Genomic DNA, 56,542 nt, shown 5'->3' with positions numbered 1-56,542 from the left:
CGAGATGTGGGCCAAGGAATACCGCGGCGACCTGGGGATCGCGCTGTCCGACGTGTACGGCATGAGCGCCTTCCTGCGCGACTTCGACCTGTACTTCTGCAAGCTGTTCGATGGCGCGCGCCACGACAGCGGCGACCCCTTCGCATGGGGCGAGCGGCTGCTGCAGCACTACCGCGACAACCGTGTGGACCCGTTGACCAAGACGCTGATCTTCAGCGACGCGCTGACCGTGCCGCGCATCATCGAGCTGTACCAGCGCTTCAATGGCCGCTGCCAGCTGGCGTTCGGCATCGGCACCAACCTGACCAACGATCTGGGCTACGAGCCACTGCAGATCGTGATCAAGATGACGCGCTGCAACGGCCAGCCCGTGGCCAAGCTGTCGGACGCACCCGGCAAGAACATGTGCAACGACGAGAAATACCTGGCTTACCTGCGCCAGGTGTTCGAGATTCCCTCGCCGCAGTGAGCGCGCGCCTGGCGCCGCCGGCGGCATTTCAACTTTCCCAAGAACGACCCGAGGAGACCTGTCCATGAACCCCATCCGCACCCTGGCCCTTGGGCTGCTGTGCCTGGCACCCGCGCTGGCGGGGGCGGCGGAGATCGACGGCAGCCAGCTGTCGGTGCTGTGGGGTGTCCCGTTTGCCGGCGTGCTGTTGAGCATTGCGCTGCTGCCGTTGCTGGCGCCGCTGTTCTGGCACCACCACTTCGGCAAGGTCACCGCCGCGTGGGCGCTGGCGTTTCTGGTGCCGTTTGCCGTGGTCTTTGGCCCCGGCGTGGCGGCGGCGGGCTTCGCGCATGCGCTGGTCGCGGAATACCTGCCCTTCGTGATCCTGCTCACGGCGCTGTTCACCGTGGCGGGTGGTATCTATATCCGTGGCAATCTGCACGGCAGCCCGGCCCTGAATGCCGGCTTGCTCGCCGTGGGCGCGGTGCTGGCCAGCTTCATGGGCACCACGGGCGCGTCCATGCTGCTGATCCGTCCGCTGATCCGTGCCAACGACAACCGCAAGCATGTGGCGCACGTGGTGGTGTTCTTCATCTTCATCGTCTCCAACGCCGGCGGCTCGCTCACGCCGCTGGGCGATCCGCCGCTGTTCCTGGGCTTCCTCAAGGGCGTGGATTTCTTCTGGACGGCGCGGCACGTGTTTCCGGAAACGCTGTTCCTGATTGGCGTGCTGCTGGTGCTGTTCTATGTACTGGACAGCTGGTACTACCGCCAGGCGGGTGAAGTCAGCCGCACCGATCCCACCCCCGACTCGGCACCGGCCGCGCTGGGTTTTGACGGCAAGATCAATTTCGTGCTGCTGCTGGCCGTGGTGGGGCTGGTGCTGCTCAGCGGCATTTGGAAGTCGCCCGTGGAATGGGTGATCGCCGGCACGCCGCTGGGCCTGCCCGGCCTGGTGCGCGATGCGGGGCTGATCGCGGTGACCGTGGCATCGCTGGCGCTGACGCCGCGGCAAGTGCATGCAGACAACCAGTTCGGCTGGGGCCCGATGCAGGAGGTGGCCAAGCTGTTCGCGGGCATCTTCCTGACCATCATTCCCGTCATTGCCATGCTCAAGGCCGGCGTGAACGGGCCTTTCGGCGCCATCGTCTCCGCCGTCACGCGGCCCGACGGCTCGCCCGATCCGGCGATGTATTTCTGGGCCACCGGCCTGCTCAGTTCGTTCCTGGACAACGCGCCCACCTACCTGGTGTTCTTCAACACGGCCGGCGGCGATGCGGCCACGCTGATGACCACGCATGCCGCCACGCTGGCCGCCATCTCGGCGGGCGCCGTGTTCATGGGCGCCAACACCTACATCGGCAACGCGCCCAACCTCATGGTCAAGGCGATTGCGGAGGACCGCGGCGTGAAGATGCCCAGCTTCTTCGGCTACATGCTGTGGTCGTGCGGCATCTTGGTGCCGCTGTTCGTCGTGATGACCTTCATCTGGTTGCAATGAGCCCGGGCCTGAACCGCGGGGTGCCTCGGCACGGCCCCGCGTTCAGGCTGCCGACACCTGACCGAAAGGAGCACTTCCCATGTCCAAGCCCCACATCCTCGTCGCGCGCAAGATCTTTCCCGAGGTCATTGAGCGCCTGACGCAGCATTTCGAGGTGTATGCCAACCAGGACGACAACCTGTGGACGCAGGCCGAGCTCATTGAGCGGCTGCAGGGCAAGGACGGCGCGTTGCTCACCGGCACCCAGCCGGTGAACGCCGAGCTGCTGGCCGCCTGCCCGCAGTTGCGCATCGCGGCCAACATGACGGTGGGCTACAACAACTTCGACATCGCCGCGATGACCGCCGCCGGCGTGCAGGGCACCAACACGCCCGACGTGCTGACCGAGACCACGGCCGATTTCGGCTTTGCGCTGCTCATGGCCACGGCGCGGCGCATCACGGAGAGCGAGCATTACCTGCGCGCCGGCCAGTGGACGCGCTGGAGCTACGACATGTTCGCCGGCTGCGAGGTGCATGGCAGCACGCTGGGCATCCTTGGGATGGGCCGCATCGGACAGGGCATTGCCAAGCGTGGGGCGCATGGCTTTGGCATGAACGTGATCTACCACAACCGCTCGCGCCTGTCGCCCGCGCTGGAGGCCGAATGCAAGGCGCGTTACGTGGGCAAGGACGAGCTGCTGGCCCAGGCCGACCACCTGGTGCTGGTGCTGCCCTACACGCCCGAGTCGCACCACGCCATCGGCGCGGCCGAGATCGCGCGCATGAAGCCCACGGCCACGCTGATCAACATCGCGCGCGGCGGCATCGTGGATGACGCGGCGCTGGCCCAGGCGCTCAAGGAGCGCCGCATCGCTGCCGCGGGACTGGACGTGTTCGAAGGCGAGCCCGCGGTGCACCCCGCGTTGCTGGAGGTGCCCAACGTGGTGCTCACCCCGCACATCGCCAGCGCCACCGTGCCCACGCGGCTCGCCATGGCGCAACTGGCGGCGGACAACCTGGTGGCGTTCTTCGACGGGCGCGGTGCCCTCACTCCCGTGAACACGCCCGCCAAAGTGTGAATGAAATTGGCCTCTTGCGCTTGATGGATAAGCGCTAACAGCTATTGTTTTGATAGTTTAAGAATGACATTCGAAATGACCGCCGCACTGGCGTTGCTGGTGCTCACCGTGGTGTTGCTGGCGGTGCTGCTACTGCGCCGCCCGCGCGTGGACCTGCCGCCCGAATGGCTGGCGCGCCTGCAGTCGCTGGAATCTGCGGTGCAGGCCACGCAGCTGGCCGTGGCCAAGAATGACGGAGCGCTGGATGCCATGGCCCAGCAACTGCGCGGGTTCACCCAGACCACGCAGGCCCTGCTGGACGAGCGGCTGGCGCTGGCGGCGCAGGAGTCGCGCACCAGCCGCGGCGAGCTGCAGGCGTCCTTTGCCGCGCTGCAGTCGCGTCTGGAGCAGCACCTGGCGCAGGCGCGCGCCGATGCCGCCGTAGCCCGCAAGGAGCAGGCGGATGCGCTGTCCGCCTTTCGTGCCGAGCTGAGCCAGACGGCGCAGGCGCTGGCGGCCGACAGCCTCAAGTCGCGCGACGCCATGGCCGAGAGCACGCAGCTCTTCGGCCAGCGCATCCAGGAGCGCTTCGAGGCGCTGAGCGGCACCACGCGCGGCACGCTGGACTCGCTCAAGGGCGACATCCAGGGCCAGTTGGGCACCATGTCGGGCGCGCTGCGCGACCAGCTCGAAGGCACCACGCAGCAGCTGCGCAACCAGTTCTCCGCCCTGCAGGAGTCCATGGGGCAGCAGCTGTCCGGCCTGGTTGCCAGCAGCCAGAACAATGCCGAGGCGCTGCGCGGCGCGCTCAACGAGCGCCTGGCCGCCATCCAGGGCGACAACGCGGCCAAGCTGGAGGAGATGCGCCGCACCGTGGACGAAAAGCTGCACGCCACGCTGGAGCAGCGCCTGGGCGAGTCCTTCAAGCTGGTGAGCGACCGGCTGGAGCAGGTGCACAAGGGCCTGGGCGAGATGCAGACGCTGGCCGGCAGCGTCGGCGACCTGAAGCGCGTGATGACCAACGTGAAGACGCGCGGCACCTGGGGCGAAATGCAGCTGGGCGCGATCATCGACAACGTGCTCACGCCCGAGCAGTTCGCCCGCAACGTCAAGACCATGCCGGGCAGCGACGATCTGGTGGAGTTTGCCATCCGCCTGCCGGGCAAGAGCGACGAGCAGCCCGTGTGGCTGCCCATCGACTCCAAGTACCCCGTGGAGCACTACCAGCGCCTGCTGGACGCGCAGGACACGGCGGACAAGCTCGCGATCACGGCGGCGGGCAACGCCTTCGAATCCTCCATCCGCCTGGAAGCCAAGAAGATCTTCAGCAAATACGTGGCGCCTCCGTACACCACCGACTTCGCGGTGCTCTACCTGCCCACCGAAGGGCTGTTTGCCGAAGTCATGCGCCGCCCCGGGCTGGTCGAGGCGGTGCAGAACGACTGCCGCGTGATGATCACCGGGCCTGCCAATCTGGCGGCCATGCTCAGCAGCTTGCAGATGGGATTCAAGACGCTGGCCATCGAGAAGCGCTCGTCCGAGGTGTGGAGCGTGCTGGGCCAGGTGAAGACCGAGTTCGCCAAGTTCGGCGACGTGGTGGAGGCCACGCGCAAGTCCATCGACGCGGCGGCCAAGAAATTCGAGCAGGTGGATGTGCGCACACGTGCCATCCAGCGCAAGCTGCGCGGCGTGCAGGAGCTGCCCGCGCCGGAGCCGGCGGCGGGGCAGGGCGATGCAGAGGGTGCACCCTTGCCGGACCTGCTGATCGAAGACGAAGGCGAGTGACTTGAATCTGGCGCTTGCGCGGCTGATCGCCGGCCAGATCTGCATCCACGCCAGCATGGCGGGCATGCGCATGGCCGCGCCGCTGCTGGCGCTGCGCGAGGGCTACAGCGCGGCGGCCGTGGGCGTGCTGCTGGCGCTGTTCGCGCTCACGCAGGTGTTCCTGGCGCTGCCGGCGGGACGCTATGCCGACCGCCATGGGCTCAAGCGCCCGGTGCGCCACGCGGTCGTCGCGGCCGTCCTGGGTGCCGGCGCGGCGCTGGTATGGCCGACGTTTGCGGTGCTGTGCGCTGCGGCACTGCTCACCGGTGGCGCCACGGGGGCTGCCACGATCGCCTTGCAACGCCACGTGGGTCGCGCCGCGCACGGCGGCACGCAGCTGCGCCAGGTCTTCAGCTGGCTGGCCATCGGGCCGGCGGTGTCCAACTTCGTGGGCCCGTTCTGCGCGGGGCTGCTGATCGATCACGCGGGTGCGCAGGCGGGCGCGACCATGGGCTTTCGCGCGGCCTTCGCGCTCATGGCCGTATTGCCGTTGGCCACCTGGTTCTGGGTGCGCGGCACGCAGGAGATGCCGCCAGTGGTGGCCGCGGAGGACGGCACGCGCGCGCGGGCCTGGGACCTGCTGGCCGAGCCCGGCTTTCGGCGGCTGCTCATCGTGAACTGGCTGCTGTCGTCGTGCTGGGACGTGCACACCTTCGTGGTGCCGCTGCTGGGGCATGAGCGGGGGCTGTCGGCCTCGGTGATCGGCTCCATCCTCGGCGCGTTCGCGATTGCCGCCGCGGTGATCCGCGTGCTCATGCCGCTGGTGGCCGACCGGCTGCGCGAATCCACCGTGGTCACCGGCGCCATGGTGGCGACGGCACTGCTGTTCGCGGTCTATCCGCTGCTGCCGACGGCCGTGACGCTGGGAGCGTGCTCGGTGCTGCTGGGGTTCGCGCTGGGCTCGGTGCAGCCCATGATCATGAGCATGCTGCACCAACTCACGCCCCCGCACCGCCATGGCGAGGCACTGGGTCTGCGGCTGATGGCGATCAACGGCTCCAGCGTGGTGATGCCGCTGCTGTTTGGCACCGCGAGCGCGCTGGTGGGGCTGAGTGGCCTGTTCTGGGCCGTGGGCGCCACCGTGGGGCTGGGTGCGCGCGTGGCCTGGCGGTTGCGCGGCGAGGCGCCGGCCCCTCCGCCGCATCCCTGACAGGCCTGGATTTGCAAGGCGGTCCGCAGGGTGCGCCGCGCCGCCGGTGCGCGGTCAGAGTTCGTAGAACGTGCGGATGATGCTCCAGGCCTCGGCTGGGTCGTCGGTGTAGTGGAACAGCTGGAGGTCCTCGGGCGAGATCGTGCCTTGCTCCACGAGCGCCTCGAAGTTGATCAGCTTCTTCCAGAAGGCCACGCCGAACAACACGATGGGCACGGGCTTGGCCTTGCCGGTCTGCACCAGCGTGAGCACCTCGAACAGTTCGTCCAGCGTGCCGAAGCCGCCAGGGAACAGCACCAGGGCCTTGGCGCGCATCATGAAGTGCATTTTGCGCAGCGCGAAATAGTGGAACTTGAACGACAGCGAGGGCGAGATGAAGCGGTTGCCGCTTTGCTCGTGCGGCAACGAGATGTTGAGGCCCACGTTGAGTGCCCCTGCGTCGTGCGCACCGCGGTTGGCCGCCTCCATGATGCCCGGGCCGCCGCCGGTGCAGATGTACAGGCGCTCGGCGGGCGGGCGGCTCTCGCTGTACTCGGCCACCAGGCGTGCGAACTGGCGGGCCTGGTCGTAGTAATAGGCGTTCTTCACCGCACGCTCGGCGCGCGCAATGCGCTCGGTATCGCCGCTGGCGCGTGCATCGGCCAGTTGCTGCTCGGCCGCTTCGGGCGAGATGAAGCGTGCGCTGCCGTACACCACGACGGTGTGCTCGATGCCCTGCGCCGTCTGGCCCAGGTCGGGCTTCAGCAGTTCCAGTTGAAAACGGATGCCGCGCGTCTCGCGGCGCAGCATGAACTCGGGGTCGGCGAAGGCGAGGCGGTAGGCGTCGGCGTGCAGCGGATTGCCGGCAACGGCGTAGTTGTGCAGCTCGGCCCAGGCATGCGCCAGGCGGCTGTCTTGAAGGTCGGTATTGGCTTGCATGGATGATTTTTCAGTGGAGGCGGCTGTCTGTGGGGCAGTCGCCGGGGTGCGCAGTGTAGCGGGGGGATTTTAATGAAAATGGCCTGTAGCGCTTATGTATCAAGCGCTAGCAGCTATTAAATTAATAGTGATCAAGCGCCTTGCCGCGCGCCCGCCCACAGCCAGGGCAGGCTGTGCAGCCCGGCCCAGGTCATGCACAGCGAGCCGGCCACATGCAGCGCACACAGGCCCAGGGCCTGCGCCAGGCGCTGCTGCTGCAGCAGCCCGACCACTTCGGCCGAGAAGGTGGAGAAGGTGGTCAGCGCCCCCAAAAAGCCCGTGATGAGCAGCGCGCGCCATACCGGGTCCAACTGCGGCAGTGCCTGGAACAGCGCCAGGCACAGGCCGATGAGGTAGCCGCCGATGAGGTTGGCCGCGAGCGTGCCCCAGGGCAGCAGCGCGCCCTGCGTGTTGAGCCACAGGCCCAGCTGCCAGCGCGCGAGCGCGCCGGCGCAGGCACCGGCGCAGATGGCAAGAACGTGGAACATCGGCGCATTGTAGCGAGGCGCTGCCGAGCGGCGGCGGCCTCGTCAACGCGCCGTCATTTGCTGCGGGAGCCAGGTCACGATGCCCGGAAACACATAGATCAGCGTGACGGCCGCGCACATCAGCAGGAACATGGGAGCGGCCACGCGGGCGATCCACGGCAGCTGCTTGCCCGTCATGCCCTGCAGCACGAACAGGTTGAAGCCCACGGGCGGGGTGATCTGCGCCATCTCCACCACCAGCACGACGAAGACGCCGAACCAGATGGGGTCGATGCCCGCTGCGCTCACCGTGGGCATCAGCACGCCCATGGTCAGCACCACCATGGAGATGCCGTCCAGGAAGCAGCCCAGCACGATGTAGAACACGGCCAGCGCCACCACCAGTTGCGCCTGGCTCAGCCCCAGCGAAGAGATCCATTCCGCCAGGTGCCGCGGCAGGCCGATGTAGCCCATGGCCAGCGTGAGGAAGGCCGCGCCCGCGAGGATCAGCGCGATCATGCAGTACAGCCGCGTGGCGCCCATGAGCGCGTCGCGAAAGCTCGCCCAGTTCAGCGACCCCTGCGCCGCGGACAGCGCCAGCGAGCCCACCACGCCCACGGCCGCGGCCTCGGTGGCGGTGGCGATGCCCGTGTAGATGGAGCCCAGCACCGCGGCGATGAGCAGCACCACGGGAATCAGCGCGCGCGATTCGCGCAGCTTGTCCAGCAGGCCCATCTGCCGGTCTGCCGCTGGGACCTGGTCGGGGTGGCGCAATGCCCAGAACATGATGTAGCCAGAGAACAGCGCGGCCAGCAGCACCCCGGGCAGCACGCCGGCAATGAACAGCTTGGAGATCGATACCTCGGCCGTCACGCCGTAGACGATCATGATGATCGAGGGCGGGATCAGCAGGCCCAGCGTGCTGGCGCCGGCCAGCGTGCCGATGACCATCTTCTCGGGGTAGCCGCGGCGCGTGAGCTCGGGCAGCGTCATCTTGCCGATGGTGGCGCAGGTGGCGGCGCTGGACCCCGACACGGCGGCAAAGATGGTGCAGCCCACCACGTTGGTGTGCAGCAGCCGCCCGGGCAGGCCCTGCACCCACGGGGCCAGGCCCTTGAACATGTCTTGCGACAGCCGCGTGCGAAACAGGATCTCGCCCATCCAGATGAAGAGGGGCAGGGCGGTGAGCGTCCAGCTCGACGATGAGCCCCAGATGGTCACCGCCATGGCGTCGCCCGCGGGGCGCGAGGAAAACAATTGCATGCCGATCCAGGCCACGCCCGAGAGCGTGAGCCCGATCCACACGCCGCTGCCCAGGATCAGGAACAGCGACAGGATCAACAGGCCGGTGATGGCAAGGTCACTCATGAAGGCGTCTTCCGGTCATTCGTTGCGCAGGGCTTCGCCCGGCGTGGCGCCCGCGCGCCGGCCCAGGAGCTGCAGCACCAGTTCGTCCACGAAGGCTATCGCCATCACCATCGCGCCTACGCCCATGGACAGCTGCGGCAGCCACAGCGGCGTGGCGTCGCTGCTGGTGGAGATGTCGTTGAACGCATGCGACTGCCAGGCCAGCCGCACGCTGTAGTACGCGAACAGCACGGCCAGCAGCGTGCCCAGGGCCAGCGCGAACAGCTCCAGCGCCTGGTGCGCGCGCCCCTTGAGGGCGCTCAGCACCAGCGTCACGCGGATGTGCTCGCCGCGCTTGAGGGTATGCGCCAGCGCCAGAAAGCCTGCAGCCGCCATGAGATAGCCCGCGTAGGCGTCGATGCCCGGTACATGGAAGCTGAGCTGCCGGCTCACGATGGACAGCAGCACGGCGCACAGAAGCGCCACCATGCACAGCGCCGCCAGCGCGGCGGCGCCGTCATAGAGGAAGTTCAACAGGCGTCGCATCGTGGTCTGGCGCGTGGAGGCTCTGGGCGTTGGGATGCGTTACTTGCGGTAGGCGTCGATCAGCGCCTTGCCGTCGGGCCCGGCCTTGTCCAGCCATTCCTTGAGCATGGTGTCGCCCACCTTGGCCATGTCGGCCTTCAGCTGGCTGCTGGGCGGCACTACCTGCATGCCCTCGGCCTTGAGCTTGGCCAACGTGTCCTCGTTCACGCGGCGGCTGGCGGCCCAGCCGCGGGTCTGCGCGTCGGCGGCGGCCTTGAGCACGGCTTCCTGCGCGGGCTTGTCCAGCGCATCGAATGCCTTCTTGTTCATGATGAGCGCGTTCTTGGGCAGCCAGGCCTGGGTGTCGTAGTAATACTTGAGGTGCTCGTAGAGCTTGCTGTCCACGCCCGTCGCGCCCGAGGTCATGGTGGACTCCACCACGCCGGTGGCGAGCGCTTGCGAGAACTCGGCGGCCTGCACCGTCACCGGCTGCGCGCCCACCAGCTCGGCGATGCGCGCCGTGGCGGGACTGTAGGCGCGCCACTTGATGCCCTTCAGGTCGGCGGCGTTGTTCACGGGCTTCTTGGTGTAGATACCCTGTGGCGGCCAGGCCACGGCGTACAACAGCACCATGCCTTGCTCGGCCAGCTTCTTCTCCAGGAACGGCTTTTGCGCCTTGTACAGCTTCATCGACGCGTCGTAACTGTCAGCCAGGAAGGGCAGGCCGTCCACGCCGAAGATCTGCCATTCGTTCTGGAAGTTGGCGAGCAGGATCTCGCCGAGCTGCGCCTGCGCGCCCTGCACGGCGCGCTTGATCTCGGGCGCCTTGAACAGTGCGGCGTTGGCATGCAGCGTGATCTTGAGCTTGCCTCCCGACGCCTTGTCCACGTCGCTGATGAACTGCGCCAGGTTCTCCGTGTGGAAATTGGTGGCCGGGTAGGCGGCGGCCAGGTCCCACTTGGTCTGGGCATGCAGGGCGGGGGCGCACAGGCCGGTGAGGGCAGCCAGTGCAACGGCGGCAAGGTTTCGACGCTTCATCTCGGGGGTCTCCGCAAGGGTTGAGAAGAGAGGGGGCTCAGCGCGTTCACTGTAGCGGGGGCCACAGGGAAACGGCCTAGGTGATTCACCTGAATGTCGATAAATTGCCGGCAAATCATCGGGCTGCTCCCTACAATCAATCGACATGCACATCCCATGCCAATGCCATCTGTCGCTTTTTGCGCAGTCCTCGGAGTGAAACCATGACCGCAGCCGCCAGACCCAAGTCCCCGGCCCCCGCTGCCATTGCCACTGCCAAGGTGGGCAAGGCCGCCAAGGCGCGCGGGCCCATCGTGTCGTCCGCGCACCTGGTGTCGGACCGCAGTGCGGAGATGAGCGAGTTCGAGTTCGGCCTCATCGTCGCGGGCAATGCGTTCCACCGCTGGGTGGTGCACTGCATGGCCGCGGCCGGTCTGCGCGACCTCACGCCGCTGGACGTGGTGGTGCTGCACCATGTGACGCACCGCGCGCGCGACAAGCGGCTGGCCGACATCTGCTTCATCATGAACGTGGAAGACACGCACGTGGTGAACTACTCGCTCAAGAAGCTGCTGGCGCTGGGCGTTGTGGCCTCCAGCAAGAACGGCAAGGACGTGACCTACGCCGCCACCGAGGCGGGGCGCGCCCATGTGCAGCGCTACCGTGAGATCCGCGAGAGCTGCCTGATCGATGCGCTGAATGCCGACGACGGCCTGAACCGCGACATTGGCGAGCTGGCGCGCCTGCTGCGCGTGCTGTCCGGCATGTACGACCAGGCGGCCCGTGCCGCGGCGTCCATGTGAGAAATGCTATTTATTTGATAGCTGTTAGCGCTTGTCGGTAAAGCGCTAGAGGCCTGTTTGGCTTGAAGTGCCGACGGGCGATGGCAGATGCGTGGCAATGTCCTGCCAGGCCTGCACGGCGGCCAGGGCGGTGTGCATCTGCACCGTGTGCGCAAAGCGGAAGGCGTCGCCGTGCACCGTCTCGTCGGGGAACTCGGTGATCAGCGTCACCGGCGCATCGTGCGACGTCTGCGACTGCATGCAGGCGATGCCATCCAGCACCTCGAAGGGCAGCGGGCCCGCGTGGTGCTCGTAGAGGGCCCGCTGGCGTGCGTTGAAATCCGCCAGCCCCGGCACTTGCCGCAGGCGCGCGCACACGGCCTCCAGCAGCGCACGCGCGGGCTGCTGCCAGCCGGCGTGGTAGCGCAGGATGAGGAAGAACCCCTTGGGCAGCATCCACTGCTCGAATCCATGCGGCACATAGCCCGACAGCGGTCGCGTCCACTCATGCGCGGGGTAGCCATGCAGGTTCACATGCAGTTGCGCGCCCGACAGCGCCAGCGCGGTCTGGCGGGCCTCGCGCTCGTAGAGCGGCGCGTGGTCGCGGTATTCCACATCGTCGCCCAGCGCGGTGTAGCGCGCGGCATGGTGCATGTGGCCCGGGTGGCGGGCGCACAGCGCGCGGTGCAGAGCGTAGCCGTCGGGGTTCTCCAGCGCGATCAGCGCGAAGTGCGCGCCGGGTTGCGCCTGCAGCACTTCGGCGGCGCGCAACGCGCCCACGATGCCCGATGTCTCGTTGGCATGCTGGCCCGCACTGATGAACACCGGTGCCTGCGTGCCCGCGTGGTACTGCCCCCATACGGTGCGTCCCTGGCGTGACCGGGCACTGAAACGTTGCGCGGGCCAGGCGTGCAGGGTCTGGGTGATGCGATCAGGGGCAGGGGACTCGTCCAGCGTCGCCAAACTGTCCGGGGCGTGGGCCGTTGGGTGGGCTGGCAGGTCGTCGGCGCACGCCGCGAAGGGCAGTAGGTCCACCTGTACGTGCGGAGCGCCGTCGCCCGCGCGCACGTCGGGCACGATCTGCCCGGGCTGCAACCGGCGGTCGCCCACGGGGCGGCCGCTGTGCTGTTGGAAGAACTCCAGCAGCGTGAAGTACAGGTCCTCGTGCAGCGCCTCCAGGGTGCTTATGGTCTCGCCGGTGGCGCCCACGGGCTGCTCGTAGCCCGGCAGGTCCACGCGCAGCAGCAGGCGGTCGAAGTACGGCTCATGGTCCGGCCACGCGTGACCGCGCACCGCCTGCACCGCCGCGGCGAAGGCCTGCTCGTAGTCGGTGCATACGGCGGTGTCGATCAGGTCGGCAGCGCCTTCCTGTGTGCCCACGCGCAGCCAGCCGGTGGGCGAGAGCACCGTGGCGCCCGTCATGTCGGTGTGTACGCGGTTGGGTGCGTGCACGTGCTGCACGGTGCGGGTGCCGTCGCGCAGTTCCAGTTCCACGCGGTAGCCGCCACTGGCGTCGTCGTGGGGCTCCATGTGCAAGATGCCGCCCCCCAGCAGGGCGGCGAGCGGATAGGCCTCCAACCGGAAGCGCTGTGCAGGCCCGTGCGCCGCCAGCGGGTAGCGCACGCGGGCCTGCACCACCTGGGTGCAATCCACGTGGTCCATGAAATGCTGTACCAGCGGCTTGTAGGCACTGTGAAAGCGGGCATGCACGCCTGCGGCTGCCAGCTGCTGCGCCGCAGCAAGGCGCGCGGCCTGGCTTTCGAACACCCAGCCTTCCACGTGGCAGCCGCGCCAGCGCGGCTCGCCAAAGCGCTGTACCCAGGCGTGCAGCGTGCGTTCCAGTGGCAGGTCAAGCAGCCGGGAACCTGTGGCGGCGGGCGGTTGGGTCATATGCGTGGGGGGGTGGTGAATATCCGGTATGGATCATGCAGGCTTGCAGATAAATTATCGGTAAATTGTGGGTTCTTTCTCCGCAATGTTTCACACGCGGCACACAAAGGAAACGGGTATGGCAAAGAAACTCTGGCAGTTCTGGGTGGATCGGGGGGGGACGTTCACCGATATCGTGGGCCGGCGCCCCGACGGCAGCCTGGTGACGCACAAGCTGCTCTCCGAGAACCCCGAGCAGTACCGCGATGCGGCGGTGGCGGGCATCCGCCACCTGCTGGGGCTGGCGCCGGGCGAGGCCGTGACGCCTGAATTGGTGGAGTGCGTGAAGATGGGCACCACCGTGGCCACCAACGCGCTGTTGGAGCGCAAGGGGGAACCCACGCTGCTGGTTACCACGCGTGGCTTCAAGGACGCGCTGCGCATCGCCTACCAGAACCGCCCGCGCATCTTCGATCGGCACATCGTGCTGCCGCAACTGCTGTACAGCCGCGTCATCGAGGCGCAGGAGCGCGTGGGCGCGCACGGCGAGGTGGTACAGCCGCTGGAGGAAGACCACCTGAAGGAGCGTTTGTGGGCCGCTTATGACGCGGGCTTGCGCAGCGTGGCCATCGTGTTCATGCACGGCTACCGCTATCCCGCGCATGAGGAAGCAGCCGCCCGCCTGGCGCTGGCTGCCGGGTTCACGCAGGTCAGCACTTCGCACGGCACCAGCCCGCTGATGAAGTTCGTGAGCCGGGGCGACACCACCGTGGTGGACGCGTATCTGTCGCCCATCCTGCGGCGCTACGTGCAGCAGGTGGAGGCCGAGATGCCGGGCGTGCCGCTGTATTTCATGCAGTCCTCGGGGGGGCTCACGGATGCGCACCGCTTCCAGGGCAAGGATGCCATCCTCTCCGGGCCGGCCGGCGGCATCGTGGGCATGGCGCGCACGGCGCAGATTGCGGCGCAGGCCGAGGCAGCGCCAGGGGCCGGTGCGGCCGGAACGCAGCCGCCGGTGCGCGTGATTGGTTTCGACATGGGCGGCACGTCCACCGACGTGAGCCATTTTGCGGGTGAGTTCGAGCGCGAGTTCGAGACCCAGGTGGCGGGCGTGCGCATGCGTGCGCCCATGATGAGCATTCACACGGTGGCCGCGGGCGGCGGTTCCATCCTGGAGTTCGACGGCGCCCGTTTCCGCGTAGGTCCCCAAAGCGCCGGCGCCAACCCCGGCCCCGCCAGTTACCGCCGCGGCGGCCCGCTGGCCGTGACCGATGCCAACGTGATGGTGGGCAAGATCCAGCCCGCGTACTTCCCGCGCGTGTTCGGCCATGGTGCCGACGAGCCGCTGGATGCGGCCGTGGTGCGCGAGCGTTTTGCGGCGCTGGCGGGCCAGACCGCAGGCGCGGCGGATGGCGCAGCCGCGCTGACGCCCGAGGCCTGCGCGCATGGCTTCATCCAGATCGCGGTGCGGCAGATGGCCAACGCCATCAAGAAGATCTCCGTGGCGCGCGGCTACGACGTCACGCGCTACACGCTGCAGTGCTTTGGCGGCGCGGGCGGCCAGCACGCCTGCCTGGTGGCCGATGCGCTGGGCATGCAGCAGGTGCTGGTGCATCCGCTGGCGGGCGTGCTGTCGGCCTACGGCATGGGGCTGGCCGACCAGAACGTGATGCGTGAGAAGGCAGTGGAGGCACGCCTCACACCCGAGGCGCTGCCCGGCATCACGGCCACGCTGGATGCACTGGCCCAGGCCGCCGAGGCCGAGATGGCGCAAGAGCGCCTCTCGGGCGGCGACATCGTGGTGCGTCGGCGCGTGCATGTGCGCTACGAGGGTACCGATTCAGCGCTGGCTGTGCCCTTTGGCGACCTGCAGGCGATCACGCGGGGCTTCGAGGCCGCGTACCGCCAGCGGTTTGCCTTCCTCATGCTGGGCAAGGCACTGATGGTGGAGGCGGTGTCGGTGGAAGCCGTGGTGGCGGGCGATGCGCCGGTCGAGCACGCGCAGGACCTGCAGCCCGAGCGCGAAGTGCCGCGGCGCGACACCGTGCGCATGTTCACCGTGGGCACGGACGGCACACCGGCCTGGCACGACGCCGCGCTGGTGGTGCGCGAAGACATGCGCCCCGGCGACCTGCTGCAGGGCCCGGCCATCATTGCCGAGAAGAACGCTACCACGGTGGTGGAGCCGGGCTGGCAGGCACGGCTCACGTCCCTGGACCATCTGGTGCTGCACCGCCACCTGCCGCGCGCCCAGCGCCATGCCGCGGGCACGCAGGTGGACCCGGTGCTGCTGGAGGTGTTCAACAACCTGTTCATGAACATTGCCGAGCAGATGGGGCTGCAGCTGCAGAACACCGCGTACTCCGTGAATATCAAGGAGCGGCTGGACTTCAGCTGCGCGCTGTTCGACGCCGAGGGCCAGCTGATTGCCAACGCGCCGCACATGCCGGTGCACCTGGGATCGATGGGCGAGAGCATCCGCACCGTGATCGCACGCAACCGCGGCCACATGCGGCGCGGCGACGTGTTCGTGCTGAACGACCCCTACCATGGCGGCACGCACCTGCCGGACATCACCGTGATCACGCCGGTCTATATCGGTGACGACGACGAGGCGACCGAGCCCACCTTCTATGTCGGCAGCCGCGGACACCATGCGGACGTGGGGGGCACCACGCCGGGGTCGATGCCGCCGTTTTCCACGCGCATCGAGGAAGAGGGCGTGCAGATCGACAACGTGAAGCTGGTGGATGCCGGCGTGCTGCGCGAGGCCGAGATGATTGCGCTGCTGGAGAGTGGCGAGTACCCCAGCCGCAACCCGCAGCAGAACCTGGCCGACCTGAAGGCGCAGATCGCCGCCAACGAGAAGGGCGTGCAGGAGCTGCGCCGCATGGTGGAGCACTTCGGCCTGAGCGTGGTGCAGGCCTATATGCAGCATGTGCAGGACAACGCCGAGGAGTCCGTGCGCCGCGCCATCACGCGGTTGGCCGCGCGCGTGCAGGACGGGCATTTCACCCTGCCGCTGGACAACGGCGCGCAGATCACCGTGGCCGTGCGCATCGACGCGGCCACGCGCAGTGCGGTGATCGACTTCACCGGCACCAGTGCGCAGCAGTCCAACAACTTCAATGCGCCCACGGCGGTGTGCATGGCCGCGGTGCTCTACGTCTTCCGCTCGCTGGTGGAGGACGACATTCCGCTCAACGCCGGGTGCCTGAAACCCCTGCAGGTCATCATTCCGCCGGGCTCCATGCTCAATCCCAACCCACCGGCATCGGTGGTGGCGGGCAACGTGGAGACCTCCAGCTGCATCACCAACGCGCTGCTGGGCGCCTTGGGCGTGTCGGCGGCCAGCCAATGCACGATGAACAACTTCACCTTCGGCAACGCGCGCTACCAGTATTACGAGACCATCTCGGGCGGCAGCGGGGCGGGCGGCCAGTTCGACGACGCGGGCGCGCTGGTGGGGGGCTTTGATGGCACGAGCGTGGTGCAGACGCACATGACCAATTCACGCCTGACCGATCCGGAGGTGCTGGAGTTCCGCTTCCCCGTGCGGCTGGAGAGTTACGCCATCCGCGCCGGTTCGGGCGGCGGCGGCCGCTGGAAGGGCGGCGACGGCGGCGTGCGCCGCATCCGCTTCCTGGAGCCCATGACCGCGAGCATTCTGTCCAACGGCCGGGTGCACGGCGCCTTCGGCATGGCGGGTGGGCAGCCGGGCATGCCCGGCGTCAACCGCGTCGTGCGTGCGGACGGCCGGGCGGAGCTGCTGCAGCACATCGGGCAGGCGCAAATGGAAGCGGGGGATGTGTTCGAGATCCACACGCCGGGCGGTGGTGGCTTTGGTGGCCGCTGAGTGCGTTTGAATGAAATAAGGCTCTAGCGCTTGTTGGTCAAGCGCTAGTAGCTATATTTTCAATAGCAAATCACGAGTCGAGCGTGCTGCTGTCCGCCACGCGGCTGAGGCTGGGCGGCACCTTCTCGCCCGCGCGGCGCGCGCGAAACAGCGCGGCGCGCATCAGGAAGATGTTGGTCACGGGCACGGTGATGGCGATGAACAGGGCAATCAGCAGCGCATGCAGCGCCAGGCCGTTGCCCGTCACGGAGAAGTACACCAGCGTGGCATGCATGATGCACCAGCAGCCCATCGTGGCGATGATGGAGGGTGCGTGCACGCGCTCGAAGTAGGTGGCCAGGCGCAGCAGCCCCAGTGACCCCATGAACGCGATGGCCGCGCCGCACAGCACCAGCGCGGACAGCACGATGTCCAGCCACAGCGGCAGTGCGTCGCTCATTCGATCACCTCGCCGCGCAAGAGGAACTTGGCCATGGCCGTGGAGCTGACGAAGCCCAGCAGTGCGATCAACATGGCGGCCTCGAAGTAGTTGGTGCTGCCGTAGTAGATGCCCAGTACCAGCATGAGCAGCATGCCGTTGAGGTACATGCAGTCCAGCGCCAGCACGCGGTCCTGCGCGGCGGGGCCCTTGAGCAGGCGCACCAGGCACAGCACCATGGCCGCGGCCAGCAGGAACATGGCGATGGGCAGCGCCCAGGACAGTACGGAACCGGTCATTCGAAAATCTCCATCAGCGGGCGCTCGTAGCTCGCCTTGACGTGGTCGATGATGGCCTGCGCATCGCCCACCTCCAGCACATGCAGCATCAGCAGGCTGCGGTCCAGCGACAGCTCGGCCCAGGAGGTGCCAGGGGTTATGCACACGATCATGGCCAGTACGGCGAGGGCGTTGGGGTCGCGCAGTTCCAGCGGAATCTTGACGAAGTCCGGCGGGTGGCGGCGCTGCGACGGCAGCAGCAGAAAGCGCAGCACGGCAAGGTTGGACCGCGTGGTGTCCACCATCACCGTGAAGCACAGCCGGATGATCGTGCCGAGGTGGCGCACGCGCACCTTCTGCGGGCGCAATTCGCTGAACAGCACCGGCAGGCCCCATGCGAGTACCAGTGCCAGCAGGACGTGGCCGATGCTGGTGGTGTGGTTGAGCAGCAGCCACATCACGAACAAACCCAGGGAGACCAGCGGGGCGGGCAGCAGCTTCTTCATCATGGCGCGGCCTTCGTGGTGGCAGAGCTTTCCGCGCGCTCAGGCGTCGGCGTCGTGGTGGGGCCGGGAATGGGCGCGGCCGTCATCACGGCGCGTACATACGTGCCCGGCGCATGCAGCCCGTTGGCCGTTGCCTCGGTGAAACGCATCACGCCGTTGGCCTGCAGGGTGAGCGCCACGCAGGCCCCCAGCAGTATGGCGATGGGTAGCCCCTCCATCACGCGCAACTGGGGCGTGGGGCGGTCGTGCGCGGCCCAGAAGTGGCGTATGCCCGAGCGCGTGAGCGCCAGCAGCGCCAGCAGACCCGTGGCGATCATCAGCGCGATCAACGTCCAGCCCGGCAGGCCGGGCTGTGTGCCGGCCGAGGAGCCGAGCCCCAGCGGGTTTACCAGCGCCGTCAGCATCGCGAACTTGCCGATGAAGCCGGACAGCGGCGGTAGGCCCGCAATCACCAGCGTGCAGGCCATGTAGGCCAGACCCAGAAACGCGGCCGCGGCGGGGATGACGCGGCCGACCAGCACTTCCTCGTCCTCGTCCAGGTTCAGGCCGGTGGTGGGCATCAGCTCGGGGGTGAGGAAGGGGGCCACGTCGTCCAGTTCGTAAGGCGCCAGCGACGCGCCATCGTTGCGCCAGCGGTCGATCAGGTCGGCCAGCAGGAACAGCGCGCTCACGGCCAGCGTGGAGCTGGGCAGGTAGTACAGCAGCCCGGCGGTGAGCGCGTTCTGCCCGAAGCCTGCTGCCGCCAGCAGCGTGCCCGACGACAGCACGGCCGCATGGCCGGCCAGGTGGGTGAGGCGCTGCGAGGCCATCATGCCGATGGCGCCGAAGGCCATGGTGACCATGCCGCCGCCGATCAGCCACAGGCTGCCGAACAGGGAGGAGGGACCGGCCTCGCTGCTGAACATCAGCGTCCACAGGCGCAGCAGCGTGTAGATGCCCACCTTGGTCATCAGGGCGAACAGCGCGCCCACGGGCGCCGTGGCCGCGCTGTAGGCCGGCACCAGCCAGAAGTTCAGGGGCCACACAGCCGCCTTGATGAGAAACGCCGTGGCCAGGATGGCGGCCGCCGAGTGCAGCAACCCCCGGTCGGCGGCCGACACCTGCGGGATGGCCTGCGCCAGGTCGGCCATGTTGAGCGTGCCCGTGATGCCGTACAGCATGGACGCGCCGATCAGGAACAGCGAGGACGCCGCCAGGTTGATGGCGATGTAGTGCAGGCCGGCCTGCACGCGCGTGCGGCCGGCGCCGTGCAGCAGCAGGCCGTACGAGGCTGCCAGCAGGATCTCGAAGAAGACGAACAGGTTGAACAGGTCGCCCGTGAGGAAGGCGCCCCCCAGCCCCATGAGCTGCAACTGGAACAGCGTGTGGTAGTGCACGCCGGCGCGGTGCCAGCGCGCACCGGCGAACACAATGGAGCACAGCGCCACGAAGCCCGTCAGCAGCAGCATCATGGCCGAGAGCCGGTCCAGCACCAGCACGATGCCGAACGGCGCCGGCCAGTTGCCCGGCAGGTACACACCCATGGTCGCGGGCGCTCTGGATTCGTGCGACCACAGCAGCAGCGCCACGGCCACCAGCAGCCCGAGCAGGGTGGACAGGATGTTCAGGCCCAGCTTCAGGCGCTGCTGCTCTTCCTTCATGGTGAGCAGCAAAGCGGCCGTGAGCATCGGCAGCCCGATGGGCGCCAGCATCAGGTGCGGCATGAGCAGGGAGGTCAGCTCCGCGATGCGGCTCATGGCATCTCCTGCGTTTCACGCGAGTGCGAGCCGTCCACGTGGTCGGTGCCCGACATGCCCCGCGAAGCCAGCAGCACGACGAGGAACAGTGCGGTCATGGCAAAGCCGATCACGATGGCGGTGAGCACCAGCGCCTGGGGCATGGGGTCCGCGTAATGTTGCAGGTCTTGCGGCACGCCGGGCACGAGCACGGGCTCCTTGCCCACGGCCAGGCCCAGGCGACCCATGCTGAAGATGAACAGGTTCACGGCATACGACAGCAGCGACAGGCCCATGATGACCTGGAAGGTGCGGGGGCGCAGCAGCAGCCAGACGCCCGAGCCCGTGAGCACGCCGATGGACAGAGCCAGCACGATTTCCATCAGACGGCTCCTTGTGTGGCCGGGACGGCTGCTTGCTCGCTGGCCGCTTGTTGTTCTTCTTCCATGAGACGGGCGTGGTAACGGTGGCTGCGCACCGACTGGTGGGCGATGGCAGTGAGGATGAGCAGCGTGGAGCCGACGACGAGCGCGAAGACGCCCATGTCGAAGAACATGGCGCTGGCCACGTGGAGGTCCCCGATCAGCGGCAGGTGCAGGTGCGCGGTGTGGCTGGTAAGGAACGGATAGCCCAGCGCCACGGCGCCCAGTCCGGTGCCCAGCGCCAGCAGCAGGCCGGAGGCAATCCAGCGCCGCGGATACAGGGGCAGGTGCGCCTCGACCCACGATGTGCCCGAAATGATGTACTGCAGCACCAGCCCCACCGAGAACACCAGGCCCGCCACGAAGCCGCCGCCCGGCTGGTTGTGCCCGCGCATGAAGAGGTAGAAGGCCACCAGGGCCGAGAACGGCAGCAGCAGCCGCACCAGCACCGCGGGCACCATCAGGTAACCGATGGCCGTGTCGGTGGCGTTGCGCGGGTTCAGCAGGTCGGTCTGTAGATCGGCCGGCAGGTAGCGCTGCTGCTCGGGCAGGTCCATGGTCTCCACTGCGGGGCGAAAGCGCCGCAACAGCGCATACACCGCAAGCGCCACGATGCCCAGCACCACGATCTCGCCGAACGTGTCGAACCCGCGGAAGTCCACCAGCACGACGTTGACCACGTTGGTGCCGCCGCCCTCGGTGAGGGCGCGCTCCAGGAAGAACGTGGAGGTGCTCTGCGCGAAGGGCCGGCTCATCATGGCAAATGCCAGCCACGCCATGCCGCCGCCCGCGGCGACGGCCAGCAGCAGGTCGCGCACGCGCCGCGTGCGCGCCAGCGCGGCGCTGGCGGGCGAGGCGGGCAGGCTTTCGTCGCGCTTGGGCAGCCAGCGCAGGCCCAGCAGGATCAGGATGGTGGTGACCAGTTCCACGGCCAGCTGGGTGAGTGCGAGGTCCGGCGCGGAGAACCACAGGAAGGTGATGCAGACGCACAGCCCTGCACCGCCCATGAGGGTCAGCGCGGCCAGGCGGTGGTACTTGGCCTGCCAGGCCGAGGCCACGGCGCAGACCATGCCCAACGCCCAGATCAGCACGAAAGCGGGCGACAGCGGCAGCGTGCCCCGGTCTCCCAGCTGCAAGCCGCGTGTGTACAGCGGCATGGCGGCGCCCACGAGCGTGACGAGCACCAGCCACAGCATCTGCCACTGCAGGCGGCGCGTGGACAGCAGGCGCCGCCCGCTGTGCCCCCAGCGCGTGATCTGCACCAGCACTGCCTCGAACACGCCGCGTCCGCTGACGCGGTGCATCAGTGGGGCGGCGTTGATGCGGCCTTGCTTGCGCTCCCAGCGCAACACCATGTACAGGGCGATGCCGCCGACCAGTGCCACCAGGCTCATCATGAAGGGCGTGTTGAAGCCGTGCCAGACCGCCAGGCTGAAGGCCGGCAGTTCGCCCCCCACCACCGGCAGCGCCGCGGCATTCAGGTACTGGCCGATCGACCACGCGGGCAGCACGCCCACCACCAGGCAGGCGCAGACCAGCAGCTCCACCGGCACGCGCATCCAGTGCGGCGGCTCATGGGGCTCGTGCGGCAGGTCGGTGGCGGGGGGGCCCCAGAACACATCGACGATGAAGCGCAGCGAATAGGCCACGCTGAACATGCCCGCGACGGTGGCCGCGATCGGCAGTATCTGGGCCACGGCCGGCGCAGCGTCGAAGAACACCGTCTCCGCGAAGAACATCTCCTTGGACAGGAAGCCGTTGAGCAGCGGCACGCCCGCCATGGCGGCGCTGGCGACCGTGGCCAGCGTGGCGGTGACGGGCATCATGCGCCGCAGGCCCGAGAGGCGCCGTATGTCCCGCGTGCCGCTTTCGTGGTCGATGATGCCCGCGGCCATGAACAGCGACGCCTTGAACGTGGCGTGGTTCATGATGTGGAACACGGCGGCCACGGCGGCCAGAGGGCTGTTGAGGCCCAGCAGCAGCGTGATCAGGCCCAGGTGCGAGATCGTGGAATACGCCAGCAGGCCCTTGAGGTCGTTCTGAAACATGGCCGCGTAGCCGCCGATGAGCAGCGTGGCCAGGCCCGCGCCGCCCACCAGCCAGAACCACGGCTCCGTGCCGCCCATGACGGGCCACAGCCGTGCCAGCAGGAAGACGCCCGCCTTCACCATGGTGGCCGAGTGCAGGTACGACGACACGGGCGTGGGCGCAGCCATGGCGTTGGGCAGCCAGAAGTGGAACGGAAACTGCGCACTCTTGGTGAACGCCCCCAGCAGCACCAGTACCAGCGCCGTGAGGTACATGGGGTGGTCGCGCACCAGCTCGGCTGCGCCCAGCACGCGGTCCAGGTCATAGCTGCCCACGATGTGGCCCAGCACCAGCATGCCGGCCAGCAGGCACAGTCCGCCCGCGCCCGTCACGGTGAGGGCCATGCGCGCACCCCGGCGGGCGTCTTCGCGGTGGTGCCAGTAGCCGATGAGCAGGAACGAGAACAGGCTGGTGAGCTCCCAGAAGAACACCAGCTGGATGATGTTGCCCGACAGCACCACGCCGGCCATGGCGCCCATGAAAGCCAGAAAGAACGAGAAAAAGCGCGGCACCGGGTCCGCCGGCGACATGTAGTAGCGCGCATACAGCACCACCAGCGTACCGATGCCGAACACCAGCATGCTGAACATCCAGGCGAACCCGTCCATGCGGATGACCAGGTTCAGGCCCAGGGCAGGCAACCAGGTGATCTCCTCGCGCAACACGCCCGCTTCGGCGATCTGGGGGAAGTACAGCGCCGTTTGCACCGTGCAAAACAGCGCGACCAGGCCCGCGAGCGTGGACTCGGTATTGCGCGCATTCGCGGGCAGCACGGCCGCCAGCAAGCTGCCCACAAAGGGAAGAAGAATGAGGAGGGTCAGAGGCATCAGCGTCTGATTCTAGGGCGTCGCCCCTTCCCGCGTGCTATGAAAACCCGAGCAAGTGGCGGCGAATACGCTGCCGTCCAGCGCGTTATGGCGCGCGGCTACCAGTGTGTGTCAGCGTGAGGAGGGGCTGTCGCCGGCCCCCGCGTCGGAGGCTGCAGGCGCGCCCGCGGGCGTTGCTACGGTTGGATAGGCGGCGCCATTGACGGTGAGCCCCTGCGCCGACAGCCGGGCGGCGGCCGCGGGGCCGATGCCCTTCACGCGTGCGATCAGGTCGCTCCAGTCCTGGAAGGGCCCGCGTGCCCGCTCTGCCAGGATGCGCGACGACATCGCCGGCCCGATGCCCCTGACGCCATCCAGGTCCGCTTCGCGTGCGTGGTTCACGTCCACGCCGGCCAGCGCGACGGCAGCATGCAGCAGCACGAGCGCTACGCTCGCAAGCCGCAGGGCCGGGGGCATGCGCACGGCTACAGCTCCTCGACGCGCCGTGCCGGATAACTGTCCCAGGTCTGGCAGCCCGGGCATTGCCAGAAGTGCTGGCGTGCCTCGAACCCGCAGGCTGCGCAGCGGTAGCGCGTGAGCGGCTTTGCCGCTTGCTCCAGCGCGCGCTGGATTTGCGGGTGGAACTGCTCATGGGTCAGCGTCTCGCCTGCCAGCCACTTCGTCGCGGCGACCAGGGAGGGCTCGCGCTCCAGGTGGCGCACGTACCATTCGCGCCCGACGGCCGCAGTGTCCGCGTTGGCAGCCTCCAGCGCCACCACGGCTTCCAGCAGATCCAGGGATGGCATGTCCCCGTAGTGGTGCTGCAGCAGCGCCTGGGCCTGCGGCGCTTGTCCCGTGGCGGTGGCGGTCTCCACCAGCAGCGGTGCGGCCAGCGGCAGCGCGGCGGGTGCAGCCTGGGCGAGCGCTTGCAGGGTGTCGAAGGCCGCTTCGGGCTGGCCCTGGCGCTGCTGCAGCCGCGCCAGCTCGATGCGCGCGCGCGGCGCCTGGGGCGCCGTGGCCAGGGCCTGCTCCAGCAGCGCCTGGGCGGCGTGCAGTTCGCCATGGGCCGCCAGCGCCAGCGCCTGCTCGCACAGGTAGTGCGCCAGCCGGGTGCTGAAGTCGCCCTGCTGCGCATCGTGCATGCGCCGTGCAATGTCCGACGCCTGTGGCCAGTCGCGCGAACGCTCGTAGATGGCCAGCAGGGCCATGCGTGCCTGGCCCTCGAAGGCGCTGCCCTCCAGGCGGCGCAGTGCGTCTTCCGCGCGGTCGAGCAGGCCTGCCTTGAGGAAGTCCAGCGCCAGCGCATGCTGCGCGCGCTCGCGGTCGGCGCGGCTCAGGTCGCCGCGCGACAGCAGGTGCTCGTGCACCCGCACGGCGCGGTTGTACTCGCCGCGGCGGCGAAACAGGTTGCCCAGGGCGAAGTGCAGTTCGGTGGTGTCGGGGTCGTTTTGCACCGCCTCGATGAAGGCGTCGATGGCCTGGTCTTGCTGCTCGTTGAGAAGGTAGTTCAGGCCCTTGAAGTAAGCCTTGGGTGCGCGGCGGTTCTCCTCGCGCATCTGCCGCAGGTCGAAACGCGAGGCGAACCACCCCAGCCCGAAGGCCAGCGGCAGCCCCAGGAAGATCCAGCTCAGGTCAAATTCCATGGACGGGCGGCTGCGGCTGCGGCAGGGCGGGGTCGGCCGCCGCCGGAGATGCGGCAGAGGACGCGGGGGCGGGCGCGGCGGGGTGCGGCAAGGCCTGGTGCGCGCGGCGCGCGGCGCTGCGGTGGCGCCACCAGCGCGGCACCATGCCCAGCACGCCTACGGCCACGCCAAGCGCGAAGGCCGTCAGCACGATCAGCACGGCCGGTGCCGTCCACTGCGTGCCGAAGAAAAAGTACACCGTGGCGTCCTGCTGGTTGTTCAGCGCGAACGCGAACAGGGTAAAAAAAATGGCTGCCTTGAGCAGCCACAGGAGGTATTTCATGCATCTCCCCAGTGGTGGCGAGATTCTACGGGCAGCGTAGCGGCCTGAGCGGTGGGCGGCAGGCCATCCGTTGGCCTCAAGCCAAAAACGGCTCTAGCGCCTGCCCAGCAAGCGTGAACAGCTATGGTTTTATTGCGCCTGTACGCCCTGCAGTTCAGCGGTGCGCTGGTCCACGGTTTCGCGCAGTGCCTTGCCGGGCTTGAAGTGGGGAACGCGCTTTTCGGGGATATGCACCGCCTCGCCGCTGCGCGGATTGCGGCCCATGCGCGGGGGGCGGCGGTTGACCGAGAAGCTGCCAAAGCCGCGGATCTCGATGCGGTGCCCGCGCACCAGTGCATCGCTCACGGCGTCCAGAATGGTCTTGACGGCGTATTCGGCGTCGCGCTGGGTGAGCTGCCCAAAGCGGGCAGCCAGTTCTTCGACGAGGTCAGATCGGGTCATGGGACGGCATTCGGGCAGAGGTTGATGTGACAGCGGGCGCTACCAGAGCGCCCGCTGTGTGTGGTGTGCCGCCACCCGCAGGTGGAGGCACACCGGCGCCTGCAGGGCAGGCCGCGACGGATTACTTGTCGGAGTTGTCCAGCTTGGCGCGCAGCAGGGCGCCCAGGCTGGTGGTACCGGCGTTTTCCTTCGCGGACTGGGCCGACAGGTGCGCCATGGCTTCCTGCTGGTCAACCATGTCCTTTTGCTTGATGGACAGCTGGATGTTGCGGGTCTTGCGATCCACGTTCACCACCACGGCCGTGACCTCGTCGCCTTCCTTCAGCACGTTGCGGGCATCTTCCACGCGGTCGCGGGAGATTTCCGAAGCGCGCAGGTAGCCCACGATGTCTTCGCCCAGATCGATCTCGGCGCCACGGGCGTCCACGGTCTTGACCTTGCCGGTCACCGTCTGGCCCTTGTCGTTCACCGTCACGAAGGTGGTGAACGGGTCGCCGTCGAGCTGCTTGATGCCCAGGGAGATACGCTCGCGGTCCACGTCCACGGCCAGCACGATCGCCTCGACTTCCTGGCCCTTCTTGTAGTTGCGCACGGCGGATTCGCCGGGCTCGTTCCAGGACAGGTCGGACAGGTGCACCAGGCCGTCGATGCCGGCAGCCAGGCCCACGAACACGCCGAAGTCGGTGATCGACTTGATCGGGCCCTTGACGCGGTCGCCGCGCTTGGTGTCCTGCGCGAATTCTTGCCAGGGGTTGGCCTTGCACTGCTTCATGCCCAGGCTGATGCGGCGCTTGTCCTCGTCGATCTCCAGCACCATGACCTCGACCTCGTCGCCCAGCGACACCAGCTTGTTGGGCGCCACGTTCTTGTTGGTCCAGTCCATTTCAGAGACGTGCACCAAGCCTTCGATGCCGGGCTCCAGCTCGACGAACGCACCGTAGTCGGCGATGTTCGTGACCTTGCCGAACAGGCGCGTGCCCGAGGGGTAGCGGCGCGATACGCCCAGCCACGGGTCGTCGCCCATTTGCTTGAGGCCCAGCGAGACGCGGTTCTTCTCGGTGTCGAACTTGAGGATCTTGGCCGTGATCTCCTGGCCGGCGGTGACCACCTCGGAGGGGTGGCGCACGCGGCGCCATGCCATGTCGGTGATGTGCAGCAGGCCGTCGATGCCGCCCAGGTCCACGAACGCACCGTATTCGGTGATGTTCTTGACCACGCCGTTGACGATGGCGCCTTCCTTCAGCGTTTCCATCAGCTTGGCGCGCTCTTCGCCCATGGAGGCTTCCACCACGGCGCGGCGGCTCAGCACCACGTTGTTGCGCTTGCGGTCCAGCTTGATGACCTTGAACTCCAGGGTCTTGTTTTCGTACGGAGTCAGGTCCTTGACGGGACGGGTGTCGATCAGCGAACCGGGCAGGAAGGCGCGGATGCCGTTGACCAGCACCGTCAGGCCGCCCTTGACCTTGCCGGAGGTCGTGCCGGTCACGAATTCGCCGGATTCCAGCGCCTTCTCCAGCGACAGCCAGGAGGCCAGACGCTTGGCGGTGTCGCGCGACAGGATGGTGTCGCCGTAGCCGTTTTCGATGGAGCCGATGGCCACGGACACGAAGTCGCCCACTTGGACTTCGATCTCGCCCTGGTCGTTCTTGAATTCGTCGATCGGCACATAGGCTTCCGACTTCAGGCCAGCGTTCACCACGACGAAGTTGTGCTCCACGCGCACGACTTCAGCGGTGATGACTTCGCCGGGACGCATTTCGGTGCGTGTCAACGACTCTTCAAAAAGGGCGGCAAAAGATTCAGACATGTAGTTCCTTGCCCGCATGCAGGTTTCCGACGGCACCATTGCCTTCGTTTCTAAGACTGCTTGCGGAGGTTGTGCGGCATCACACCGCGGGGTTGAGGTTGTAAGAACCACACGGCCAGTGCGCAGTCAGGGCGCGGCGGGAGCCGTGTGGGCCATGTACCGGCCGTCAGCGCTTACGCGCCGAACGGCTGGCGAGCCTGCCACCAGTCAATCACCTGCATCACGGCCTCGTCGATCGTGTGCTCGGAGTTGTCCAGTACCAGGGCGTCCTGCGCGGGCTTCAGGGGCGAGGCACTGCGGTTTGCGTCCCGCGCGTCCCGCGCTTCCAAGTCTGCGCGAAGGTCGGCGATATTAGCCGAAATTCCCTTGGAAATCAACTGCTTATAGCGGCGCTCGGCCCGGCAGGCGGCGCTGGCCGTGAGGAAGACCTTGAGCGGTGCTTGCGGGAAGATCACCGTGCCCATGTCGCGCCCGTCGGCCACCAGGCCCGGCAGGCGGCGAAAGCCATGCTGCAGCGCGACCAGGGCGCCGCGCACGGCCGGCAGCGCCGACACGCGCGAGGCGTTCATGCCGGCCTGCTCGGTGCGGATGGCGTCGGTAACGTCTTCCTCGCCCAGCCAGATGCGGTCGCCCGCGAAGCGCACGGGCAGTTGCCGCGCCAGTTCGGCGATGCGCGGCTCGTTGTCGGGGCTGATCTCCAGGCCCGCACGGGTCGCCGCGAGGGCGGTGACGCGGTACAGCGCCCCTGAATCCAGGAAGTGGTAGCCCAGCGCACGCGCCACGGCAGCGGCCACTGTGCCCTTGCCCGAGGCCGTCGGGCCGTCGATGCAGATCACGGGGATGCGGTCCGCGTCGGTCTGCGCCACCTGGAACAGGGCCTCGAAGTAATCCGGGAAGGTCTTGGCGACGCACTTGGGGTCTTCGATGCGCACGGGCAGCCCGGCCGGGTTGAAGGCCGCCAGCGAAAAGCACATGGCCACGCGGTGGTCGTCGTAGGTGTGGATGCTGGCGGCGCGCCAGTCGCCGGACTGGGCGGGTGGCGTGACGCGCAGGTAGTCCGCGCCTTCCTCCACCGTGGCGCCCAGCTTGCGCAGCTCGCAGGTCATGGCGGCAATGCGGTCGGTTTCCTTGACGCGCCAGCTTGCGATGTTGCGCAGCACGGTCGTGCCCCGCGCATACAGCGCCATGACGGCGAGGGTCATCGCTGCATCGGGGATGTGGTTGCAGTCCAGGTCGATCGCCTTGAGCGGCCAGGTGTCGCGGGCCACCTCCAGCCAGTTGGGGCCGCCGGTGACGCGTGCGCCCATGGCCTGCGCCGCCTCGACGAAGCGGATGTCGCCCTGGATCGAGTCCAGTCCGACGCCCAGGATCTTGATGCCTTTTTGGCCGCTAGCGCCCGCAGCGATTGCGCCAGCAGCTATGAAATAGCTAGCAGATGATGCATCCGCCTCCACATGGATCAGCCCCGGCGACTGGTAGCGGCTGCCCGCGGGAATGGTGAAGCGCTGCCACTGCTTGTGCCGCACGGCGATGCCAAAGCGCGCCAGCAGCTCCAGCGTGATGTGGATGTAGGGCTTGGAGATCAGCTCGCCCACGACTTCGATCACCACGTCCTGCTGCCGGGCCACCAGCGGCAGCGCCATCAGCAGCGCGGTGAGGAACTGGCTGGACACGTCGCCGCGCACGCGGATCGGCGCCTGCAGCTGCAGCGGCGGCAGGCCGCCCGCGTGGGCGATGCGCAGCGGCGGAAAGCCTTCGTTGCCCAGGTAGTCGATGCGGCAGCCGAGCTGGCGCAGGGCGTCCACCAGGTCGCCAATGGGACGCTCGTGCATGCGCGGCACGCCCGACAGTTCGTACTCGCCGCCCAGCAGCGCGAGTGCCGCAGTGAGCGGGCGCATGGCCGTGCCGGCGTTGCCCATGAAGAGCTGCGTGGGCGAGGGCGGCGTGGACGATCCCAAACCCGTGATGCGCACGGTGCCGCCTCCGGCTTCGTCGACCGTGCAGCCGAGCTGGCGCAGCGCATCCAGCATCACGCGCGTGTCGTCGGAGGCCAGCAGGTCGCGCACCTCGGTCGTGCCCTGGCTCAACGCGGCCAGCAGCAGCACGCGGTTGGAGATGCTCTTGGAGCCCGGCAGCTGCACGCTGCCCTGCACGCTGGCCAGGGGAGGCAGGTCGAGGAACGCGGTGGAGAACATCAGTGGTCCTTGTGCTTGCGGGGCGCGCCCATGCGCCAGTGCGCGCGGGTGTGACTGGCGAGCGTGATGAGGTCTTCCAGCGCCTGGTCGTTGTCGGCCTGCATGGCCTCCTCCAGCGTCTGCAGTGCCTGCTTGAACACGCGCGACTGGGCCAGCACCTCGTCGCGGTTGGCGCGCAGGATGTCGCGCCACATCTTGGGGTCGCTGGCGGCGATGCGGGTGAAGTCGCGAAAGCCGGGTCCGGCCAGTGCGAGCAGTTCGTCCGCGTTGGGCTGCGCGGTGATGCCCGAGATCATGGCGAACGCGAGCATGTGCGGCAGATGGCTCACGGCCGCGAAGCTGGCGTCGTGCGCCTCGGGGGACATGCTGCTCACGTGGCAGCCCAGGGCGCGCCACACTTCCTCCGCGCGGTGCAGCTGGGCGGTGAGGGTGCGCTCGGTGGGGGTCAGGATCACCTGGCGGCCGGTGTACAGGTCGACGTCGGCATGTTCCACGCCCGACACCTCGCGCCCCGTGATCGGGTGCGCCGGCACGAACGAGCCGATCTGGTCACGCAGCGCGCGGCGCGCGGCCTGCACCACGTCGGCCTTGGTGGAGCCCACGTCCATGAGCAGCATCTGCGGCGTGACCAAGTGCTTGATGGCCTTCAGGGTGGATTCGGTCGCGGCCACGGGAACGGCCAGCAGCACGATGTCGGCACCCGCGGCGGCCAGCAGCGCGGAGGGCGCCTCAACGTCAATCACGCCGAGCTGGCGCGCCCGATCGGTGGTGGAGGGCGACTTGCTGTAGCCCACGACGCGCTTGACCAGTCCCGCCTTCTTCAATGCCAGGGCGAAGGAGCCGCCCATGAGGCCGCAGCCGATCAGTCCCAGTTGTTCAAACATGCTGCCCCCTCACGCCGGAACGGGGTAGGTGCCCAGCACCTTGTAGAAGGCGCACAGCTGCTGCAGCTCGGCCAGCGCGGCGGCCACGTTGGGCTGGGCGGGGTGGCCTTCGATGTCGATGTAGAAGTAGTACTCCCACTGTCCTGTGCGCGCGGGGCGGGATTCAAAGCGCGTCATGGACACGCCGTGCTTCTTCAAGGGCACCAGCAGGTCGTGTACGGCGCCGGGACGGTTGGGCACCGAGATGATGAGGCTGGTGCAGTCCCGCCCCGTGGGCGCGGGCGTGGCCAGCGTGTGCGGCAGGCAGATCACGGCAAAGCGCGTGCGGTTGTAGGCGTCGTCCTGGATGGCGTGGGCCACCACATGCAGGCCGAACTGCTGCGCGGCGCGCTCGCTGGAGATGCCGGCCCACGCCGGGTTGGTGGCGGCCAGGCGTGCGCCTTCGGCATTGCTGGACACGGGCCGGCGCTCGGCGTGGGGCAGGTGCTTGGACAGCCAGCCCTGGCACTGTGCCAGCGCCTGGGGATGGGCCAACACGGCCTCGATGTGCTCGGCGCTGTTGGTGGAGCGCAGCAGGTTGTGGCGCACCAGCAGGCTGACCTCGCCGACCACATGGCAGGGGGTGTGCAGGAACATGTCCAGCGAGCGCGTGACCACGCCCTCGTTGGAATTCTCCACGCCCACCACGCCGTACTGCGCGCTGCCCGCGGCCGTGGCGTGGAACACCTCGTCGAAGCTGTTGCAGTACATCAGGTCGGCCGCGCCGCCGAAGTACTCGATGGCTGCCTGCTCGCAGAACGTGCCCTCGGGGCCCAGCACGGCCACGCGCTGGGGCGATTCCAGCGCCAGGCAGGCCGACATGATCTCGCGCCAGATGGCGGACACGTGTGCGCCCTTGAGCGGGCCGGGGTTGGCGTTGGTGATCTTCTCGATCACCTGGGCGACGCGGTCGGGGCGGAAGTAGGGCGTGCCCTCGCGCTTCTTCAGCTCGCCCACCTGCTCGGCCACGCGGGCGCGCTGGTTGAGAAGCTGCAGCAGCTGGTGGTCCAGCGAATCGATCTGCACGCGCAGATCGGCCAGCGCGGGGCTGGCCTGGGGTGTGGGGCTTGAAGCGTTGTCTGCCATGGATTTGATAGCTGCCCGCGCTTGTCTGTTCTGTGTTTGAGTGGAGAAACTATCTCAAACCCAGATACATCAAGCGCGCGCAGCTCACATTTTTATGAAAGGGCCGTGCCGTGGCTTCAGGCAGCGGTGCGTTCGAAGTCCTGCAGATAGTCCACCAGCGCCTGCACGCCCGCCAGAGGCATGGCGTTGTAGATGCTGGCGCGCATGCCGCCCACGGACTTGTGGCCCTTGAGCTGCAGCAGGCCGCGCTCCTTGGCGCCGGCCAGGAAGGCGTCGTTGCGCGACTCATCGCGCAGGAAGAAGGGGATGTTCATGCGCGAGCGGCAGTTGGCCGCCACCTTGTTCACGTAGAACTGCGACTGGTCGATGAAGTCGTACAGCAGCCGCGCCTTGGCGATGTTGCGCTGCTCCATCGCGGCCACGCCGCTGGCCGCGCCCTCGCGCTGGCGCTTGAGCCACTGGAAGGTGAGGCCCGCCATGTAGATGCCCCAGGTGGGGGGCGTGTTGAACATCGAGTGGTTCTCGGCCACGATCTTGTAATCGAAGGCGCTGGGGCAGGCGGGCAGGGCGTGGCCCAGCAGGTCCTCGCGCACCACCACCAGCGTCAGGCCTGCCGGGCCCAGATTCTTCTGCGCGCCGCCAAAGGCCAGGCCCACGCGGCTCCAGTCGACGGGGCGCGACGCCACGTGAGAGGAGAAATCGATCACCAGTGGCGCATCGCTGCCCAGGGCGCGCAGGTCGGGCAGCTCCTGGAATTCCACGCCGTGGATGGTCTCGTTGCTGCAGATGTGCACGTAGCTGGCGCCGCGGCTCAGCTGCCAGCCGGCCGGGTCGGGCAGGGTGGTGAAGTGGCTCTCTTCGCCGGAGGCCGCGGTGCGCACCTCGGCGGCGTATTTGGCTGCCTCCTTGCGCGACTTCTGGCTCCAGCTGCCGGTGACCACGAAGTCCACGGTGGCTGCGCGCGAAAGGTTCAGCGGCACGATGGCGTTCTCCGCCAAGCCACCGCCCTGCATGAACAGGATCTTGAACTCTGGTGGCACCGCCAGCAGCTCACGCAGGTCGGCTTCGGCCTGCTCGTAGATCGCGATGAACTCCTTGCCGCGGTGACTCATCTCCATCACGCCCATGCCGCTGCCGTGCCAGTCCAGCATCTCGGCGGCGGCCTGCTGCAGCACTTCCTCAGGGATGGCGGCCGGACCGGCCGAGAAGTTGTAAGGGCGATTCATGGTCATGGGTCAAATGTGCTGCCAGCGCTTGTCATTCAAGCGCTGGCAGCTATCGTTTTGGAAGCGGTTTCAGGCGTCAGCAGGCGGCGGGGCGTCGGCTGCATCGAGATCAGCGGCGTTCGCGTCGTTCTCCACGATGCGCTGCAGTCCGCTGAGCTTGGCGCCTTCGTCCAGCGAGATCAGCGTCACGCCCTGCGTGGCGCGGCCCAGTTCGCGGATCTCGGACACGCGGGTGCGCACCAGCACGCCGGTATCGGTGATCAGCATGATCTCGTCGTCGGCATGCACCAGCGTGGCGGCCACGACCTTGCCGTTGCGCTCGCTTTGCTGGATGGCGATCATGCCCTTGGTGCCGCGCCCATGGCGGGTGTACTCGACGATGCTCGTGCGCTTGCCGTAGCCGTTCTCGGTGGCGGTGAGCACGCTCTGGTTCTCATCCTCAGCCACCAGCATGGCGATCACGCTCTGGCCGTCCTCCAGCATCATGCCGCGCACGCCGCGCGCCTGGCGGCCCAGCGGCCGCACGTCGTTCTCGTCGAAGCGCACGGCCTTGCCGCCGTCGGAGAACAGCATCACGTCGTGCTGACCGTCGGTCAGCGCCGCGCCGATCAGGTAGTCGCCATCATCCAGATTCACCGCGATGATGCCGCCCTTGCGGGGGTTGCTGAACTCGTCCAGTGCGGTCTTCTTCACCGTGCCCATGCTGGTCGCCATGAACACATAGTGGTCGGCGGGGAAGGTACGCATGCCGCCCGTCAGGGGCAGCACGACGTTGATTTTTTCGCCCTCGGCCAGCGGGAACATGTTGACGATGGGGCGCCCGCGCGAGTTGCGCGAGCCGGAGGGCACTTCCCACACCTTGAGCCAATACAGCCGGCCGCGGTTGGAAAAGCACAAGATGTAGTCGTGCGTATTGGCAATGAAGAGCTGGTCGATCCAGTCGTCTTCCTTGGTCGCCGCCGCCTGCTTGCCGCGCCCGCCGCGCTTTTGCGCGCGGTACTCGGACAGTGGCTGGCTCTTGATATAGCCGGTGTGCGACAGCGTGACCACCATGTCGGTGGGCGTGATCAGGTCCTCGGTGGACAGGTCCTGGGCGCTGTGCTCGATGGTGCTGCGGCGCGCACCCACCTTGGACTGGCCGAACTCCTGGCGCAGCGTGGAAAGCTCTTCGCCGATGATCGTGGACACGCGCGCGGGCTTGGCCAGAATGTCCAGCAGGTCCTCGATGACCGACATGACGTCCTTGTACTCGGCCACGATCTTGTCCTGCTCCAGGCCCGTCAGGCGCTGCAGGCGCATCTGCAGGATTTCCTGGGCCTGCGTGTCCGACAGGCGGTACAGGCCGCCTTCCTGCATGCCGAACTCGCGTTCCAGCCCTTCGGGGCGGTAGTCGTCCGCGTTGACCATGCCGCCATCGGCGCGCGTGCGCGTGAGCATCTCGCGCACCAGCTGGCTGTCCCAGGAACGCGCCATCAGTTCGGCCTTGGCCACGGGCGGCGTGGGCGACTCACGGATGATGCGGATGAACTCGTCGATGTTGGCCAGCGCCACGGCCAGGCCTTCCAGCACGTGGCCGCGCTCGCGGGCCTTGCGCAGCTCGAACACCGTGCGGCGCGTGACCACTTCACGGCGGTGCTGCAGGAAGACCTCGATCAGGTCCTTCAGGTTGCACAGCTTGGGCTGGCCGTCCACCAGCGCCACCATGTTCATGCCAAAGGTGTCTTGCAGCTGGGTCTGCTTGTACAGGTTGTTGAGCACCACCTCGGGTACTTCGCCGCGCTTGAGCTCGATCACCAGGCGCATGCCGGATTTGTCCGACTCGTCCTGGATGTGGCTGATGCCTTCGAGCTTCTTCTCGTGCACCAGCTCGGCCATGCGCTCCTGTAGCGTCTTCTTGTTGACCTGGTAGGGCAGCTCGTCAACGATGATGGCCTGGCGCTGGCCCTTGTCGATGTCCTCGAAGTGGCACTTGGCGCGCATCACCACCTTGCCGCGGCCCGTGCGGTAGCCTTCCTTGACCCCGTTGATGCCGTAGATGATGCCGGCCGTGGGGAAGTCGGGCGCGGGGATGATCTCCATGAGTTCGTCCACCGTCGCGTCAGGCTGGCGCAGCAGGTGCAAGCAGGCATCCACCACCTCATTGAGGTTGTGCGGCGGGATGTTGGTTGCCATGCCCACCGCGATGCCGGCCGATCCATTGACCAGCAGGTTGGGCAGCTTGCTCGGCAGCACCAGCGGTTCCTTCTCGCTGCCGTCGTAGTTCGGGCCGAAATCGACCGTTTCCTTGTCGATGTCCGCCAGCATCTCGTGCGCTATTTTTGACAGGCGGATTTCGGTATAGCGCATTGCCGCGGCGCTGTCGCCGTCCACTGAGCCGAAGTTGCCCTGGCCGTCCACCAGCATGTGGCGCAGAGAGAAGTCTTGCGCCATGCGCACGATCGTGTCGTATACCGCGCTGTCGCCGTGGGGGTGGTACTTACCGATCACGTCACCAACGATACGGGCGGACTTCTTATAAGGCCGGTTCCAATCGTTGTTGAGTTCGTGCATGGCAAACAGCACGCGCCGGTGCACAGGCTTCAGGCCATCCCGCGCGTCGGGCAGGGCGCGCCCGACGATCACGCTCATCGCGTAATCCAGGTAACTGCGCCGCATCTCCTCTTCGAGACTGATGGGCAGGGTTTCTTTGGCAAACTGGGTCATGTCGACGGAGGGGTGGCGGCAGGAAGCGGCCATTTTAGGTGCAACGCCCTGTAGTAGCTGAGCAACACATCCCTGGGATTGCGCTTTTGTCCTACGGTTTGCACCTCGTCAAAGCAGCCCCGGCCTTGTTACGTATGGCACAATCATTTCAACGTTTTTGGTGATGGTCACTGACGACGTCCCTGATTCGCAGCGCGGCTGCGGCTTTTTCCCCAAGAGGAGAACCATGAAGAAACTGAACAAAGTGGCGATGTTGTTGGCCTCTGCTGTGCTTGCTACCTCGGCTGTTGCTCAAGTGAAGGCGGCAGACGGCGGTAAGGTCATCGATAACTGGCAAAACGGCTCGGGCGAGCTGGTCTGGAAGAACGGCACGAATGAACTGTGCTGGCGCGACGCCAACTGGACCCCCGCAACCGCTGCTGAAGGTTGCGACGGCGCTCTGGTGAAGGCTGCTGCTCCTGCTCCCGCAGCTGCACCCGCTCCTGCAGCCGCAGCTCCTGCCGCTCCGGCCCCCGCACCTGCTATCGCTAGCAAGGTGACCTATGCAGCCGACGCTTTCTTCGACTTCGACAAGTCCGTCCTCAAGCCCGAAGGCAAGGCCAAGTTGGACGACCTGGTTTCCAAGGTCAAGGGCATCAACCTGGAAGTGATCATTGCCGTGGGTCACACCGACTCCATCGGTACCGACGCCTACAACCAGAAGCTGTCCGTGCGTCGCGCTGAAGCCGTGAAGGCTTACTTGGTGTCCAAGGGCATCGAAAAGAACCGCGTCTACACCGAAGGCAAGGGCGAAAAGCAGCCCGTGGCGGACAACAAGACCAAGGAAGGTCGCGCCAAGAACCGCCGTGTGGAAATCGAAGTGGTTGGTACCCGCGCCAACTGATCGATCCATCGGTCACAAAAAAGCCCCGGCAACGGGGCTTTTTTTATGCCTTGCTCGTTGCAGATGGGACAATGAAAACATGACTGTTTCTGTAAACGCCGATCCCGCTGAGTTGGCCAAGTTTTCGGAACTGGCCCATCGCTGGTGGGACCCCGACAGCGAATTCCGTCCGCTGCACCAAATCAATCCGTTGCGGCTGGATTGGATCAATCAACTCTCGCCTCTGGAAGGGCGCAAGGTTCTCGACGTGGGGTGTGGCGGGGGAATTCTGTCGGACTCCATGGCCCGCAAGGGGGCAGAGGTCACGGGGATCGACCTGGCGTCCAAGGCATTGCGCGTGGCGCGGCTCCATGCCCTGGAGGCGGAAACGCCGCGCGTACAGTACCGGGAGATCAGCGTCGAGGAGTTGGCAAACGAGTGTCCTGGGTCGTTCGACACGGTCACCTGCATGGAGATGCTGGAGCATGTGCCCGATCCCCAGTCGGTCGTGGCCGCATGCGCGCGCCTTGTCAAGCCAGGCGGATGGGTGTTCTTCTCTACGATCAACCGGAATGCGAAGGCCTTTGCGTTGGCGATCGTGGGGGCGGAATACCTGCTCAAGATGCTGCCCCAGGGAACGCATGAGTACGCCAAATTCATCCGCCCTAGTGAGCTGGCATCCGCATGCCGCCAGGCGGGCCTTGATGTGTTGCATACGCGCGGCATGCAGTACAACCCCGTAACCGGCCGCTATTGGCTGAGCGGGGATACCGATGTGAATTACCTGTTCGCTACCAGGCGGCCAACTGCATGAGCGAGGTGTCTTTCACGGCGGTGCGCGGGGTGTTGTTCGACCTGGATGGTACCTTGATTGACAGTGCGCCTGACCTGGGCTTTGCTGCGGACCAGTTGCGGTCCGTCCGCGGGCTCCCTTCGCTGCCGCTGCAGGCCTATCGTCCCCTGGCCGGCGCGGGCGCGAGGGGTATGTTGTCGGTGGCATTCGGTATCACGCCGGACCATCCGGACTTTCCCCGCTTGAGGGAAGAGTTTTTCACCAACTACGAGCAATGCATCCACGACCAAACGGCATTGTTTCCTGGCATCCAGGAATTGGTGGCTACTCTTGAGCATCGTCCGTTGAAATGGGGTGTGGTGACCAATAAAGTGGAGCGTTTTACCTCGCTCATCGCCCAGCGCGTGGCGCTTTTCGCCAATGCGGGGGCCATCGTCAGTGGAGACACCACTGCGTATTCCAAGCCCCACCCAGAGCCTTTGTGGGAGGCTGCACGGCGCCTGGGGCTGGAGCCGCACGAGTGCATTTACGTCGGTGACGACGAAAGAGATATTCAGGCAGGGCAAGCTGCAGGCATGAAAACCGTGGTGGCCATGTACGGCTATCTTGGCTCGGGCGCCTCCCCGAAGAGTTGGGGCGCGGATGCAGAGATTTATTCCCCCCTTGACCTCTTGAAATTGGTGGGCCTGGACTAAAATAGTCATCCAAGGGGCTGTCCCGGTTTCGACGTGGGTTCGGAATCGGAGCGGTGCATGTCGAGCTTGAGTGACGCTCGTAAATCTCCATTCACTAAACTAACTGCAAACGACGAACGTTTCGCACTCGCCGCTTAAATACCGGTGAGCCTTGCAACAGCACGCTGATGGGCTGGGCAAGGGGGCCGCAAGGCCTCCCGGCTGCAAGGGAATTTACATCAGCTGGTGGCATGCCGGGCACCTTGGCATGGCACGAGATTCAAGGGTGCTGGCATCTTGCGTAGCGTGTGCCTGCGCGACGTGAGATGCAAGAATGAAAACAGAGCACTAAACATGTAGATCTGCCCGAAGAAGGCTTGCGGACGCGGGTTCAATTCCCGCCAGCTCCACCATACACAAGGGCTCGGATAGTCTCCGGGCCCTTTTTCTTGCCCGAAATCCCCGCACCACGCGGGGTTCCGGCCGTCTGTGCTGCGGGTGGCCTGCTGCCGAAACGCCCGAAATCGGCCACTTTCTCGGCCGGAGCTGTCTCTGTTCTCCGTTTGGCCTGCGGGTAGGCGCAGATGGTGGCCTAGCAAAATCAACAACTTACGCGCGTCGGTTCATCGTCAACCAAGGCGACCGGTCACCAGTGTAACTAGACAGCGTTCGTCACTTGTACTAACATTGCGGCAGTTGATCTAACAAAAGAGGTGCTGCCATGACTGCCGTTGCATCGTCGCCTTCCGCCCGTTCTTCCCGACTTGGGCTGCGCGCTACCCCCGAACAGGAGGTGGTGCTGCGCCGTGCCGCCGAGGTGGCCCACAAATCGCTGACCGACTTCATCCTCGACAGCGCGTGCCTGGCCGCCGAGCAGACCCTGCTCGATCAGCGGTTGTTCATGGTCTCGGGTAGCCAGTACCGGGCCCTTATGGATCTGCTGGATCGCCCCGAACAGGCCAACGAGGGTTTGCGCGACCTGTTTGCCCGTAAGGCGCCCTGGGACACGAAGTGACGTTGCGCTCACCGGAGCCGCTGGCCGCGCAGCATCGGCTGGAAGGTTTTGATTGCGGCAAGCCCGCGTTGAATGACTGGCTGTTGCGCCACGCCCGCCAGGCGCAGGGCAGTGGCTCGGCCAAGACCTTTGTCGTTGCCGAGGACGATGGCCGCGTGGCGGGCTACTTCAGTCTGACCGTGGGACAAGTCGACACGCTGGAAGCGCCAGAGCGCATCCGCAAGGGGATGGGGCAGTACCCATTGCCAGTTGTGATTCTGGCGCGGCTCGCTGTCTCGGTAGCGGATCAGGGGCGAGGCATCGGCTTCGGTTTGCTGCAGGATGCGATTCGCCGCACGATGCTGATTGCCGAGCAGGCCGGCATCCGCGCCATGCTGACCCACCCCATCGATGAAGAAGCGGCGAGGTTCTACACCCGGTTCGGGTTCATCGCGTCACCGCTGCGCGAACAGCAATTGTTGCTGCTCTTGAAGGATGCCCGTCGCTGGGTCCGCTGAACCATGACCATCGAATCACTGCCCACTTTTACCAAGCCGGCCCGCCAGCGCTGGGAGTCCATCCCTGCCGACATTCGCTAGCGGCTGCTGTCCAACGTCTGGTGCGGCCAGTGCCGTCACGAAACCACGATCACCAATTTCAGCGGCACCATCAAGGGTGGCGACTTGCTGCTGGTGGGCCAATGCGCCGAATGCCGCAGTGATGTGGCACGGGTCATCGAGGGCTCGTAACTCGGTCAGGCGTCGAACCCCGCCACCACCTCCCGCTGCGCCACCCAGTCGGTCGGCAGCGGATTGCGCTGGAACCACAGCAGGCTCATGCACTTGGGTTGCTGCCCGGCCAGGATGCTCTGGATGATGGCCGGCTCCAGCAGCGTCAGACGCAGCAGCTCGTTGACCGTCGAGTGGTGCAGGCCTTCGCGCTGGGCGATCTCGCTGCCACTGCCGACCACACCGTCGTCGAGCAGTTTCTGCCAGTAAAAGGCCCGCGTCAGTGCCACGAGCAAGGGCTGGTCGATCTGAGTGGCGACCTTGCCCGGCGACTCGACCGCCCCATCCGGCCGCACCACCACCTTGCTGGCGCCGCGCTTCCTGATCTTCAGCGGGATGAAGGTGGACAGCTTGACCTCGCCGCCATCCCGGCGTTCGCGGGCGATGGCTGCGCCCAAGGGCTGCACTTTGGGCTTCATGCCTCCACCTCCTGCTGTTCCCATTCCTGCAATTCCGCGCCAATGGTGCCGGGCAGCAGTTCCCCGGCCAGTTCCTGCCAGCCCTGATCGCGCCAGATGATTTCCAGCCCGCTGTCGGCAATCACTACACGGTCGATCAGTAGCTGCGCCAGTCGACACTGTTCAACGGGGAACAGCTGTTGCCACAGGCCCGCCAGATTTCGCATCGGAAGCACGACCTCAGGCTCCGACAGGTCTGGACGGGTTGTCCGAATCCGATCCCACACCGACTGAACAATTTGCGGGGCCGATAGCGACGCCACGATCTGCTGGGTCACCAATTCCTCGATGGGGGCCGCCGGTAACGGCCCGTGGCTGCTGGCCCACGCACCAAAGCGCCGGTGTTTGATCGGGCTGTAGTAGCGGTAGGTCTTGCCCTTCTTGACCGTGTAGCTCGGCACCAGCCGTTCGCCATCGGGCGTGAACAGCAGGCCGCGCAACAACACCGGTTCCCGCTGGCGGTCGTTGGTCTCGCGCCGCCGCTCGATGCCATCGGTGGCGATCAGCGCTTGAACCGCATCCCACTGTGCCTGGGTGATGATGGCCTGGTGCTGTCCGGGGAAGCTCTGCCCCTTGTGGACGATCTCGCCCAGGTACATCCGGTTGTGCAGCATCTTGTAGATGGTCTGCTTGGTAAAGGGCTTGCCTCCCTTGGTGACCACGCCTTCCGCGCCGTAGGTCTTGACCATCAGGGTGGCCGAGCGAACGGTCACGAAGTCATTGAAGATTCGGCGCACCAGGGCAGCCTCGGTTTCATTGATCACCAGCAGCCTGTCGCGCACGTCATACCCCAGCGGCAGCGGCCCACCCATCCACATTCCCTTGGCCTTGCTGGCGGCGATCTTGTCGCGGATGCGCTCGCCGGTGACCTCGCGCTCGAACTGGGCGAAGGACAACAGCACGTTGAGCATCAGCCGTCCCATCGAGGTGGCCGCGTTGATCTGCTGCGTGACGGCGCTGAAGCTGACCCGGTGGCGGTCGAACACATCGACCATCCTCGCAAAATCCGCCAGCGAGCGTGACAGCCGGTCGATCTTGTAAACCACCATGATGTCGACCTTTCCGGCCTCGATGTCAGCCATCAGGCGGCGCAGCGCGGGCCGGTCCATGTTGCCGCCGGAGTAGCCGCCATCGTCGTAGTCGTCGGCCACGGCGATCCAGCCCTCGTGGCTCTGGCTCTTGATGAAGGCGTGCCCGGCTTCCTTCTGGGCATCGATGGAATTGAAGGACTGGTCCAGCCGTTCGTCGCTGGACACGCGGCAGTAGACCGCGCAGCGCTTGGGCGGAACGAGTAAAGGCGCGTTCATTGACCATCCCCTTTGCCGCCGCGCAGACCAAAGAACTTCGGCCCATTCCATCGCGTACCGGTGATGTGGCGCGCCGCCGCCGACAGGCTCTTGAACACCTGGCCATCCAGGGCATACAGACCATCGGGCGTGACCGTCACGCGGTACTCGCGTTCATCCCATTCCCGGATCAGCGTGGTGCCGGGCATCAGCAGGGTCTGCGCGCTGCGCCCCGCGGCCGACTTGATCTTGGAATGCTTGGCGCCGGCCTCAACCAGCAACTTGCGGATGTTGGTGGGCAGTGCGCCGTAGGTCAGCTCCTGGATGCGGTAGGCCAGACGCGATTCGACGTAATTGCGGTTGCGGTGGCTGGGCCGCCGGGGAAAGTGCTGATCCCACAGCGCCCAGAGCTCGGCCATCGGCAGGGACGGCAGTGCGGCCAATTGGGCCGAGATGCTGCCGTTGGGTGTGTCCGTCATTTCGAATTTCTCCTGTGGTTGAGACAGGTCCATGAACGCGCTGTGGCGGCCAGAAGCCAAGTCAAACCGCGCTCTTTCGATCAGGTGGTAACCGGTAACCCGGGTGGTAACCCGGTTTCAGGTTCTGTCGCTGACGGGGCAGCGCGCCCGCGCCCCCCGTATGGGTTTCTCTGAAGGAAGGACCCATTTCACCGGCGCCGTGTTCGTTGCCGCTGCCATGGGTATTTGCGTTGCCGTCTGCGCCACCAGCGCTCCAGCCGAAAGGTCAGGCGCAGCGCTGCCAGCAGCCAGCGTTCCCACCACACCCGCACCCGACGGCGCAGTACCGGGCGGCGCAGCCTCCGCACCGGCGCAAAGGCCTCACGCCCCGGCGTCGTCCACGTCGGCTCGTCTGGTGCCGTGTTGTCCGTCCACGGCGTGACGGGGCGTGCGTCAGCGGCGTGTGCGGCCAGTGGCAATGACTGCTGTCGGACCGGCAGGCGATCCAGACCTTCTGGCCCTGGCGCGATGCGCGGCGACAGCGGCCCGAAGCGATCCGGCAAGCGCGGGCGGGAAGGCTGGATTTCCATGCGGCACCCCTCACACATCCACGCGCACGACGGTCGACAGGCCGTGGCCGGGGTCGAGGTGTTTCTTCGGCGGATTGGGATCGGGGGCGTAGATGCGGCGTTCGTCGCTATTGCCTTTGGGGTGATAGACCTTCAGGCCCCAGCCGTCGAAGCCCGCGCTGCGCAAGGCGTTGTCCAGTGCCGTGACCAGTTCGCTGTCGGTGCGAGTGAACTGGTCATTCAGGTCTCGCAGTTCCTCAAACGTCAGCCCTTCGATGAGCGTGGGCAACAATTCGCCGTCGCGCGCACGCCCGATCAACTCGTGGTCATAGCGGGTGCAGGCATCGCCCGTCACGCGGGTGTGGGTCAGGCGTACACGTTGAAGCAACACGCCTTCCACACTCTGCATCTCGCGCCAGGCCTGAACGAAGTGCTTCGCCGCCTCCAGCATCCGCTGCGCGCTGGGTCGGAAGATGCGGCGGATTTCCTGATCGATCAGCGTCTCATCCAGCCCGGCCACCATCTGCCCGGCCAGTTCGTTGAGGTACTGCTCCAGCGCCTTGACGCGGGTCGGCGCTTCCTGCACCTGCTGCGTGGCCTTCACGCGCGCGGCTTGTTCTTGTGCCAGCGCCTGCTGGTGTTCTTGATCGAACTTGGCCAGCGCATCCGCATCGCCCAAGGCCGCCAGTACATCTCGCTGAATGGTCAGCGTCATCTCCGGCTCGGCGGGTTTGTCCCAGCCACAGGTGATGCGGTTGGCGGCGACCAATGCGGCAATGGCCTGATCGTATTGGGCGTTCTGCTTACGCAGACGCTCGAACATTTGCGCCACGGCGCTGACGTCCCCGATTTCATTCAAAGGGGATTCGGTATTCGCTGTGGCGTCGGTGGATTTCTTGCTGCGGCGGATCAGATTCACGGCGGGCTCCTGTCGAAAATAGAGAACGGTTCAGACAGGTGTAATGGTCCGCGTGGAGACAGTTCAGGTCGATCAGGGCGGAGCGGGTGGCTGAGGGTTTGCGGGCACGATTCAGTCGTGCTCGGCCTCGATATCCGGGGCACTGTTGTAAAAAAGCCCTGAAGCAGATAGCAATTTAGAGTAACGCTTGGGGGCTATTGGTGCCCGTTTCGCACAAAAGCGAATTTTGGCCATTTGCCTTCGGAAATCAGCAGGCGAAGAATCTCCTCATTGCGGGCGCACATCCCTCTCGACGGAACAGCGTCCCCCACTGACGACAGGAGATTCCGATGCAACACACGCTGCCCGAACTGATCACCCCGCGCACCCTCGCGGCCCGCTGGGGCCTTTCCGAAAAAACCCTCGAGCGCTGGCGCATGACCGGCAATGGCCCGACGTTTCTCAAGCTGGGCAGCCGGGTGCTGTACCGCATGAATGATGTGTCGGCACACGAGGCACAGCGCACCCGCCGCTGCACCGCAGGGCAGTCTGTCAGCGAAGGAATCTGGCAATGAACCGCGCCCAACGCCGTCAGCGCGACCACCTCACCCGGCAACTGCGTGCCCACATTACCGAACACGGCATCGAGGCCATGCTCGACAAAATGTTCGGCCCGGGCAGCTGGCGGTACGACGCCCGCGAACAGTTGTGGATCGTGCCCGATGCCGAGGACACCGGCCCCGGTCGCGCCTACTACTGTGTGCGCGCCAATGGTGACTGGTTCAAGGCCCGTCTGGGTGCGGAGCACACGCAATGATGGCGACCACAACCCAAGCCACCACCGTGGCCCGCCATCCCTTCTTTGATTTCAACGATGCGGCCGATGTCATCGTGCCTCGCCACGACAAAGACGAAGTCCGCGCTCGCTTGCTGGACCAGCTGGAGTCGGTGCTGCTCTACCTGTTTCCACGCGGCAAACGGCGCGGCAGCCAGTTTTTCATCGGCAATCTGCACGGTGAGCCGGGCGACAGCCTGGTGGTTGAATTGGCTGGCCCCAAGCGCGGCCTGTGGATCGACTTCGCCACCGGCGAATCGGGCGATGTGCTGGCGCTGTGGGCCAGCACCCGGGGCTACCACTTGCCCGCCGATTTCAGCGACCTGCTGGAAGACGCGGGCGATTGGCTGATGGTGCCGCGTATGGTTTCCGCTCCCGCAGTGCACACCAGCCGTGCCTACGACGATCTCGGCCCGCACACCGGCAAATGGGATTACCTGGCCGCCGATGGCAGCCTGCTGGCCTGCGTCTATCGTCACGACACACCCACCGGCAAACAGTACCGCCCTTGGGATGTGCGGGCACGGGCGATGCGGATGCCGGAACCGCGTCCGCTCTACAACCTGCCCGCCATCGCTACAGCGGATGCCGTGGTGCTGGTCGAAGGTGAAAAGTGTGCCGACGCCCTGATGCAACTGGGCATCGCAGCCACCACCGGCATGGGTGGCGCGGCCACGGCCATCGATAAAACCGACTGGATGCCGCTGGCAGGCAAGACGGTCGCCGTCTGGCCCGATCACGATGAAGCGGGCGCGCGCTATGCCGCTGCCGTCATCCAGAAACTGGCGAGCATCGGGGCCACGGTCCGGCGCGTCAGCGTACCGCAGGACAAGCCCGCGAAGTGGGATGCTGCCGATGCCGTGGCGGAAGGCTTTGATGTCGAAGCGCTGCTGCGCGCCTCCCAGCCGGTCACCGACATTGCCACCGCCACCCCGGCGCTGGACATCACCCGCTGGCGCGCAGCAGATCGCTTCATCGGGCAGCCCCAGCAACGCCGCTGGCTGGTCGAAGGCGTGTTCCCCCAGGCACAGGCCGCTCTGATCGCTGCTGCGGGCGGGGTCGGCAAATCGTTCCTGCTGCTGGCGCTCACGCGGGAGGTCGCAGCTTTCGACGGCGTCTGGGCCAATGCGCCGACACTGTTCGGCGGTGCCTTGGCTGGTCATGGCGTAGCGATTTACATCACCGCCGAGGACGATGCCATCGAGGTGCACAACCGGCTCAACGCCTTGGGCCCGATTCCCGACCGGCTCTACGTGCTGCCACTGCCCGATGCTGGAGGCGCGGTGCCGCTGTTTGCACCTGATCCCGCCACCCGAGGCCCCGCGACCACGGCGGCGTGGATGGATCTGGAGCGGCAACTCAAGGCCATGCCCAGCCTGTGCCTGGTGGTGCTCGATCCGCTGCAGCCGCTGTGCGCGCTGGATTTGAACGTGCCGGAGAACGCCCAGTTCGTCTGCTCCCGCTTGGCTGCGCTGGCGGCCAGTACGGGCGCATCGGTGATCGTGTCGCACCACTTTGCCAAGCGCGAGGCCTCCACGCCTGAGCAGGCCCGCGAGGCGATCCGGGGCACCGGCGGCTTGGTCGATGGTGTGCGGGCGGTCTACGCCCTGTGGCACCCCAAGGAAGATCAGGCCAGGAAGCTCTGCGAGGCCTTGGGCGAACCGTTTGAGCGTGGCCGCGTGGTGATGGGCGGTGTGGTCAAGGCCAATGGCCGCGCCAACCTGCGCGTGACCACCTTCTTGCGCAGCACCAGCGGCTTGCTGGTCGATTGCAGCGACCGTCTGCGCCAGACCCGACCGGAGCCAGATGACCTGCTGCCCGCGCTGAAATCCACCATCGCCCGTGCCGCGCGGGATGGCCAGCCCTACACCAAGACCGGCGGCAATGGTCTGTACGAGCGCCGCCACGAACTGCCCGACGCCTTCCACGCCATCGGCAAGCATCGGCTCACTGGCTGGGTGGATGCCTTGCTGGCACAGGGTGAACTGGTCACCGCCATGGCCGACGGCTCGAAGCTGGTGAAGTGGCTCGACGTGCCCGATGGCCCGGTCGCCCAAGGTAAGGCCGTGTTCGTCACCGGCCACCTGACCCGAGCCAGTGCCGGTCGGCCGGTTGCCGAGTAATGCTTCCCAGCCCAAACAATCGTTCCCGGCTTCCCGCTTTCCCACCGGGAACGCTCAGGGGGTGGGAATGATTTACCGCCAGCAAACACAAGGGTTTAAATCGTTCCCGGGGCAAATCGTTTCCAGCGGAGCTGGTAAGGATTAAAACCCAATGAAATCAACGCACTCCCGGGTTCCCGGTGATTCCTCTCTAAAGAGAGGGTGAGCATTGGGAATGCTCACCTCACTCGCGTGGATGAGGTCGCGATTTGCGACCCCATCGACCGCCACAGGCAAAACGGGTCCTTCCTGGCGATATTCCAATACGGGGGGCGCGAGCGCAGCATTGAGCTACCGTCCGACCAGAAAACAAGGTTTGCAGGGTTTGCGGTTCGCACCCGGCAGCGCGGGCCAGAGGGCCAAAGCCTCGCCAGCGCAAGCATCTGATGGAATTGCAGGGAGCGGCGTAAGTGCGAACCACAGTGCGTACCGGGTTCGCAGGTTTGCACCCCGTCCGCGCGAAAAGGCCACTAGGGTGTCCAGGATTTGGAGCCCCTTGCGGCAAGGGCGTGAGCTGAATTCACTACCCCCGGTAGCGCCGATCAGACCACGCGATACACCCGCTCTCCGGAATCGTTGTGTGCCAGCACCACGTTTAGGCAGAGTTTCTTGCGCAGCATTCCGGAGATCGCCCCGCGCACGGTGTGCGGCTGCCAGCCGGTGGCCAGCATCAGTTGCAGGCTGGTCGCGCCCTGCGGACGGCGCAGCGCCACCACCAGCGCGGCGAGCTTGGTGCCGGGGCGGATCGGGATGCCCTCCAGAAGTTGGAGGTCGCCGGTGGTGTCCATTGGCTGGACGTCATCCGGCGGTATCGGCCTTTGCTGGCCGATGGCCGCGTAGCCTGCGCTGGTCAGCGTATGGCCGCCGTCGGCAGGTTCGATCCACCCGCGCTGCAGCAGTGAGGTCAGCACCTTGACCCGTGCGCCGCCGCGCAGCGTGTCAGGCGAGATCACTCGCCCATCAGGACGGCGGGCGGCAGTGCGCAGCAGCAGGCTTTGAGCCGGGGAGAGTTTGAGCAGGGCGTCCATCGCGGCCTCGCTTACTTGGCTTGGCCGTCGAAGATCGCCAGCAGGTCATCCAATGCCTGATCCACCCGCCCGAGGTCACCGACGTGGCCCCAGTGGATGGCTTCAGGGTCGTGTCCGAAGTGGTCGTCAGCCAGTTGCTGCAGCCGGTCCAGCTTGATGTGGATGGCGGCGGCGCGGGCGAGATAGGCGTCGAGGGCAGTGGGCTTGGTGTTCATCGTGGGGCTCCCTGGTTGGTGGATGACACCACCATTCACGCGCTGAACGATCAAGAAGCCAAGCTGCTGTTCAATCAACCCCCGAGCAAAGTACAATATTTCTTGTGATTACATTGAAAATCTTCTAGTCCATGGCAATCTTGCTGGCTTGGCTAGGCAATGCTGACCTGCGCGCTGCGGAGGCCGGAGGCTCCGATGAGCAAGGCCCCATCTTGGGTGCGCTCAAGGCGTTCCCCTTTGATGCATTGCACCTGCTGTCCGATCACAGCATCCAGAAGACCCGTGTGTACGCCCAGTGGGTTGGACGGCAGTCGTCAGTGCCGGTGACGTCACATCAAGCCAAGCTCACCAGTCCAACCAGTTTTGAAGAGATCTTCCGTGCCGCCGTCGGCGTCATAGAGGAAGTCAAGCGTGCTTCACCTTTTGGCGACCTAGTGTTTCATCTGAGCCCAGGCACTCCGGCAATGGCAGCCATCTGGCTGCTGCTTGCCAAGACTCGGTACCCGGCAAAACTGATCGAGTCTTCGCGGGAGCATGGTGTCAAAGAGGTCAGCATTCCCTTTGAGTTGTCGGCCGAGTTTGCGCCTGTTGCTGACAAGCAGGCAGACGAGGCTCTGACTCGCCTGATGATGGGCGTGCCGCCCGAAAGTCCAGCTTTCACTGCAATCGTCCACCGCTGTGCTGCAATGAAACGCACCGTGGCGATGGCGCATCGCTTGGCGGTTCGCGATGTGCCGGTGCTCATCCAGGGGGAATCCGGAACCGGCAAAGAATTGTTCGCGCGCGCCATCCATCAGGCCAGTCCACGCAACGCCAAGCCGTTCGTCGCAGTTAACTGCGGCGCTATCCCGCAAGAACTGGTTGATGCAGAACTGTTTGGTCATGAAAAGGGCGCATTCACCGGCGCTACCGCAGCACGGGCTGGTTACTTCGAGTCGGCCGATGGCGGCACCCTGTTCCTCGATGAGATCGGTGAACTGCCGCTGGCATCCCAAGTCAGGTTGCTGCGGGTCTTGCAGGAGCGTGAAGTTACCCGTGTCGGCGCCACACGGGCCAAGCCCATCGACATCCGCGTTATCGCCGCCACGAATCGAGTCCTGCCCGATGAGATCAGGGAGGGTCGATTCCGAGAGGACCTTTTCCACCGCCTAGCCGTAGGTGTGTTGCTCCTGCCGCCTCTGCGCCAGCGTGAGGGTGATCTCAACATTCTGATCGACTCGATGCTGGCCTCTATCAACGCCGAGGCTGCATCGCAGCCGGGTTACAAGCACAAAAAATTGGATGTTTCCGCAAGAAACCTTCTGATTCAACACTCTTGGCCTGGCAACGTTCGGGAGCTCCACAACACACTGCTGCGTGCCAGCATTTGGGCCGTGGGCGACAAGATCACCACGCAGGACGTGGCCGAGTCCTTGGCTGTAACGGTCGCACCAAAGGCTGACACCATCCTCGGTCGCCCTCTGGACCAAGCGATTTCTCTACCGGACATCATTGGAGACGTCGCGCGCCACTACCTTGAGCGCGCCATGGCCAAGACGCACGGCAATAAGTCCGAGGCCGCTCGAATCCTTGGGATCGGCAGCTATCAGACTCTGAGTAACTGGCTTCAGAAATACGGAGTTGGCTAGTTGGCACGGCATGTGCTTATAACCTGTTACTAACAAAAAATTTTGTAATCACGGAGTACTGACTTGAACGCCCAGAACAAAGAAACCGACGCACGCATCCTGATCGACGATCAGCTGCGTGCTGCCGGCTGGAATCCGGCAGACAAGTCCCAGGTGCTCACCGAGGTCAAAGTCGCAGGCGGTCATTTTGTGGCCGAGCCGGGGGCGCAACCCACTGTTTTCAGCACGTCGGATGGCGATGCCATTCCTACGGGTCGTGCCGACTATGTATTGCTGGACCAGCGTGGTCGCCCGTTGGCCATCATCGAGGCTAAAAAGCAGGCCATTCAGCCCTATACCGCCAAGCAGCAAGCGCTGCCCTACGCCAAGCAAATCGGTGCGCCGTTCATTTTCCTCACCAACGGCGAACTGATCTATTTCTGGGACTACCAGAATGACGATGCCCGCATCGTCAATTCCTTCTTCTCCCGGCGTGATCTTGAGCGTTTAGTGCACATGCGTGCCGAACGCAAGCCACTGGCCACGGTGCCGATCCCGGACACCTACCTGCGCCAGGGTGAGACGCGCTCCCTGCGCCCCTACCAGAAGGAGGCCATGCAGGCGCTCGACCGCACGGTCGAACTGGGCAAGCGTCGCTTCCTGATCGAGTTGCCCACTGGTTGCGGCAAGACCGATCTGATCGCGCTTTACCTCAAGCGCCTCGTGCAGGCTGGGCAGGCCGAGCGCGTGCTGTTCCTGGTCGACCGCGATCAGCTTGCCAAGCAGGCCATCGAGGCCATTCAGGATTTGCTCCCCGGCTATTCCAGCTATTGGCTCAAGCCCGGAATGGTCCGGCAGGAAAAGCAGGTCACCGTGTGCCTGCTGCAAACCATGATTGGCCGCTATCACGAGTTCACCAGCGGCTACTTTGATGTGGTCGTGATGGACGAATGCCACCGTTCCATCTACGGCGCGTGGCAGGCTGCGCTTTCGCACTTCGATGCCCTGCACATCGGCCTGACCGCCACCCCGGCCATATACATCGAGCGAAACACGTTCCAGTTCTATCACTGCAAGGACGATACGCCCGACTACTCCTACCCGATCCAGGAGGCCTTTAAGGAAGGCTTTCTCGTGCCCTACAAATTCGCCACCGGCATCACCACCTTGGTGTCCGAGGGTGCCAAAGTCGATGAGGAGCATTACGACCCCGTCGAGTTCGAGCGCAAGTGGACCAATGAGGCCAGCAATCGGCTGATGATGGAAGAGTTCGACCGTCTGGCGTGGCAGAGCTACAAGGAGTTGGCACCCGGGCAGAAGAATGGCCCGGGCAAGTCGGTGGTGTTTGCGATTACCAAGCACCACGCGGCACGGCTGGCGCAATACCTGAATGACCTGCATCCCGAGCACAAGGGTCGCTACGCCGAGGTCATCACTTCTGACGTGGTCAATGCAGACGACCTGATCCGCCGCTTCAAACAGGAAGATCTGCCCATGGTCGCGGTCAGCGTGGGCATGCTCGACACGGGCTTTGATTGCCGCGAGGTGCTGCATCTCGTGATGTGCCGCCGAGTGCGCAGCCCCATCCTCTATCAACAGATGCGTGGGCGTGGCACACGTACAGCACCGCACATCGGCAAAGAGAAGTTCGTCATTTACGACTTCTTCCGCAACCACGAGTATTTCAACGACTCGGACACCGACATTTTCTCCGGCAGCGGTGGCGGTGGTTACGCACCCAAGCCCAAACAACCGGGCGGCAAGACACCGCGCGAGCTGATCGAGCTTGGCCTGGAAGATGAATGGCTGGACGCTGTTCACTATATCGAAGTGGGTCCGGACGGCGAGCGCGTCGACAAGCGCGATTACGTGACGGATTGGGAAACCACCGTCCAACAGGAAGCTGAGGCCGACCCCATCATCGCCAAGGTCAAAGCGGGCGATGCACTGTCGGAAGAAGAAGAGGCTCAACTCGCCCAGCGCCTGAACCAACCGCAGCGTTACTTCAATGAAGACAATCTGCGCCGCGCATACCGCAACCCGGGTGGCAATTTGGTGGACTTCATCCGCGCCGCGCTGGGCATGCTCAAGATAAAGAGCCGCGAGGAACGTGTGGAAGATAACTTCCGCGCTTGGCTCGTGGCCAAGAACCTCACCCCCGAGCAGGCGCAATACCTTGCGCTGCTCAAGAACCGTGGCTTGGTGAAAGGCAAGGTTTCGCTCGACGACCTGTTTGCCCCGCCGCTGTCCATTCTCAACGCCGCCAACATCGGCATCGAACTGTTTGGCGAGCAGGGCCTGCGCAACGTGATGGACGAGATCAACCAATCCGTCCTGGTGGCGTAGCACCGATAGAAATTAGGAAAAAAACATGAACCAGCAATTACGCCGCAAGCTCGATCACATCACCGACATCCTCTGGGCAGGCGGCGTGACGAACCCCGTCACCTATATCGAACAGATCTCTTACCTGATCTTCCTGAAGCTGCTGGATGAAGAGGAGTCCGACCGCGAGCTGCGCGCTCGCCTCGGTGCCACCGGCGGCAACGCCACGCTTTTGTATCCCGCGCAGTCCGAGCGCTACCGTTGGAGTCACTGGCGCTTCAAGAGCGGTACTGAACTGCGCGACTTCATCCGCGACGAAGTCTTCCCTTACATGGCCTCACTTGCCAAGGATGAGCCTGAGGTCGCCGAGTACTTCCGCGATGCTGTGCTGGAAATCGTTGATCCCAACGTGCTCAAGCAGGTGATCGACGAGTTGGACGGATTCGAATTCCGCAAGCTCGGACCGGATGTGAAGGGCGACATCTTCGAATACCTGTTGGTGCACTTGGGCTCCAGCTCCCTAAACGGCCAGTTTCGTACCCCACGCCAGATTCGCGCCTTCATGGTCGAGATGGTGGACCCGGACATCGGTGACTCCATGTTCGACCCTGCGATGGGCACGGCTGGCTTCCTGATCGATGCCGTGGACTACCTGCTGGCCAAATATTCTGATCACATCAGCGAGTACCCCATCTATGGTGAAGACTGGCTGGAGAAAAAGGGGAAATCATTGGCTGAACTGAAGGCCGAAATCCCCCGCCTGCAAACCTACCGCAAGGGCGCGGGCGAAAAGATTCCGGACTGGAGCCTGCTTGAAGCTTCGGTATATGGCACTGACGTGTCGCGCCAGATGCTGCGCATCAGCATGATGAACCTTGTGCTGCACGGTATCCGCCACGCCAAGCTCAAGCGCGCCAACTCGCTCTCCGACATGGGCGGCCTGACCGAGGACGATTTGCGCCGCCGCTACAAGGTCATCCTGGCCAACCCGCCCTTCGCAGGCCAATTGCCCAAGGATTCCATCCGCGCCGACTTGCCTACCAACAGCAAGAAGAGCGAACTGCTGTTCATGTCGTTGATGATGCAGCACCTCGCGCCCGGTGGGCGTTGCGCCGTAGTGGTGCCCGAGGGGTTGCTGTTCGGCTCCACCGGAGCGCACGTGGAACTACGCAAGAAGCTGGTTCACGACTTCGACCTGCTGGCTGTGGTCAGTCTGCCTGCCGGCGTATTCAAGCCATACGCGGGCGTGAAGACCGCCGTGTTGGTGTTCCGTAAGCCGGCCTCCGAAGCCGCCAAGCGCCTGGATAAGGTCTGGTTCTACGAGATCCGGAACGACGGCTACGATCCGGACAAAATTTCCGGTGGCGGCCGCGTGGAAACACCGGAGAAGAACGACATTCCCGAATTGCTCGCGCAGTGGAAGGCATACAAGGCCAGTGGCTACGCCACCCCACCGGGGCTGGAGGCTAACACCCTGCTGGCGCACGGTACGGACGAACCCAATTGCTGGTGGACCACCCGCGAGAAGTTGGCCGAGGGCGATTACAACCTGGGCGCCGGGCAGTGGAAGCCGCGCGTGGCGGAAAAGACCAGCGATGAAGATCCTAGTGAGCTGGTTGCCGAGGTGCTGGGTGACTACCGCAAGGTTGTGACAGGGCTGGAGAAGTTGCTGCAGGAGCTGAAGGAATGAGCTGGCGCACTGTTCCACTTCATAAGGTCGCCAGCTTGGAGAGCGGCTTCGGGTTCCCTCGCGAATATCAGGGCGATGAAAACCAAGAGTTCCCATTTTTTCGGGTCAGCGATATGAACATTGCGGGAAACGAAGTGTTTATGGAAAACCATTCCAACACGGTTTCCGCCGCAATACTCAAGGAGCTCGGGGCAAAGGCTTTCCCAGCGGGCACCGTCATTTTCCCGAAGATCGGTGCTGCGATTGCCACTGAAAAGAAGCGAATTCTGACTAAACCGGCTACCTACGACAACAACGTCATGGGTGCTGTCCCGAAGGCTGGCACCAACCCGAAATTTCTTTATTACTGGTTTCTCCAGTTGAAGCTTTCAGATCAGGCAAACCCTGGGCACGTGCCGTCCATACGCAAATCCGTGATGGAAGAAATCCCGTTTCCAGTGGTCGCCCCGTCTGAGCAATTCCGCATCGTCGAACTGCTCGACGAAGCAGACCGCCTGCGCCGCCTGCGCCGCGAGGCCGAAGCCAAGGCTTCGCGCATCCTGCCGACGCTCTTTGAACGGGCCTTTGGCAAGCCATTTCAAGATGAGCATTGGCCAGTCCTGCCGCTTGGCGAACTATTGAGCACCATGCGCAACGGAACGACCACGGATCAAAACACTAACTGCAAGGGATACCCAGTAACTCGGATAGAAACAATTTCGGCCGGCGTTATAAACCCTCGGCGTGTTCGATATGTGGATATGACTTACGAAGAGGCAGCGAGATGGCTCTTGCAAGAGGGGGACATCTTGTTCAGTCATATCAACAGCGAAGCCCATATTGGCAAGACCGCGATCTACCAAGGCTCACCGGAACACTTGGTTCACGGCATGAACTTGCTTCTTCTGCGACCTGACGCCACGCGAATTGATCCAACGTATCTTTTTGCATTGCTCAACACCCCAGAGGTAAGAACGTATTATCGAAGCCGCTGTAAGCGAGCTGTGAATCAGGCCAGTCTTAATCAGAAAGATATTGGCTCATTACCAGTTCCCCTTCCGCCACTTCAGGAGCAGCAAGACTTTGGCGCCCTGTCGCGGCAGGTCGAGACAATTCTTGGCAGCGAAAGCATTGCTGCAGAAAAATTAGACGAATTGTTTGAACTAATGCTCAAACAAGCATTTTCAGGCCAACTTACCGCCCGATGGCGCGAGGCTCACATTCAGGAATTGTTGACTGAGATGGCGCAGCAGGCTCACGCACTGAACCTTCCGCTGCCCAAAGAACTGGAGGTCCTGTCATGACCCGTCGCCTGCAAGCCCTGCGTGTGGGCAACTTCAAGGCCTTTGCTGATACTCAGCGTATCCCACTCAAGCCTATCACGCTGATCTTCGGCCCCAACAGCGCCGGCAAATCCAGCTTTATTCATAGCCTGGCGTTGGCGCACGAAGCGCAGTTCGGTCGCGAAAAGCGCAGTCTGGCCCGATTGGACGTTCATCACACCGACGTGGGCGGCAGCGCCATCGACCTTGGCGGCTTTCGTCAATACGTGCACCGTGGGCAACTGAACAAGCGCGTCGAATGGGGTGCTGAAATCAAGGTGTCATCACTGGCCCAAGGCAAGGACCAACGACTGGCACAACTGCTGGCCCCGGTAAGCAGTGTGGCCCTGAACATCGCCCTCGGCATTGAGCTGGACGACCAGGACCGCCCAAAGCCGGGTGCGGAGCCGCGAGTGGACTCTATCGAGATCACCGCCGACGGCACGGAATTGCTGCGCATGAGCCGCCGGCCAGCGACTGTGCGATCAGATGCCCACGCTGGGCACCTTCGTCTGGACCGCCTCGCCAGCGACCATGCCGTATTTCGCCAAGTACTGAAAGCCATCGTTGAGGCGCAAACCACGTCCGAAGAAATGCGCCCCGAAGATTTTGATGGCGCCAATGAGGCCATCGCCTCACTGCTGCCGGAACTCGTGGTGCGCGTCGAGCAGTTCTTCCCATCCAGTGTGGAGCTACCCAAGACCGACGGCGGCGATATGTCGCCAGTCAGTATGTTGTTCCCCGTCAGCAAGGGCAACCGCAAGGAAGACATCGCGCAAGCCGTCCGATTCGTTCTTCCTCGCACATTGAGCGACCTGATTAAGGGGCTGGCCGATGCGCTGGCCGACGATCTCAAGCAGCTGCAGTACCTTGGTCCGCTGCGCTCTTTCCCCCCACGCCATCTGGCCTTTGCCGAACATGAAGACGCCAATTGGTATGCCGGCGGCGGTTATGCCTGGGACGTCGTGCGTCGCGACGATTCTGTGCGGGATGCGGTAAATGGTTGGCTGGGTTCCAGCAAACTGAAAACGCCGTACAAACTGGTGGTGCGGTCATTGGTGGCGTTGGATCAAATCGAAGGCGCAATCGAGGGGAAGCTGGCCGAGGAAAATTTCGCCACCATTGAAGGGTTGACGCATGACCGCGAGTGGGTCGAAATCGCCAAAGCGAGCGATGACAGTCCGTTGCTTCCACAAAATGCCATGGACCACCTCCTCGACGTTCGAGGGGCAATCTCAGATCCAGAACGCGCTGCAGTTCAAATCGTAAAGACGATAGAGAAATCAGATTCAGATCGCATTCGCGAGCTTGTGCTCGTCGATCAACGCACCAACACGGTCGTTACCCACCGCGACGTTGGTATTGGCATATCGCAGGTGTTGCCCGTGCTGGTGATGGCCTATGGCTCACGCAACAAATTGTTGGCCATGGAGCAGCCAGAGATTCACCTACATCCAGCGCTGCAGGCAGAGCTGGGTGACGTTTTCATCGAAGCGGCGCTGGGAGAACGCAATAACACCTTCATCCTGGAAACGCACAGCGAGCATTTGATCTTGCGGCTGATGCGCCGAATCCGCGAAGGAAAGATCAGTCCTGATGACATCGGTGTCGTCTTCGTAGAGCCCTTGGCGCGCGGCAGTCGTTTCATCGAACTTCGGATCGACGAAGAAGGAGATTTCATCGATGACTGGCCGGGCGGGTTCTTTGAAGAGTCATTCCATGAAAAATTTGGGGGGCGCTGACGATGCTGGTCCCCTTTGTGATCGACGCCGATAGTCTTGCGCCAGATCCAGCATGGACGCCGACGCAGCTACGTGCTTGTTACAACGGCCTGCTTGATGTGTGGCAGCGGACCGGATTGCTTACGCATGATGGTGATTCCTTGCCTGCATCGCGCCTGCACCAAGCTGTTCAGGCTCTGCCGCAGAACGTTCGGCCCCGATGGCAAGAAGTATTGGAAAGATCTCCGTTGCTGACCGCGCCGCAGTGGAATGGCAACGTATCTGCAAAAAACCTTTGCGATTTCGCTGGGGTTGCCCAGTTGGCATTGGTCGATGACGCACGTGCCGAGGTTGAATTTGGTTTCAACGATGACCGTGATGAAGCGCTGCAGCCGGTCAACGGTATCGATGTCTCTGTCTGTCGTCTCCTGGCAGCAGGACAAGCACAGGCTTTTCAAGCTACGACTACGTTAGGGAAATCCTGCAAAACCCCGAACGCAGTCTGCTAGAAGCCAGG

The 56,542-nt window shown here is 65.1% G+C and carries 50 protein-coding genes and 1 other RNA gene (1 of these 51 cut by a window edge); 22 read left to right on the top strand and 29 right to left on the bottom strand.

Annotated features, from left to right (window positions below; genetic code table 11):
- The 5 genes from pncB to OX89_RS00605 form a co-directional block, all read left to right on the top strand.
- Window positions 1-469 carry the end of a nicotinate phosphoribosyltransferase gene (gene pncB / locus OX89_RS00625; protein WP_011805692.1) on the top strand. The gene continues 728 nt to the left of window position 1, outside the view, so the window shows 469 of its 1,197 coding nt (coding positions 729-1,197); its start codon lies off the left edge, out of view; it ends in the stop codon at window positions 467-469.
- Window positions 470-533: 64 nt separating this feature from the next.
- Window positions 534-1,949 (top strand): sodium:proton antiporter, encoded by a 1,416-nt coding sequence (locus tag OX89_RS00620; protein ID WP_047349172.1) that lies wholly within the window; start codon window positions 534-536, stop codon window positions 1,947-1,949.
- Between the two features lie 79 nt (window positions 1,950-2,028).
- Entirely contained in the window at window positions 2,029-3,009 is a 981-nt protein-coding gene (locus tag OX89_RS00615) for a D-glycerate dehydrogenase (RefSeq protein ID WP_011805690.1), read from the top strand.
- A gap of 63 nt (window positions 3,010-3,072) precedes the next feature.
- A complete protein-coding gene (rmuC, locus tag OX89_RS00610; RefSeq protein ID WP_047349171.1) occupies window positions 3,073-4,773 on the top strand; it encodes a DNA recombination protein RmuC in 1,701 nt (566 codons plus the stop codon).
- 1 nt (window position 4,774) lies between these two features.
- Entirely contained in the window at window positions 4,775-5,962 is a 1,188-nt protein-coding gene (locus OX89_RS00605; RefSeq protein ID WP_047349170.1) for an MFS transporter, read from the top strand.
- A 54-nt stretch (window positions 5,963-6,016) separates the two neighbouring features.
- Here OX89_RS00605 and OX89_RS00600 read toward each other — a convergent pair whose 3' ends face one another.
- The 5 genes from OX89_RS00600 to OX89_RS00580 all read right to left on the bottom strand — a co-directional run bounded on the left by OX89_RS00600 (window position 6,017) and on the right by OX89_RS00580 (window position 10,296).
- Window positions 6,017-6,880 carry a TIGR00730 family Rossman fold protein gene (locus tag OX89_RS00600; RefSeq protein WP_011805687.1) on the bottom strand — a complete coding sequence of 288 codons (864 nt, stop codon included), beginning with the start codon at window positions 6,878-6,880 and terminating at the stop codon, window positions 6,017-6,019.
- 131 nt (window positions 6,881-7,011) lie between these two features.
- A complete protein-coding gene (crcB, locus tag OX89_RS00595; protein ID WP_047349169.1) occupies window positions 7,012-7,407 on the bottom strand; it encodes a fluoride efflux transporter CrcB in 396 nt (131 codons plus the stop codon).
- A 42-nt stretch (window positions 7,408-7,449) separates the two neighbouring features.
- Complete coding sequence (locus OX89_RS00590; protein ID WP_047349168.1) at window positions 7,450-8,754, bottom strand: TRAP transporter large permease; 1,305 nt, start codon at window positions 8,752-8,754, stop codon at window positions 7,450-7,452.
- 15 nt (window positions 8,755-8,769) lie between these two features.
- On the bottom strand, window positions 8,770-9,279 hold the full coding sequence (locus OX89_RS00585; RefSeq protein ID WP_015912993.1) for a TRAP transporter small permease: 510 nt from the start codon (window positions 9,277-9,279) through the stop codon (window positions 8,770-8,772).
- Window positions 9,280-9,318: 39 nt separating this feature from the next.
- Window positions 9,319-10,296 carry a TRAP transporter substrate-binding protein gene (locus tag OX89_RS00580; protein WP_047349167.1) on the bottom strand — a complete coding sequence of 326 codons (978 nt, stop codon included), beginning with the start codon at window positions 10,294-10,296 and terminating at the stop codon, window positions 9,319-9,321.
- 203 nt (window positions 10,297-10,499) lie between these two features.
- On the opposite strand from OX89_RS00580, the gene OX89_RS00575 reads away from it, so the two are divergent.
- Window positions 10,500-11,078, top strand: a complete 579-nt coding sequence (locus OX89_RS00575) for a winged helix DNA-binding protein (RefSeq protein WP_047349166.1) — start codon at window positions 10,500-10,502, stop codon at window positions 11,076-11,078.
- Between the two features lie 45 nt (window positions 11,079-11,123).
- Here OX89_RS00575 and OX89_RS00570 read toward each other — a convergent pair whose 3' ends face one another.
- Complete coding sequence (locus OX89_RS00570; protein WP_047349165.1) at window positions 11,124-12,947, bottom strand: peptidase M14; 1,824 nt, start codon at window positions 12,945-12,947, stop codon at window positions 11,124-11,126.
- A 118-nt stretch (window positions 12,948-13,065) separates the two neighbouring features.
- On the opposite strand from OX89_RS00570, the gene OX89_RS00565 reads away from it, so the two are divergent.
- On the top strand, window positions 13,066-16,782 hold the full coding sequence (locus OX89_RS00565) for a hydantoinase B/oxoprolinase family protein (protein WP_047349164.1): 3,717 nt from the start codon (window positions 13,066-13,068) through the stop codon (window positions 16,780-16,782).
- A 70-nt stretch (window positions 16,783-16,852) separates the two neighbouring features.
- Here the strand turns inward: OX89_RS00565 and OX89_RS00560 are convergent, their stop codons facing one another.
- The 16 genes from OX89_RS00560 to gyrA form a co-directional block, all read right to left on the bottom strand.
- A complete protein-coding gene (locus tag OX89_RS00560; RefSeq protein WP_011805679.1) occupies window positions 16,853-17,221 on the bottom strand; it encodes a monovalent cation/H(+) antiporter subunit G in 369 nt (122 codons plus the stop codon).
- On the bottom strand, window positions 17,218-17,499 hold the full coding sequence (locus OX89_RS00555) for a K+/H+ antiporter subunit F (RefSeq protein WP_011805678.1): 282 nt from the start codon (window positions 17,497-17,499) through the stop codon (window positions 17,218-17,220). Before OX89_RS00555 ends, OX89_RS00560 begins: the two co-directional genes overlap by 4 nt.
- A complete protein-coding gene (locus OX89_RS00550) occupies window positions 17,496-17,987 on the bottom strand; it encodes a Na+/H+ antiporter subunit E (RefSeq protein ID WP_047349163.1) in 492 nt (163 codons plus the stop codon). The genes OX89_RS00555 and OX89_RS00550 overlap by 4 nt, the downstream gene beginning before the upstream one ends.
- Entirely contained in the window at window positions 17,984-19,720 is a 1,737-nt protein-coding gene (locus OX89_RS00545; RefSeq protein WP_047349162.1) for a monovalent cation/H+ antiporter subunit D, read from the bottom strand. The genes OX89_RS00550 and OX89_RS00545 overlap by 4 nt, the downstream gene beginning before the upstream one ends.
- Window positions 19,717-20,082 (bottom strand): Na+/H+ antiporter subunit C, encoded by a 366-nt coding sequence (locus OX89_RS00540; RefSeq protein WP_047349161.1) that lies wholly within the window; start codon window positions 20,080-20,082, stop codon window positions 19,717-19,719. The genes OX89_RS00545 and OX89_RS00540 overlap by 4 nt, the downstream gene beginning before the upstream one ends.
- On the bottom strand, window positions 20,082-23,036 hold the full coding sequence (locus tag OX89_RS00535; protein ID WP_047349160.1) for a monovalent cation/H+ antiporter subunit A: 2,955 nt from the start codon (window positions 23,034-23,036) through the stop codon (window positions 20,082-20,084). Before OX89_RS00535 ends, OX89_RS00540 begins: the two co-directional genes overlap by 1 nt.
- A gap of 111 nt (window positions 23,037-23,147) precedes the next feature.
- The gene (locus OX89_RS00530; protein ID WP_047349179.1) at window positions 23,148-23,492 is read right to left on the bottom strand and encodes a helix-hairpin-helix domain-containing protein; all 345 of its coding nucleotides are present in this window, start codon (window positions 23,490-23,492) and stop codon (window positions 23,148-23,150) included.
- An 8-nt stretch (window positions 23,493-23,500) separates the two neighbouring features.
- Entirely contained in the window at window positions 23,501-24,658 is a 1,158-nt protein-coding gene (gene lapB, locus OX89_RS00525; RefSeq protein WP_047349159.1) for a lipopolysaccharide assembly protein LapB, read from the bottom strand.
- The gene (locus OX89_RS00520) at window positions 24,648-24,980 is read right to left on the bottom strand and encodes a lipopolysaccharide assembly LapA domain-containing protein (protein ID WP_011805671.1); all 333 of its coding nucleotides are present in this window, start codon (window positions 24,978-24,980) and stop codon (window positions 24,648-24,650) included. The genes lapB and OX89_RS00520 overlap by 11 nt, the downstream gene beginning before the upstream one ends.
- 129 nt (window positions 24,981-25,109) lie before the next feature.
- On the bottom strand, window positions 25,110-25,421 hold the full coding sequence (locus tag OX89_RS00515; protein WP_011805670.1) for an integration host factor subunit beta: 312 nt from the start codon (window positions 25,419-25,421) through the stop codon (window positions 25,110-25,112).
- A 121-nt stretch (window positions 25,422-25,542) separates the two neighbouring features.
- A complete protein-coding gene (gene rpsA, locus OX89_RS00510) occupies window positions 25,543-27,246 on the bottom strand; it encodes a 30S ribosomal protein S1 (protein WP_084001959.1) in 1,704 nt (567 codons plus the stop codon).
- A 155-nt stretch (window positions 27,247-27,401) separates the two neighbouring features.
- A complete protein-coding gene (locus OX89_RS00505) occupies window positions 27,402-29,423 on the bottom strand; it encodes a bifunctional 3-phosphoshikimate 1-carboxyvinyltransferase/cytidylate kinase (RefSeq protein ID WP_047349157.1) in 2,022 nt (673 codons plus the stop codon).
- A complete protein-coding gene (locus OX89_RS00500; protein ID WP_011805667.1) occupies window positions 29,423-30,307 on the bottom strand; it encodes a prephenate dehydrogenase/arogenate dehydrogenase family protein in 885 nt (294 codons plus the stop codon). The genes OX89_RS00505 and OX89_RS00500 overlap by 1 nt, the downstream gene beginning before the upstream one ends.
- 9 nt (window positions 30,308-30,316) lie before the next feature.
- On the bottom strand, window positions 30,317-31,432 hold the full coding sequence (gene pheA, locus OX89_RS00495) for a prephenate dehydratase (RefSeq protein WP_011805666.1): 1,116 nt from the start codon (window positions 31,430-31,432) through the stop codon (window positions 30,317-30,319).
- Window positions 31,433-31,548: 116 nt separating this feature from the next.
- The gene (gene serC / locus OX89_RS00490) at window positions 31,549-32,658 is read right to left on the bottom strand and encodes a 3-phosphoserine/phosphohydroxythreonine transaminase (protein ID WP_047349178.1); all 1,110 of its coding nucleotides are present in this window, start codon (window positions 32,656-32,658) and stop codon (window positions 31,549-31,551) included.
- 69 nt (window positions 32,659-32,727) lie between these two features.
- Window positions 32,728-35,361, bottom strand: coding sequence for a DNA gyrase subunit A (gyrA, locus tag OX89_RS00485; RefSeq protein ID WP_047349156.1), 2,634 nt, complete (start codon window positions 35,359-35,361; stop codon window positions 32,728-32,730).
- A 226-nt stretch (window positions 35,362-35,587) separates the two neighbouring features.
- On the opposite strand from gyrA, the gene ompA reads away from it, so the two are divergent.
- The 6 genes from ompA to OX89_RS00460 all read left to right on the top strand — a co-directional run bounded on the left by ompA (window position 35,588) and on the right by OX89_RS00460 (window position 39,202).
- Window positions 35,588-36,244, top strand: coding sequence for an outer membrane protein OmpA (ompA, locus tag OX89_RS00480; RefSeq protein WP_011805663.1), 657 nt, complete (start codon window positions 35,588-35,590; stop codon window positions 36,242-36,244).
- A gap of 79 nt (window positions 36,245-36,323) precedes the next feature.
- Window positions 36,324-37,037, top strand: a complete 714-nt coding sequence (gene ubiG / locus OX89_RS00475; RefSeq protein ID WP_011805662.1) for a bifunctional 2-polyprenyl-6-hydroxyphenol methylase/3-demethylubiquinol 3-O-methyltransferase UbiG — start codon at window positions 36,324-36,326, stop codon at window positions 37,035-37,037.
- Window positions 37,034-37,711, top strand: a complete 678-nt coding sequence (locus tag OX89_RS00470) for an HAD family hydrolase (RefSeq protein ID WP_047349155.1) — start codon at window positions 37,034-37,036, stop codon at window positions 37,709-37,711. The genes ubiG and OX89_RS00470 overlap by 4 nt, the downstream gene beginning before the upstream one ends.
- Before the next feature lie 13 nt (window positions 37,712-37,724).
- Window positions 37,725-38,103: a transfer-messenger RNA gene (gene ssrA / locus OX89_RS17850) on the top strand.
- A 308-nt stretch (window positions 38,104-38,411) separates the two neighbouring features.
- A complete protein-coding gene (locus OX89_RS00465) occupies window positions 38,412-38,705 on the top strand; it encodes a DUF1778 domain-containing protein (RefSeq protein ID WP_047349154.1) in 294 nt (97 codons plus the stop codon).
- On the top strand, window positions 38,702-39,202 hold the full coding sequence (locus tag OX89_RS00460) for a GNAT family N-acetyltransferase (protein ID WP_047349153.1): 501 nt from the start codon (window positions 38,702-38,704) through the stop codon (window positions 39,200-39,202). The genes OX89_RS00465 and OX89_RS00460 overlap by 4 nt, the downstream gene beginning before the upstream one ends.
- A gap of 236 nt (window positions 39,203-39,438) precedes the next feature.
- On the opposite strand, the gene OX89_RS00455 is transcribed toward OX89_RS00460, so the two are convergent.
- The 5 genes from OX89_RS00455 to OX89_RS00440 form a co-directional block, all read right to left on the bottom strand.
- The gene (locus OX89_RS00455; protein ID WP_047349152.1) at window positions 39,439-39,891 is read right to left on the bottom strand and encodes a hypothetical protein; all 453 of its coding nucleotides are present in this window, start codon (window positions 39,889-39,891) and stop codon (window positions 39,439-39,441) included.
- Entirely contained in the window at window positions 39,888-41,237 is a 1,350-nt protein-coding gene (locus OX89_RS00450; protein WP_047349151.1) for a recombinase family protein, read from the bottom strand. The genes OX89_RS00455 and OX89_RS00450 overlap by 4 nt, the downstream gene beginning before the upstream one ends.
- A complete protein-coding gene (locus tag OX89_RS00445) occupies window positions 41,234-41,695 on the bottom strand; it encodes a DUF2924 domain-containing protein (RefSeq protein ID WP_047349177.1) in 462 nt (153 codons plus the stop codon). The genes OX89_RS00450 and OX89_RS00445 overlap by 4 nt, the downstream gene beginning before the upstream one ends.
- 188 nt (window positions 41,696-41,883) lie before the next feature.
- On the bottom strand, window positions 41,884-42,264 hold the full coding sequence (locus OX89_RS18340; RefSeq protein WP_157497240.1) for a hypothetical protein: 381 nt from the start codon (window positions 42,262-42,264) through the stop codon (window positions 41,884-41,886).
- Between the two features lie 10 nt (window positions 42,265-42,274).
- Entirely contained in the window at window positions 42,275-43,162 is an 888-nt protein-coding gene (locus OX89_RS00440; RefSeq protein ID WP_047349150.1) for a hypothetical protein, read from the bottom strand.
- 329 nt (window positions 43,163-43,491) lie between these two features.
- Between OX89_RS00440 and OX89_RS00435 the strand changes: the two genes are divergently transcribed.
- The 3 genes from OX89_RS00435 to OX89_RS00425 are packed head-to-tail and all read left to right on the top strand — an operon-like array spanning window position 43,492 to window position 46,099.
- Window positions 43,492-43,716 (top strand): AlpA family transcriptional regulator, encoded by a 225-nt coding sequence (locus tag OX89_RS00435; RefSeq protein ID WP_047349149.1) that lies wholly within the window; start codon window positions 43,492-43,494, stop codon window positions 43,714-43,716.
- On the top strand, window positions 43,713-43,958 hold the full coding sequence (locus OX89_RS00430) for a hypothetical protein (protein WP_047349148.1): 246 nt from the start codon (window positions 43,713-43,715) through the stop codon (window positions 43,956-43,958). Before OX89_RS00435 ends, OX89_RS00430 begins: the two co-directional genes overlap by 4 nt.
- The gene (locus OX89_RS00425; RefSeq protein ID WP_234305464.1) at window positions 43,958-46,099 is read left to right on the top strand and encodes an AAA family ATPase; all 2,142 of its coding nucleotides are present in this window, start codon (window positions 43,958-43,960) and stop codon (window positions 46,097-46,099) included. Before OX89_RS00430 ends, OX89_RS00425 begins: the two co-directional genes overlap by 1 nt.
- Before the next feature lie 581 nt (window positions 46,100-46,680).
- Here OX89_RS00425 and OX89_RS00415 read toward each other — a convergent pair.
- Together OX89_RS00415 and OX89_RS00410 are read right to left on the bottom strand one after the other, a co-directional pair.
- Complete coding sequence (locus OX89_RS00415; RefSeq protein ID WP_047349145.1) at window positions 46,681-47,166, bottom strand: DUF3489 domain-containing protein; 486 nt, start codon at window positions 47,164-47,166, stop codon at window positions 46,681-46,683.
- Window positions 47,167-47,177: 11 nt separating this feature from the next.
- Window positions 47,178-47,381: a hypothetical protein gene (locus OX89_RS00410; RefSeq protein ID WP_047349176.1), complete on the bottom strand. Its 204-nt coding sequence runs from the start codon at window positions 47,379-47,381 to the stop codon at window positions 47,178-47,180.
- Window positions 47,382-47,512: 131 nt separating this feature from the next.
- Between OX89_RS00410 and OX89_RS00405 the strand changes: the two genes are divergently transcribed.
- From OX89_RS00405 to OX89_RS18335, 6 genes are all read left to right on the top strand, one after another.
- Window positions 47,513-49,009 carry a sigma-54-dependent Fis family transcriptional regulator gene (locus OX89_RS00405; protein WP_047349144.1) on the top strand — a complete coding sequence of 499 codons (1,497 nt, stop codon included), beginning with the start codon at window positions 47,513-47,515 and terminating at the stop codon, window positions 49,007-49,009.
- Between the two features lie 63 nt (window positions 49,010-49,072).
- Window positions 49,073-51,334 (top strand): type I restriction endonuclease subunit R, encoded by a 2,262-nt coding sequence (locus OX89_RS00400; protein ID WP_047349143.1) that lies wholly within the window; start codon window positions 49,073-49,075, stop codon window positions 51,332-51,334.
- 25 nt (window positions 51,335-51,359) lie between these two features.
- A complete protein-coding gene (locus OX89_RS00395) occupies window positions 51,360-53,003 on the top strand; it encodes a class I SAM-dependent DNA methyltransferase (RefSeq protein WP_047349142.1) in 1,644 nt (547 codons plus the stop codon).
- Complete coding sequence (locus OX89_RS17750) at window positions 53,000-54,286, top strand: restriction endonuclease subunit S (protein ID WP_084001958.1); 1,287 nt, start codon at window positions 53,000-53,002, stop codon at window positions 54,284-54,286. Before OX89_RS00395 ends, OX89_RS17750 begins: the two co-directional genes overlap by 4 nt.
- Entirely contained in the window at window positions 54,283-56,046 is a 1,764-nt protein-coding gene (locus tag OX89_RS00385) for an AAA family ATPase (protein ID WP_047349141.1), read from the top strand. Before OX89_RS17750 ends, OX89_RS00385 begins: the two co-directional genes overlap by 4 nt.
- A gap of 17 nt (window positions 56,047-56,063) precedes the next feature.
- On the top strand, window positions 56,064-56,534 hold the full coding sequence (locus OX89_RS18335; RefSeq protein ID WP_157497237.1) for a hypothetical protein: 471 nt from the start codon (window positions 56,064-56,066) through the stop codon (window positions 56,532-56,534).
- Window positions 56,535-56,542 lie beyond the last annotated feature (8 nt).

Origin of the sequence: Diaphorobacter sp. J5-51, from assembly GCF_001023515.1 — a bacterium.
In the GTDB taxonomy this organism is placed as follows: Bacteria; Pseudomonadota; Gammaproteobacteria; order Burkholderiales; family Burkholderiaceae_C; genus Diaphorobacter; species Diaphorobacter nitroreducens.
This window is presented reverse-complemented; position numbering and strand designations above follow the sequence as displayed.

What these genes read in the sequence shown, in the direction of transcription:
- OX89_RS00620 (WP_047349172.1), top strand. Translation starts at nt 534, where the DNA reads ATGAACCCCATCCGCACCCTGGCCCTTGGGCTGCTGTGCCTGGCACCC.
- OX89_RS00615 (WP_011805690.1), top strand. Translation starts at nt 2,029, where the DNA reads ATGTCCAAGCCCCACATCCTCGTCGCGCGCAAGATCTTTCCCGAGGTC.
- rmuC (WP_047349171.1), top strand. Translation starts at nt 3,073, where the DNA reads ATGACATTCGAAATGACCGCCGCACTGGCGTTGCTGGTGCTCACCGTG.
- OX89_RS00600 (WP_011805687.1), bottom strand. Translation starts at nt 6,880, where the DNA reads ATGCAAGCCAATACCGACCTTCAAGACAGCCGCCTGGCGCATGCCTGG.
- crcB (WP_047349169.1), bottom strand. Translation starts at nt 7,407, where the DNA reads ATGTTCCACGTTCTTGCCATCTGCGCCGGTGCCTGCGCCGGCGCGCTC.
- OX89_RS00590 (WP_047349168.1), bottom strand. Translation starts at nt 8,754, where the DNA reads ATGAGTGACCTTGCCATCACCGGCCTGTTGATCCTGTCGCTGTTCCTG.
- OX89_RS00585 (WP_015912993.1), bottom strand. Translation starts at nt 9,279, where the DNA reads ATGCGACGCCTGTTGAACTTCCTCTATGACGGCGCCGCCGCGCTGGCG.
- OX89_RS00580 (WP_047349167.1), bottom strand. Translation starts at nt 10,296, where the DNA reads ATGAAGCGTCGAAACCTTGCCGCCGTTGCACTGGCTGCCCTCACCGGC.
- OX89_RS00575 (WP_047349166.1), top strand. Translation starts at nt 10,500, where the DNA reads ATGACCGCAGCCGCCAGACCCAAGTCCCCGGCCCCCGCTGCCATTGCC.
- OX89_RS00570 (WP_047349165.1), bottom strand. Translation starts at nt 12,947, where the DNA reads ATGACCCAACCGCCCGCCGCCACAGGTTCCCGGCTGCTTGACCTGCCA.
- OX89_RS00565 (WP_047349164.1), top strand. Translation starts at nt 13,066, where the DNA reads ATGGCAAAGAAACTCTGGCAGTTCTGGGTGGATCGGGGGGGGACGTTC.
- OX89_RS00560 (WP_011805679.1), bottom strand. Translation starts at nt 17,221, where the DNA reads ATGAGCGACGCACTGCCGCTGTGGCTGGACATCGTGCTGTCCGCGCTG.
- OX89_RS00555 (WP_011805678.1), bottom strand. Translation starts at nt 17,499, where the DNA reads ATGACCGGTTCCGTACTGTCCTGGGCGCTGCCCATCGCCATGTTCCTG.
- OX89_RS00550 (WP_047349163.1), bottom strand. Translation starts at nt 17,987, where the DNA reads ATGATGAAGAAGCTGCTGCCCGCCCCGCTGGTCTCCCTGGGTTTGTTC.
- OX89_RS00545 (WP_047349162.1), bottom strand. Translation starts at nt 19,720, where the DNA reads ATGAGCCGCATCGCGGAGCTGACCTCCCTGCTCATGCCGCACCTGATG.
- OX89_RS00540 (WP_047349161.1), bottom strand. Translation starts at nt 20,082, where the DNA reads ATGGAAATCGTGCTGGCTCTGTCCATCGGCGTGCTCACGGGCTCGGGC.
- OX89_RS00535 (WP_047349160.1), bottom strand. Translation starts at nt 23,036, where the DNA reads ATGCCTCTGACCCTCCTCATTCTTCTTCCCTTTGTGGGCAGCTTGCTG.
- OX89_RS00530 (WP_047349179.1), bottom strand. Translation starts at nt 23,492, where the DNA reads ATGCCCCCGGCCCTGCGGCTTGCGAGCGTAGCGCTCGTGCTGCTGCAT.
- lapB (WP_047349159.1), bottom strand. Translation starts at nt 24,658, where the DNA reads ATGGAATTTGACCTGAGCTGGATCTTCCTGGGGCTGCCGCTGGCCTTC.
- OX89_RS00520 (WP_011805671.1), bottom strand. Translation starts at nt 24,980, where the DNA reads ATGAAATACCTCCTGTGGCTGCTCAAGGCAGCCATTTTTTTTACCCTG.
- OX89_RS00515 (WP_011805670.1), bottom strand. Translation starts at nt 25,421, where the DNA reads ATGACCCGATCTGACCTCGTCGAAGAACTGGCTGCCCGCTTTGGGCAG.
- rpsA (WP_084001959.1), bottom strand. Translation starts at nt 27,246, where the DNA reads ATGCGGGCAAGGAACTACATGTCTGAATCTTTTGCCGCCCTTTTTGAA.
- OX89_RS00505 (WP_047349157.1), bottom strand. Translation starts at nt 29,423, where the DNA reads ATGTTCTCCACCGCGTTCCTCGACCTGCCTCCCCTGGCCAGCGTGCAG.
- OX89_RS00500 (WP_011805667.1), bottom strand. Translation starts at nt 30,307, where the DNA reads ATGTTTGAACAACTGGGACTGATCGGCTGCGGCCTCATGGGCGGCTCC.
- pheA (WP_011805666.1), bottom strand. Translation starts at nt 31,432, where the DNA reads ATGGCAGACAACGCTTCAAGCCCCACACCCCAGGCCAGCCCCGCGCTG.
- serC (WP_047349178.1), bottom strand. Translation starts at nt 32,658, where the DNA reads ATGAATCGCCCTTACAACTTCTCGGCCGGTCCGGCCGCCATCCCTGAG.
- gyrA (WP_047349156.1), bottom strand. Translation starts at nt 35,361, where the DNA reads ATGACCCAGTTTGCCAAAGAAACCCTGCCCATCAGTCTCGAAGAGGAG.
- ompA (WP_011805663.1), top strand. Translation starts at nt 35,588, where the DNA reads ATGAAGAAACTGAACAAAGTGGCGATGTTGTTGGCCTCTGCTGTGCTT.
- ubiG (WP_011805662.1), top strand. Translation starts at nt 36,324, where the DNA reads ATGACTGTTTCTGTAAACGCCGATCCCGCTGAGTTGGCCAAGTTTTCG.
- OX89_RS00470 (WP_047349155.1), top strand. Translation starts at nt 37,034, where the DNA reads ATGAGCGAGGTGTCTTTCACGGCGGTGCGCGGGGTGTTGTTCGACCTG.
- OX89_RS00465 (WP_047349154.1), top strand. Translation starts at nt 38,412, where the DNA reads ATGACTGCCGTTGCATCGTCGCCTTCCGCCCGTTCTTCCCGACTTGGG.
- OX89_RS00455 (WP_047349152.1), bottom strand. Translation starts at nt 39,891, where the DNA reads ATGAAGCCCAAAGTGCAGCCCTTGGGCGCAGCCATCGCCCGCGAACGC.
- OX89_RS00450 (WP_047349151.1), bottom strand. Translation starts at nt 41,237, where the DNA reads ATGAACGCGCCTTTACTCGTTCCGCCCAAGCGCTGCGCGGTCTACTGC.
- OX89_RS00445 (WP_047349177.1), bottom strand. Translation starts at nt 41,695, where the DNA reads ATGACGGACACACCCAACGGCAGCATCTCGGCCCAATTGGCCGCACTG.
- OX89_RS18340 (WP_157497240.1), bottom strand. Translation starts at nt 42,264, where the DNA reads ATGGAAATCCAGCCTTCCCGCCCGCGCTTGCCGGATCGCTTCGGGCCG.
- OX89_RS00435 (WP_047349149.1), top strand. Translation starts at nt 43,492, where the DNA reads ATGCAACACACGCTGCCCGAACTGATCACCCCGCGCACCCTCGCGGCC.
- OX89_RS00430 (WP_047349148.1), top strand. Translation starts at nt 43,713, where the DNA reads ATGAACCGCGCCCAACGCCGTCAGCGCGACCACCTCACCCGGCAACTG.
- OX89_RS00425 (WP_234305464.1), top strand. Translation starts at nt 43,958, where the DNA reads ATGGCGACCACAACCCAAGCCACCACCGTGGCCCGCCATCCCTTCTTT.
- OX89_RS00415 (WP_047349145.1), bottom strand. Translation starts at nt 47,166, where the DNA reads ATGGACGCCCTGCTCAAACTCTCCCCGGCTCAAAGCCTGCTGCTGCGC.
- OX89_RS00410 (WP_047349176.1), bottom strand. Translation starts at nt 47,381, where the DNA reads ATGAACACCAAGCCCACTGCCCTCGACGCCTATCTCGCCCGCGCCGCC.
- OX89_RS00405 (WP_047349144.1), top strand. Translation starts at nt 47,513, where the DNA reads ATGGCAATCTTGCTGGCTTGGCTAGGCAATGCTGACCTGCGCGCTGCG.
- OX89_RS00395 (WP_047349142.1), top strand. Translation starts at nt 51,360, where the DNA reads ATGAACCAGCAATTACGCCGCAAGCTCGATCACATCACCGACATCCTC.
- OX89_RS17750 (WP_084001958.1), top strand. Translation starts at nt 53,000, where the DNA reads ATGAGCTGGCGCACTGTTCCACTTCATAAGGTCGCCAGCTTGGAGAGC.
- OX89_RS00385 (WP_047349141.1), top strand. Translation starts at nt 54,283, where the DNA reads ATGACCCGTCGCCTGCAAGCCCTGCGTGTGGGCAACTTCAAGGCCTTT.